The organism is uncultured Nonlabens sp. (assembly GCF_947495285.1).
In the GTDB taxonomy this organism is placed as follows: Bacteria; Bacteroidota; Bacteroidia; order Flavobacteriales; family Flavobacteriaceae; genus Nonlabens.
In genome coordinates this window covers 1-47,382 of sequence record NZ_CANLXZ010000027.1, presented here as the reverse complement: position 1 = coordinate 47,382, position 47,382 = coordinate 1, and the positions used below count along the sequence as shown (strand labels likewise).

Genomic DNA, 47,382 nt, shown 5'->3' with positions numbered 1-47,382 from the left:
TGATATCTAAATATGCTGTTCTTCCCATACATAAATATACAAAAAATATATGACATTATATAACTATATTGGTATTAGAATACCCTACTTCCCAAACACATTCATCTAGTAAGCTCTGACAGTAACGTATAAGTTCTAACTCTTCTTCAATACAATTATCTATACTTTCTTTTAATTGCTCGTTAGTGGTTATGTCTATAGAGCTTCCATCTGTTAATGTAGCAGCGATAGGGTAACTTATACTTATCGAGTTGGTACTAGGTAAAGTATCTAAAAAATCTCGGAAGACTTCATTTCCTATAATAAAGGTATTAGCTATTTCAATATTGTTGGAATCGTAGGTAAAGATATTGATAGGATAAATAACCTGTATACAAGATATCGTATCCTCATCAGTTTCAGGATCACTGGCCACATCTGTTATTAATTCATATAATTCAGAGTCTACCGTTATTAAATTTTTTGATATAGAGTCGTCATAATCTTCATAAGTACAGGAAACGATACTTAATACAGTTATGAGTAAAAGGATAATTTTTTTAAGGTTTTTCATAGCTTATAATTTAGGTTATATCTTATAGTACAAAACTCATTGTAAAGGTTGCGTCCCATTCTACACGATTGTATAAAATGAATTCTTAAAAGCATTAACGATTCACATCATCTTTGTTAATAGTCTTTTAATAGCTTGTTAATTAAAGGCTATAATAAGAAGTCTTGATTTTTTATTAACGCATTTACTGCAATACGACCCATACCTTTAAATAAAAAACAACATGAGCACTAACATCACAACCATAAACCCAGCAACAGGAAAAGAGATTAAAACATATGAATTAATGACAGAAGAACAGACTTTAAAAGCTGTAGAAAAATGTCATAATGCTTTTACTCAATGGAAAGCTACTCCTATAGAAGAAAGAGGTAAAATTATTCAGAAAATAGGCGAGAAATTTAAAGAACATAAAGAAGATTTTGCACAATTAATGACCGAAGAAATGGGTAAGATTATCGCCCATGGTAAGGATGAAATAGATCTTTGTGCTGCTATTTGTGACTATACCGCAGCAACAGGAGCAGAAGAACTTGCAAACGAAGAGAAAGAGCTTGCCGGCGGTGGTAAAGGAATCGTTTCTTATTCACCTCTAGGTGTCATCTATGGCATACAACCTTGGAATTATCCAGCTTATCAAGTAGTGAGATATTCTATCGTTAATTTAATGGCAGGTAACGGTATATTATTAAAGCATGCAGCAAATGTTACTGGTAGTGCATTGAAACTGAAAGAGATTTATGAAGAAGCTGGTTTACCTAAAGATCTATTTACCGTATTGATTATTGATCATGACGTGAGTGAAAAAATTATTGAACACGATCTTGTAAGAGGTGTGACTTTTACAGGTAGTGCAGGAGCTGGTCGCAAAATAGGAGAACAGGCTGGTAAGGCAATTAAGAAAACTGTACTAGAGCTAGGTAGTAATGATGCGTATATCGTACTAGAAGATGCAGATGTAGAACACGCCATTAAAACTTGTACAGAAGGTCGCATTTTTAATAATGGAGAAACCTGCGTCGCTGCAAAAAGATTTATCGTAGTAGATGCTGTTTATGACCAGTTTAAAAAAGGATTTGTAGAACGTATGAATCATATAAAACTAGGTGATCCAACAGATGAGAATACGCAATTAGGTCCTATGGCTAGAAAAGACTTGAGAGAAAAAATTCACAATCAAGTTAAAGAAAGTATAGATAATGGCGCTGAGGTATTGTGCGGTGGTGAAATACCTGATGGTCATGGATATTATTATCCATCTACCGTATTAGGAAATGTAAAACCAGGACAGCCAGCATATGATGATGAATTATTCGGTCCCGTAGCTTCACTAATTAAAGCAAAGGACCAGGATGACGCCATGCGCATAGCAAATGATAGTCGTTTTGGACTAGGTGGTGGAATTTTTAGTAAAGATGAAGACAAAGCAATAGAGCTAGCCCAAAATCACTTTGACACCGGTATGGTGTTTATCAATTCATTTGGTATTGCACAGGTAGATATGCCTTTCGGTGGTGTGAAAAATTCAGGTTTCGGTAGAGAACACGGAGGATTCGGTATTAAAGAATTTGTTAATGTAAAAGGAATTAGTATTCTAAATTAAGGACTTAACATCAGTAATAGAAAAAACCACTGTTAGAGCAGTGGTTTTTTTGTGTCCATAATCTCGCTTTCGCGAAAACAAAACCTGATTATTCTACCTCATTAAATCTATAAGTAATACATGAAGAAAGGTTTAAATGTTATGAAAACGGTTCTTAAAAGCTATACAAAACTATTTTAAAGCCAGTTTTCATCCTATTAAATAACGTATGTACGTACTGTTGTGCCTTACAGATGATGACCGTCCTAAATAGTGATTATGATAAATCGATATTTCATCCATTTACTGCAAGTAAAACCATTCTACCATTTTATTTTTTGTTAAATAAGTTCTACAAGCATTATAGATAGAACATTCTTTTATCAAGATTAATAAATTTAAACCTTCTATTTCTTGTATTTTATCTCTTTTAAAAAAACTATAGTAAAAAAGTTAAATGACCTACGGCTATTTAATCTGTAGCTCTAGATCTTTGTTATATCACCACTACCTAACACACTTTTTTTAATTGAGCTAGTGGTACCTTTATAGGTTAAATCACCAGATCCTACTATAGACGCTCTAAGTTTACCACCTGTGCAGTAAACAGACACATCACCACTACCAGCAATACTAGCTTCTACATTATAAGCTTTTAAACTCATAGCTTCTATATCACCGCTACCAGCAATGTTTGCATCTAGGTTTTCTGTACGTCCATTTAATGTTACATCACCGCTTCCAGCTATGTGTACCTCTAAGTTTTGTGATTCTACTTGTGAAATGATATTACCGCTACCTGCTACAGAAATTTCTAGATTTCTAGATTTTAAATTCATATGACTCTTAATATCTCCACTTCCTGACATACTTAATGCGTTAATAGACTCTACATTTACAGTTACATTTATGCCTTTACGTGTGTTGTAGTTCGTACCATCTTTAAGGCCTATTTCTAGTTTTTTACCTTTAACCTCTATCTCAATATATTCCATGATATTAGATTCGGCTTCTACGGTTATGATACCTTCTTTTCCTTCTACTAGTATAATATCGATGCTACTCTTACCAGATATCTTATCAAAGTTAGCAATATTAAAAGTTTTTGTAATAACCTCTCCGTTTCCTTTAATTCTTTTATTATTTCCCCACCATTGAGCATTTGCACTATTAAATCCTAAAATGGCTACTAGAAGTAAGATGATATGTTTCATGTTATTATTATTAAGTTATTTATTGTTTTATTTTAGTTTTTTCTTAGATGTACACTACCAAAGCTTGATCTTATATTGATAACAGATGTAGAATTTTTTTCTTTATAGAATCCAGCCTTTTGCTTATCGGTAGAGTTCTTTTCTGAGTCGGTAACCGTTACATCGTCTGCTAGTTTGATACCTGCAAATTCTGTGTCGATGTTAAATTTAAAAGTAGCCTCTGGATGAAAATTAACTTTAATGCTAGTGTATTCACTAGTAATAACTGCCTCTTTAAAATCAGGACTCAATTCTTCAATACCTATGGATCCAAAATTAGTTACCAGGTTTACACTTTCTTTGATGTGTCCTAATTTAATAGTAGAATAATCGCCCCTACCTACTAGTTTTATTGCATCTAGAGACTGTATAGTTGAGAAATCTCCGTTAAATTTAATGTCTTTTACGTTATCAAACTTTGCTTTAGTGTATTCTCCACTATACTCTACTTTTTCTGCACCATGTAGTTCAAAACCACTGAAATCAGCTCTAATCGTTCCCGATTTCATATAATCGATATGTGAATTTTTTGTGTAATCAAAGCTTAGTTCGTTATCAACAGCTAGTAGTTGTCCTATATCTAGTCTACCAAAATCGCACTGTATTTTTGCATGACCTAATAACCTGTCTATAGATACAGATCCATACTCATTACTTATGTCCACAGCAGCTGTAACTGGCATTCTAATGATGTAATCTATTTTCATATTAGAGCTATTCTTAGAATTATTGCTACCCATAAGAGTACTCCATAAACTATTACTACTATGGCTATTACTGCCTTTACCTGTATCAGTTCTAGCACTTACATTAGAAGAGCTAGCGTTAAAATCTACATCTATATCTCTAAGCTGCTCACTAACGCTACTCTCATTATTACCACTTACTTCTACAATAATATCTATAGAAACAGTGGGTTTATCCCATGTAGTAATAGTAATGTTACCAAATTCGTTTTGAATATCAACCATACAGTTTTTATGTACCGTAAAGGTTTTACTCAATTTTTTAGTCTTGGTGTATTTTCCATAACCTGGACCGGCTAGAAGTAATGCTGGTAGTAAAAACAGCAGTACACTAAGTTTATATATATGTTTCATCTTCTTGTTCTTTTAAATTTTTCAATTGTTCTATTTGCTCTAGAGCATTCTCTAATAAATCGATTCTATTTTGAAAATTTTGTATCATAGCAGCGATAACAGTTTTACTATCCTTATTTGTGGCAAAGTCAGCTTCTATTGTTTTATAATCCTTTTCTAATCTAGCTAGTGCAGTTTTAGCTGCGGTAACAATACGGGCAGCATCTGGTGACTGCTCTTTATTTAATCTCTCTAGTTCTTCATTTATCGTACTGGTAAAAAAGTCTTGTGCCTGCGCCATTTCTGGAGATACACTAGACAGTCCATTTTCTACCGGGCTAGCAGGGACCAGATTTAAACCAGTAAAACCTAATAAAATTGCAAGTCCTGCCACCAGCGACCATTTAAACCAGGAATTCATTTTTATCACCTTGTTATTTTCATGATCTCCATCACTATTCTCTGTCGCAATAGATATAGTAGCATCTTTTATTTCTTCCAGGTCATCGTTACAAGCATTTTCTAGCTTATCAAAAAATCTATTTCTATGGCCACTAGGCAGTGATTCTGTATTAAAATCTTGATCTGCAAACCATTCTTCCATGTTCTTTTTCATATCTGTTGCAATTTATTTCTCAGACTTTCCTTTGCTCTAGATATAGTAGTCCTACACATCGCATTAGAAATACCCATAATTTCACTTATTTCTTCATTATCCATTCCTTCTATAAGACTTAGAGTTAGAATCTGTCTGTAATTATCTTTTAAGAGTTTCATTACTTCCAGTACTTTTTTGGCAGTCATACCAGCAGCCTCCATATCTATTTGTTCGTCTGCTTTGTTTTCCATTTCATAAGCAACATCTTCATAATCCACTTTGGGCATTTTACTTTCCTTTTTCAACTGTGTAAGGCTGTTGTTAACGACTATTCTTTTTAACCAGCTGCCAAAGGTTGCCTCTCGGTTCCATTGTTTCATTTTAGCAAACGCCGCTATCATGCTGTCTTGCATAATATCTTCGGCAAGTGCGGTGTCTTTTACGATTCTCAATGCGACATGATACATACCATTTGCATACTGATCATAGACTCGCATTTGCGCCTTGCGATCACCTCGTTCACAGAGGTTATAGAGTTCTATTTCGGTTATTGTTAAGGTCACTTGGTTAGTGTTATGCTTTAAAGATGCAATTTATTCTAGCATGTTACACTTCATGGCAAGGAATTTGAAATTTTATTTATTCGGCACATGTTGTAAAACGAGTAAAACCGTCATTCTAGATACTGTAATAATAGTTTAATAGTTTGATAATCTGTTTTTTAAAGGTTGTAATTCCGCTTTCGCGAAAGCGAATTTATAATAAACATCGTGCTCAAATTAATTTTAAAAAATAAAAGCCAGCAGTCTTTATGACATTGTGGCGACTGAAAAAGATATGTTCAAACCAAAGAAATTTTCGATAGACAACTTGTCACTTCAAGAATTAGATCAAGATGCGGAATTTATTCCTCTATTGAGCAGCGAGGACGAGGAAGAAATGAATAATGAAAGTGTGCCAGAGACCTTACCTATACTGCCATTACGTAATATGGTACTGTTTCCAGGTGTAGTAATTCCTATTACAGCAGGGCGCGATCGCTCTATTAAATTATTACAGGACGCGCATAAAAAAGGTATTGCGATAGGTGTAGTTGCACAAAAAAATGAAGATATAGAAGAACCTTCTTTTGAAGACTTACATAAAACAGGTGTAGTTGCAAAAATCTTAAAGACTTTTAAGATGCCCGACGGTAATACTACGGTTATTATTCAAGGTAAAAAACGTTTTGAAATGGGCGAGATCGTTACAGAGCAGCCTTTTATAACTGCTATCGCAAATGATGTACCTGATCTAAGACCAGTAAAGGAAGATGAAGAGTTTAAGGCGATTATTGAAAAAATAAAAGAACTCGCTCTAGAAATTATCAAAGAGAGTCCTAACATCCCTACAGAGGCGTCGTTTGCGATTAAAAATATTGAGTCAGATTCTTTCTTAGTAAATTTTGTGTCTTCTAACATGAATCTTAAGGTAGAGGAGAAGCAAAGAATTCTAGAGATTAATGATCTTAAAGAAAGAGCGCTAGAAACGTTGCGTTTTATGAATGTAGAACGTCAGAAATTAGAGCTTAAAAACGATATACAGTCTAAAGTACAGACCGATATTAATAAGCAACAACGTGAGTATTTCTTGCACCAGCAAATGAAAACCATTCAGGATGAATTAGGTGGTGGTGTCTCTTCACATCAAGAGGTAGATGAAATGCGCCAGCGTGCTAAGAAAAAGAAATGGGACGATAAGGTAAAGGAGCATTTTGAGAAGGAACTATCAAAAATGCAACGTATGAATCCGCAAGTGGCAGAGTATTCTATACAGCGCAATTACCTAGATCTTATTCTTGATTTACCATGGAATGTGTTTTCTAAGGACAACTTTGACCTGAAACGCGCCATGAAAATTCTAGACCGCGACCATTATGGTCTAGAAGAAGTAAAAAAACGTATTATAGAGTATCTAGCAGTTTTAAAATTGCGTAATGATATGAAATCTCCTATTCTATGTCTTTATGGACCTCCAGGAGTAGGTAAAACATCGTTGGGTAAATCTGTTGCAGAGGCATTAGGACGTGAGTATGTGCGCATTTCTTTAGGTGGTTTGCGAGATGAGGCAGAAATACGTGGACATCGTAAAACCTATATAGGAGCAATGCCAGGACGTATCATTCAGTCTATAAAAAAAGCAAAAACCTCTAATCCTGTATTTGTACTGGACGAGATTGATAAATTGAGTAACTCACATAATGGAGACCCATCTAGTGCGATGCTAGAAGTACTAGACCCAGAGCAAAACAATGCTTTTTATGATAACTTCCTAGAAATGGGATTTGATTTAAGTAAAGTAATGTTTATCGCAACAAGTAATAGTTTAAATACCATACAACCTGCACTGCGCGACCGTATGGAAATTATAAACGTTACAGGTTATACCATAGAAGAAAAGGTAGAAATAGGAAAGCAACACTTACTACCTAAGCAATTAAAAGAACACGGGCTGGATAAGTCGCATCTTAAAATCGCAAAACCACAAATAGAAAAAGTAGTAGAAGGTTATACTCGTGAAAGTGGTGTAAGATCGCTCGATAAACAACTTGCAAAAATGGTACGTTATGCTGCCAAAAGTATTGCAATGGAAGAAGAGTACGATCTTAAAGTAACTAATGAAACGGTTATTAATGTATTAGGCGCTCCTAAGATGGAACGTGATAAATACGAGAATAATGATGTGGCTGGTGTGGTAACTGGACTGGCATGGACTAGAGTAGGTGGCGACATACTATTTATAGAGTCTATACTATCTAAAGGTAAAGGAAACTTAACCATAACTGGTAACATAGGTAAGGTGATGAAAGAAAGTGCTACTATAGCAATGGAATACATCAAAGCAAATGCTGATGTACTAGGTATAGAAAGTTCTATTTTTAGTAATTATAACGTTCACATACACGTACCAGAAGGCGCTACTCCTAAAGATGGACCTAGTGCTGGTGTAACCATGTTAACCTCTCTAGTATCTTTATTTACACAGCGCAAAGTAAAGAAAAGTCTTGCCATGACTGGAGAGATCACTTTAAGAGGTAAAGTACTACCTGTAGGTGGTATTAAAGAAAAAATTCTTGCTGCAAAACGTGCTAGAATTAAAGAAATCCTTCTTTGTGAGCAAAACCGTAGAGACATAGAAGAAATTAATGCCGATTATTTAAAAGGCCTTACTTTCCATTATGTAAGCGATATGAGTAATGTTCTAGACCTGGCTCTTACTAAGCAAAAAGTAAAAAATGCAAAGAAGTTGAGCTAGCACTCAAAATCTAAATATCAAAAAAAGAAGCTGTCTCATTAATTTGAGGCAGTTTTTTTGTTTTAATCTATAAGATCATTATCTAAATTCAAAAAAAAAAGGAACAGTTCTACCTGTCCCTTTTTTCTATTAATATTAGTTCAATACCTAAGTAAGATTTACTTCACTTTTTTAAACCTAAAACATGTAGATATAGTAGGACCTATCCCAATAGTATTAGAACGTAAAAGAATTCCATCATAGTAAGTTGCAGATACCGTGGAGTTATAAGTACTTATTATTCTCCACCTATTAATATGTGTACTATCTTAATTTTATAGAATCGATACTATTTATTATGATTTGAGAATGATTAAAGGAAATCTGCCCTATTAAAATTGAGTTTTTATGTTGTAAAGATCAATTTAATAAGGCTAGGCGTACACAATTATAATTACATATTTAATCTGGATGAAACGGTTTAGATTTTATGTGTACTCTTATCTGTGGTATTAAAAATATGTTAACTTAATAGGCACAGATTTAGGAATGTGATAAACGTTCTTCATGATCAAATACAACTCATCTAAAAGTTCTTTCTTATCGTTTTTTGAGTTAATGAGATAATCTTTGTTGTAGTTAAAAGTTTCCATGTGAATATTATTCAATGAAAACCCAAGTTTGTTCAAGTACTTAAAATTAGGATCTTTAATCTGGTTAGGGTTTTTAAAATGATCACTTCTACATTCACAAAAGATTCCAAATTCAGAGTCTTTATTATCAAAAAGGTATTGAACAAAATCACCATTAAATTCTATGATAAGAGTCATAAAACTTTCTTGTTCAAAGAGTATTCTTAAAATTTCAGTTTCAAATTCAGACTGTTGTTGGATTAAATTATAAGTTTTAGAAATGTTCGTTGCTTTAGAAGAAGTATTACCGCTATGATTGTAAATAAATACAATCGCTATTATGACAACTAAAAACGTAATGACGGTTATAATTAATCCCATGATATAATTTACAGTTTACTATAATCCACTACCAACTTAGTATACCATTTTGCTAGATCTCTTGCAATAGCCTTATGGTTGTTCACTAGCTCTGTAGCGAGTCTAGAATTAGATTTTTCTTTTAAAGAAGGATTTGCGGTTAAATATCCTTGAAATTTACCAGTATCGTCTATTATTTTAGGTGCTTTATTAGAAACCGCATTCCATGGAGATAGTGGGTTATTATCGTCTCCATAATTATTTAAATCGTTCCAGATAGATGTATTGCTAAAACTACTTCCATAATCTCCAAAGGCATTCCAGATGGATTTACTATCAAAACGAGAACAGTCCAGACAGCCTAAATATACAGAATAATCGCTACCACCATATAAATGTAGATTTTGTGATGTAGCGTAAGAACTGCTTATGATAAAAGTCGTTATAAAAAGTAATTTTTTCATCTAAGTAGTGTTTAAGATTTGAAGTTTTTAGAATTATGTCCATATTAACTCACATATCCCAAATATGTTTTCATTTAGAAATCTTCATTCAAAATTAATCGAAATAAGCACAATCATTCCTAATTTTCTCATAACTCATCTATTGATATCCTGCGGCTTGTAAATTAAACAGTTTTTCATATAAATTGGGTTGTGCCATCAATTCTTCATGCGTACCTATTTCTGCAACGACACCATCTTCTAGAACTAGAATTCTATCTGCCATTCTAACAGTAGAAAAACGGTGAGATATAATGATGCTGGTCTTTCCCTTAGTCAGTCCTATAAAGCGTTCAAAAACGTCATATTCTGCCTGTGCGTCTAGTGCGCTGGTAGGCTCGTCGAGTACGATAACATCTGCATCTTTCATATAGGCACGGGCTAGTGCCACCTTTTGCCATTGTCCACCGCTTAGTTCTTGTCCTTTGGCAAATCTACGTCCTAGTTGTTGATCAATTCCACCCTTCATAACAGCCACTACCTGGTCTGCAAGACTGCGCTGTGCCGCGTCGGTAATCATGACATCGTTATTTAACTCATCAATATTACCTACCGCGATATTCTCACGCAAACTGAATTCATACTTAAAGAAGTCTTGAAAAATAACACCAAAACGTTTTCTAAACTCTTGTTTATGAAACTTAGAGATATTAATTCCATCTAATAAAATCTCTCCTTGGGTAGGCTCGTAAAACCTCAATATCAATTTAATAAGTGTTGTTTTACCGGCACCATTCTGACCTACAAAGGCTATTTTTTCACCTACTTTAATCTTAAAACTTATTCCTTTAAGAACTTCTATATCACTACCAGCATAGCCAAAATGTACATTTCTAATCTCAAAACCTTCTTTAATAACGTCTGGAATAGGAGTGTAGCTGGTTGCCTCGTCAGTGATTTCTATATCTAGAAAGTCAAAGTAGTCTCTCAAATAAAGCGAACTCTCTGATATAGCAGTAAAACGAGAAAAGAAACCTTGTAAATTATTACGCAATCTGTTAAAAGATCCAGATAAGAAGGTAAGTTCTCCTATACTTAGTACTCCAGTTATTACTTTAAAAATAATGAATATATAAGCTCCATAATAAGATAGAATACCTATAATATTAAACAGTGATCCATAGATACTTTGCTTAATAGATAGCTTTTTATTGATCTCATAATAATCGCTAGATAATCTATTAAATCTGGCTGCTATATAATCGGTAAGCCCAAAGAGTTTTACCTCTTTTGCTGTTTGATTATTAGCTCCTATAAAACGCAAGTAATCTAGTTCACGACGCTCTGCAGTCCAGCTGCGTGCTACAGAGTATCTATGCGAGCTGTATTTTGCCTCATTGATAAATGATGGTATAATACTTAGGACCAATAAGATAATCAATAATGGCTCAAAGTAGATCAAACCAGCGATTAAGGATGTTATAGAGATAATACTTTGCACCTGACTCAATGAAGCACTCATTAAACCTACACGACCGCTAGTTTGCTGTCTTGCACGCCCTAGTTTGTCATAAAAATCTGGATCTTCTAACTGTTCTAGAGTCAGCTCATTAGTCTTTCTTATAATTTTTTCTGAAGACGCGTTAGAGTACAAATCTCCTATTAATCCATCAGTTAAATTAATTAATCTATTGAGCAGGTCTGCAGCTATGGCTACTGCTAGCTCTATAATCACATATTTCCAGAGCAAGTCTAGATTTTGATCTTCTAACGATATTTGTAAAATAACCTCGTCTATAATCAATTTACCTACCCATAGTAGAACTACCGGACTAATTGCGGTGAGTAATCTAGCGGTAAAATTGGTTATAAACAGTTTAGGACTCACTCTCCAGATTTCTTTAAAAAATCTAGGTAGTGTCTTTAATGCACTTAAGGAGAATGTTTTTCCCTTTTTACTTTGTTCTTTTATGGATGCAGGTGCTCTTCTCGCCACGATGTAGTTTTAGAACACAAAGGTACGTTACAAGGATTTGTTTTGTGGTGTTCTCGCTTTCGCGAAAGCGGAATTATCAACCGTCTATTAGGGTAATTCTTTTCCTAAGGCAGCTATATAAATCTGGAACCATTGCTCTAAAGTCATCTCTACATCTAACGAACTCACTGCAGTTTTAATACGCTCGATTTTACCAGTTCCTATAATAGGAATTATTTGAGAAGGATGTTTTAATAGCCACTGATAGGCAACTTTATCCAACTTAGGCTCCTGTATTTCTTGAGCCACTTTTTTAATGGCGTTAAGAACACGGATTCCTTTTTCTGTTTTAGGAGCTAGTAATTCACCACCGGCCAGTGGTGACCAGGACATAGGTTTTATGTTTTTAGAGATAAGATAATCGATATTTTGATTTTCAAAATGCTCTAGACAATACGGCGATATTTCTATCTGGTTAGTTACTAGAGGAGCAGTTGTGTAAGCTTGCAACGATTCTAGTTGCTGGGGCAGGAAATTAGACACTCCATAATGCAAAACCTTACCGCTAGATGTTAATTGGTCAAAGGCGCTTGCTACCTCTTCTGGATTAAAAAAGGGTGATGGTCTATGTAATAAAAGTACGTCTATATAATCTGTATGTAGATTTTTAAGAGATTGTTCTACCTGAGAGATGATGTAACTAGCGCTGTAATCATAGTATTTTACCTGACGATCTGGAAACTTATCAGATGTTAATTTGATCCCACATTTAGTAATCAACTGCATACTATCACGCAGTGAAGGTTCTAACTGTAGCGCTTTACCAAAGGCGGCCTCACATTCATAATTTCCATAAATATCTGCATGATCAAATGTGGTGACTCCAGTTTCTATGGATTTTTTAAGAAAAGTAAGCAACTCTTGATCGTTTTTATTCCAATCTAGAAGTCTCCATATCCCCAAAACTATTCTTGATATTTCTAAATCTTTATTTAAGGAGGTTTTCATGTGCTTTTTTTCAAATTTGTGGTTATAAATAATCTAGTTCTAGTTTCAGGAATTACAATTTAAGTAAGGTTATCGTACTCCTTTTACTTTAAGATCTATGTAAACTTCTTGTGTACCATGAAATTCTGTTTGGTAATCTATATCTATCGTGTACTTGATATTGTATAGTACTAACACCTTATCTAGATCTTCTTTCTTACTTTTTGCCACTTTTAAATGTTGTAAATAATTTATGAAAGTCGATATACCCAAACCCATAGGTGCAAAGCTTATAGCAATAAATGTTAAGGGATAAGTGTAGAATCTTACAGATGTTTTATTAGCAACATCATTAATATGATAAGCTATTAAATAACCAGTAGCTATAATTATAAAACCTATCAATATATAACCGACTGTATAAGAATAAGTGTGTAAACGTTTTCTTTTTAATTGATCGTATTCTAGATTTATTTGCTTCAGTTTTTCTTCAAAATTATCTCTAAGTAGAATTTGAGAGCATGTTTTATTAAAAGCAGGCTTGCGAGAGGTAAGACCACATACTAAGCCTAGTTTAAAATCACTTTTTTTACGCTCACATAGATCACAATGTCTGGTTAGTTCCATAGATATAGATGTGTTTATTTGAGACTGAAATATTTGAGAAGAAAATACAAAAATATACAATTAATAAAGCCAGTTAAATTACAACATAATGTAAATCTAACTGGCTATTTCTATATTAAAATTATGGATTTGTAGACCATAGTGCTGCACTTTTAAGCATGGCTCTTTTAGGTAGTTTTAATCCTGCGATAATTAGCTCTGCAAAGTCTTCTGGTTGTAAAACACTGTCCTCAGAATCTTTAGTAGCGATTCCTAAATCTATAGACATGTCAGACGCGATCGTACTAGGTGTTAACGTACAAACTCTAATATTGTTTTTACGTACTTCTTTCATTAATGATTCTGACATACCGATTACAGCAAACTTTGATGCAGAATATGCTGAGGTACTCGCATTACCATTTAACCCTGCAGTAGAAGAAACATTGATAATTTCTCCCTCATTCTGGTCGATTAAATAAGGTAATACTTCTTTAGTAACGTAATACATTCCCATCACGTTAGTTTGCATAATTTGCGTCCATTGATCTACAGGCATATCGTTTAAAGTACCGAATGCTGCTATACCAGCATTATTTACTAATATATCTATAGAACCTAGAGTATCAACTAGTGTTTTTACACTCGTTTTAACCTCTTCATAATTGCTCACATCAAAAACGGCATAGGTCGCTTTTACTCCTAATTTTTCAATCTCGGCAACAGTTGCCTTTAAAGCCTCTTCATTTCTACCAGTGATCGCAACATCTACACCTTCTTGTGCAAATGCTAGTGCTGTAGCTTTTCCTAGACCGCGGCTTCCACCTGTTATGATTGCTTTTTTACCTTTTAAATCTTGCATTTATTTAATTTTTGAATATGTATTTATATGGTAAAAGTTAGACTAAATAGTATTGTAAAACATTCCTTACAAATCTCTAAATTGTATAACTTTAAGTAGCTAAATTATAGATTTTGAATGAATCTTTTGCTCTTTTTTACGCTAATGATTTGTAAAAGTAAAGTGAAATATTAATGCTACCCATAGAGTATGGATTATAGCCATGTTGTAGGATTATAATTCCGCTTTCGCGAAAGCGGAACAGACACAAAAAAATAATTTATAACCAGCTAGAGATGTGTTCTAAGAGCTCTATTACTGGTGATGTTGCCATACAGTCTGCACAATGGTTATACATGAAAAGGCAATCTATTAAATCTGTCACCATGTGAAATAATAATCCTATACCTATGATTTTAAATGGTTTCTTGAAAAAAAGTAAGCCTATGTAAATTAAAATGGCATAATAGGAGTGTAGTGGATGGTAGTTAATGCTGCATCTATGGGCTTCAAATACTGGTGAGGCTAGCAAATGGTCTAGATCTACTAACATAGTAGCTAGTAGAATTAAATAGGTCTTTTTCCATTCATTTTTAAAAAACACAATAGCTATGGCTAGTGGAAAGAAAATGTGTAAAAAGTAATGGACAAAGGTTTGCATTAAAATAGATGTATGAATAACTTAAAGTAATACACAGTTATAAGTATTTACTTTAATTCTTTCTTAAGATCGTCCATTTCTAGAACGTATGGATCTGTACCTAACATGATAAAATCTACTCTTAGGGTGAAAAGAATGTCTTTTTGAGTCTTATCTTCTATAACTAATAATGCTTCAAAACCAGGCTGGCCTAGTTTAAAAACAGTTTTTGATTTATAGAGTAATTCTACGTATTTCACTTTTTTCCAATTGATGTTATATGATTTTGCGCTAGTGATTATAGCGTCATAATCTTCTTTGAGTAATTTGTTATACCCTTCTCTTTTTAGTGATTTTACTATGGCCTTATTTTTATCTGACATGCGCAATTCTGGAGCATCTGCAGCTTTTCTTAAAAGTTCTATGGCTACCATATGTTCTTTAAAGATGGTGTAGGTGAAAGCATCTTTTTTGGCAATTTGTTTTGTCATTTCTTCCATTTGCGCTTTCATCGCAGTAATGGTCTCATTTTGAGCAATACTTAATTGAAAAAAAAGAAAAAGGAGTAGTGTGGCGGTTAATTTGTTCATGTGATATGCTTAGAATAATCTATTACAGTTTCAAAGATATACATACTATCATTTTAAATGGGTATAATATCGATTTTTGAATAGAAGATAGCGGTTCAAATTTTAATAAAAACTCTAAAGATGACGCTGTAATTTTTTAAATATCATATTTTAAGAAACATAAATGTTGATAAATTCTACTTTATTCTAATGTCGTTTTACCTTTCATTTTTAAAGATTTATTGATAGTTAGGTTACCTATTTAATTACTGGATTTTATCATTTTAATATAAGAATCGGAGATGTTCATTAATTATGAATTATAACCTTAATAATGTTTTAAAAACTTCGGCGAGTTCTTTATTTTTAAAAATTACAATTAAAGACATACATGGGAACATTTATAATAGAAGGTGGACATCAATTAAAAGGTGATATACAACCACAAGGAGCTAAAAATGAGGCGCTTCAAATACTTTGTGCTGTTTTATTAACAGACCAGCCAGTAGAGATTAATAACGTACCTGACATTATCGACGTTAATAAATTGATCGCTTTATTGAATAACCTAGGTGTAAAAGTGACTAAGAATGGTCCAGAATCTTACACTTTTCAAGCAGATAATATAAATCTAGACTGGTTACAGTCCGAAGAGTATAAAATACAAGGTCGTGGACTACGTGGTTCTATCATGTTAGTAGGTCCATTATTAGCACGTTTTGGAAAAGGATATATTCCACGTCCAGGAGGTGATAAAATAGGTCGTCGTCGTTTAGACACACACTTTGAAGGTTTCATAAAACTAGGCGCAAAATTTAGATACAATAAAGAAGAATATTTCTATGGTGTAGAAGCAGACGAGCTTCATGGAGCGTATATGCTTCTCGACGAGGCGTCTGTAACAGGAACTGCAAATATTGTTATGGCAGCTGTTCTCGCACAAGGGAAAACTACTATTTATAACGCTGCATGCGAGCCTTATTTACAGCAGTTGTGTAACATGCTAGTGCGCATGGGAGCAAATATCTCTGGTATAGGTTCTAACATGCTCATCATAGAAGGTGTAGAAAAACTAGGTGGCACAACACACCGCATTCTACCAGATATGATAGAAATAGGTAGCTGGATAGGTCTTGCTGCGATGACCAAGTCAGAGGTTACCATTAAAAATGTAGCTTATGATGAATTGGGTATCATACCAGCAACTTTTAGAAAACTAGGAATTACCATAGAACGTCGTGGAGATGATATTTTTATTCCTGCACACAACGAGGGTTATGAAATCCAGAACTACATCGATGGTTCTATTCTTACCATTTCTGACGCTCCATGGCCAGGTTTTACTCCAGATTTATTGAGTATCGTTCTAGTAGTGGCAACACAGGCTAGAGGTAGTGTATTGATACACCAGAAAATGTTTGAAAGTCGTCTATTCTTTGTGGATAAATTGATCGATATGGGAGCAAAAATTATTCTTTGCGACCCACACAGAGCGAGTGTAATAGGCTATGATTTTGAATCTCAATTAAAGGCTACCACTATGACTAGCCCAGATATTAGAGCTGGTATTTCTTTACTTATCGCTGCTTTAAGTGCAAAGGGAACCAGTACCATCCACAATATTGAACAAATAGATCGTGGTTATCAAAACATAGATAGCAGGCTGCGTGCAATAGGTGCCAAAATCAAGCGATTAGATTAAATTTTTAAAACTATAAGATTTCTGTTTTAGGTTACGCTTTTGCAAAAGCGTAACCTAAATAGATAACTAATAATAAATTTCATTTGTTTAAATCTTACTTAAATAGCGCTAGTTATCACAACATTTTAACTTAAAATAACTTCTCTGTGATCATTTTAGGCAAGGAATTTGATAACTTGCAGGTATGAGAAATCTTATTGCTTACTTATGTATACTTACGGCTAGTTATTCCTTTGCGCAGGAAATACCTAATTCAACACCGCGTACTATAGAACCAGTACCGCAAACTACTACAGGAGGTTCTATGTTGTTTCCAAAAAAGAAGGAGACTAGAACATATACCAGACCCAAAGAAAATAACGAGATCAAAATGCGTCAAGAGACCGATCTTGTAGATCCAGGAATCAAGTTTAAAAATCAGAAATTTAAAAAAGACGCTCCAGTAGGTGCAGGTTTTAGAAGTGATACTTTTCTAGGCGAAATAAGAACAGGTGAAAAATTACTTAGATTAGTCTGTAGAGATCACCAATTTGAAGATGGAGATCTAGTGCGTATATGGCAAGATGATAAGATTCTTGTGGAAAAAATATATCTTAGAAACGTCTATCAAGGAGTTAGTATACCTCTTAAAGATGGATTCAATAAAATAGAAATAGAAGCTTTAAATCAAGGATCTTCTGGACCCAACACTGCAGAGTTTAAAGTAATGGATACTAGAGGTAAAGTAGTACAACAAAACATATGGAATCTCGCGTCTGGTGTAAAAGCTACTTTGATTATTTTGAAAAATGAGTAAGGCTTTACTTCTCATAAAGGTAGATTTAATGCTACCCTTATGAAAATACAGATTTTTTAATTCTTATCGATAAGGTCGGTAATTTCCACCACGGTTTTTTTATTTAGATTTTCTAAAGTAAATGCTCCTATACGTACACGAGCAAGTCGCAATACTGGAAATCCTACTGCGGCACACATTTTACGTACCTGTCTAAATTTTCCTTCTTTTAAAGTCACAGAAACCCAAGAAGTAGGACCGTGTCGATCGTCTCGTACACGTTGTAAAGTTACTGGTAAATTAGGGGTTTGATCTACTATTTTTGCCTGACATTCTTTGGTTAAGTAAATAGAGCCGTTTATACTTATCTCTAGTCCAGAGCTCATTTTTTCAATAGCCTCTTTTGTAATAATACCATCTACCTGTGCATAATATTCTTTTTCTACCTTACCGTGTTTATTAATATGACTGCTCAATTTGCCATCTGTAGTAATCATTAATAAACCTTCACTAGTTTCATCTAGTCTGCCTACAGCCATGCTATCTGTCGGGAAATCAAATAGCTCTCCTAAAAACTTCTTGTTTTTTTGATGCCTGTCGTTAGTCATAAACTGACTAAGCATTTTATAAGGTTTGTAGATTAAAAAGTGTCGGTGCTCCATGTGGCAAAGTTCTTAAAATACAGCTTATTTACTAAATAAATATTAATAAATTGAATCGTAATAATTACGTGATATTTATGCAATAAACTTGTATCATGAAAAAATTACTATTTATTTTCCTTATTGTTCTATGTTTTTCTTGTAAAGAAGAGTCGTCCCCAGCTGTTGATTTATCCTTATCACCTGGTAACTGGAGACTTACCTTTGATTTAGGTAATGAAAAAGAATTACCAGTTCAATTAATGGTAAATGAAGATCGTACATTAATGATACGTAATGCAGATGAAGAAATTACCGTTACAGAGATTATCATAGAAGGCGATTCTATTTTTATAAAACCACCAGTTTTTGAAGGATACTTTAAAGGTAAATTTCAATCTAAGGAATTGATAACAGGACAGCACGTTAAACCTAGTCTAGATAGAGCAGTACCGTTTACAATGACTGCAGGAGTAGACTATCGTTTTGAGTCGCTAGATAATGCTAGAACCTCTTCTTTTTTATCTGGTAGTTATGAGACAGTTTTTAGTCCTGATAGTAAATCAGATCGTTACATAGCAAAAGGTGTTTTTACTCAAGAAGGAAATCAAGTAACAGGTACATTTGAAACCACTACAGGAGATTATCGATTTCTTCAAGGTGCTGTGGTAAATGATACTTTAAAGTTATCCACTTTTGACGGTGCTCATGCCTTTTTATTTGAAGCGGTTGTGAGGGATAGCACTCTAGAAGGAATGTTCTACAGTGGTAATCACTGGAAAGAACCATTTACCGCAGTTCTTAATAACGATTATAATCTACCAGATGCGACGACACTTACTTATTTAAAAGAAGGGTATGATTCTGTAGATTTTAGCTTTAAAGATGTAGATGGAAAGCAAGTTAGCTTGCAAGATGCAGAATTTAAAGATCAGGTTGTTGTAGTACAGTTATTAGGTAGCTGGTGTCCTAACTGTCTAGAAGAAACTAGATTTTTTCAAGAATATATCAATTCACAAAAATCTGATGTAAAATTTATAGGACTAGCATTTGAATATGCTCCTACCGAAAAAGCTGCTATGCGATCCATAAAAAGACTTATAGAGGCAGAGAATGTTACGTATCCTATTTTATTAGCTCAATATGGTTCTACAAATAAGAAAACGGCAAATGAAAAGTTACCGATGCTTAACCACGTTTTATCTTATCCTACCAGTATTTACATAGATAAATCTGGTAAAGTAAGACGTATACATACTGGTTATAATGGCCTTGCAACTGGTCAAAAACACGCAAGATTTAAAGAAGAGTTTTATCATTTTTTAAAAGAACTGCAAACAGAACCTTTACAATAGCTCTTTCATAATTTGAGCCGATAATTTGCTTTTTATAGGGACAGGAATTTTGAGTAGTTGAAATAGGTACAGCCTAGAGATTAATAATAATATTTTAGATTTTAAAATATTGATTTCCTTATAAAGTAACGAGATTCATACTTGGAGAACTTTTATATAACCTAGCAGCTCTAGTGTTACTTTTCCTAAGATCCATAATTTCATTTTTAAGAGTTTAAAACTGTGTTTATTTATGAAAAGGGCATAGTGCTTTATGAATATTCCGCTTTCGCGAAAGCGGAATATTTATCTTATGATAAGAGAGTAAACACTAATTTTACTATAACGTTTTCGTAATAATGTGTTAAAAATTTAGGCGCTTTACTGAAAATAAATGAAAATTTACAGTAAATATTAACCATATAATTACTTAACCCCTTAATGATTATGAAATACCTAAACCAAATTTTAGCGTTTTGTGTTGTTTTGCTCTTTTCTAGCATGCAAACATTTGCTCAACGTACCAATGATGACCGCATCATGCTACAAGGCTTTTATTGGGAAAGCGCAGCAAATAATCCAGATAACTGGTACAACGTTATCAATAATAAAAGTCAAGAAATCGCCGATATGGGCATAGACATGATCTGGTTGCCGCCACCTAGTGATGCAGGATCTCTTGAAGGCTACTTGCCACGTGAACTGAATAACTTTGCAAACAATTATGGATCTCTAGCAAATCACCGAGCAATGCTTAATGCATTAAATTCTAAAGGAATTGATCCTATTGCAGATATTGTAATTAACCATAGAGTTGGAAATACAAATTATGTGGATTTTGCAAATCCTGCTTGGGGAACTGATGCCATTACTTCAAATGATGAAGTATGGAGTGTACCTCAATATTATAACGTATATCCGCGAGGAGGAAATGATACTGGTACATCTTATGAAGCAGCTAGAGATATTGATCACACAAAACAATATGTTCAAAATAGTGTAATAGATTTCTTAAATAATCTTAAAACTCTAGGTTATTCTGGTTGGAGATATGATTTTGTACATGGTTTTGATCCTTATTACTTTACCTTATATAACAATGCTACAAATCCTAGTATTACCGTAGGAGAGAACTATAATTCTAACAAACAAGTAGTTCAAGACTGGATAAACAACACAGGCTCGGCTGCTTTTGATTTTCCTACTTACTTTACACTTAAAGCAGCAGTAAGAGATAACAATTATTCTTATTTAGTTAACAGCGGTGCTGCCTCTGGAGGTATAGGTTGGGATTCTAGAAACTATGTAACTTTTATAGAGAATCATGATACACCACGTTATGATACACCTAATAATGTTCTTAATGCTGGAAACGTAGGACAGACCTATGCTTACTTACTTACTCATCCAGGTGTACCATGTATTTACTGGCCGCATTTAATGGATTGGGGAAATGGACCTAAGACAGAAATAACTGAATTAATAGCAGTAAGAAAAGATGCTGGTATCCATAGTCAAAGTAATCTTAGTATTGAAGCTTCACAAAATGGACTGTACGCAGCTATCATAGATGGAGATAATTATCAAGTTGCTATGAAATTAGGACCTAATGACTGGAGTCCGTCAGGATCTGGATGGAACCTTGCTAGTTCAGGGAATAACTTTGCTGTATGGACAAAGAACTCTAGCTCTAGCACACCAGTAAACACATCTTTTAAAGTTTATACTCAGGATTATAGTACTATTTACTCATGGGATAACGGTTTAAATGCTACTAATGGTGGCTGGCCTGGAACAAGTCTAGTAAATGAAGGTAATGGCTGGTTTTCTGGAACGGTTCAAGGAGATTGTTCTAATTTAATTTTTAGTAATAACGGTGCATCACAAACAGCTAACTTATATACCTGTAGTTCTACTCCTTATTATTATCAAGGTAACTGGTATGCTAATCCTCCTGTGGGCGGTGGTAATTCAAATACTATGACTGTATATGTTCAAGGTTATACTCATTTATATTCTTGGGATGATAATTTAAACGCTACTAACGGTGGTTGGCCTGGAGTAGCACTTTCAAATGCTGGAAACGGTTACATGAGTGCTACCATTTCTTCTAACTGTTCTAATTTAATTTTTAGTAATAATGGTTCTAATCAAACATCTGATTTATATACTTGTTCTGATGCAACTTATTACTTCAATAATCAGTGGAACGCTGCACCTCAAAAAAGTGCCTCTTTAAATAAAGAATCAGAAAGCTCTATTATTTATCCTAATCCTGTTAATGAGCATAGTGTTATTACTTTATATGCTAATACTTCAGTGCCGTCAAAACTAAGTATTTATAATATATCAGGACAGTTATTGAGTAACACAACTATAACGGTAGAAAAGGGAAGAAATGATATTCCTTTTAGTGATATTACATCTTCTTTAAAATCAGGTATTTATATCTGTAAAGTTGAGAATGAAAATCAAACAACGTTTAACAAATTTGTTGTTAATTAGAATCATTGCATGGATTTAATGTGGAGACAGTAACCGCTCTCATTATTTTTATAGCTTATAATAAAGAGACTGTCTTAAAAGGCAGTCTTTTTTTTTGATTAGTATTTATATTTCTTACATTCTAAAGTAATAGAACAATACCCTATAAGCTACACTCATAAAAAGTTACAGTTAAGTCTTATTCTATTAGGTTATAAGATTTTGTTTCTGATCACTTTACCTTTATATGGTCAGTATGGTTAGGATTCTATAGATATAAACTCTTTATAAATGAGATATAAAAAACACTGGCATCGCGTGTTGCATCTCATATGATCTCGTAAAATATCGATACTGATACATTTACTTATTTTATAATCATTAAAAATGGCTCAGTTTATAAAATTTATTTTAACTGGCTGTGCAATTTTAAATAAGACCGTAATACACTCAAAAAACTAGTAAAATTAAACAAACCGATAAGCATCAGATGGGTTTTAACAGTTGTAATCATTTAGTGTTTTTCCTGTTCTTTTGGTTTGTTCTTAAAATCGCATGGCTTGCCGTCAGTAAATAGCATTGAAGAGTTGTATAAAGCAGGATGAGATATTGAAATCCTTTTTAGATCTATAAAAATAATAGCATTACATCAAATCATTTATAGAAACATGAGCAAATGCAGTCGTGATACAGGTAGGATAGGAGTTGATATCTATTTTCTTTAAGAATATTTATAGACAACAGAACAGTGTAAATGGTATTTATTATACCTCGTAACTTAAATAAGACACAACTTATTTGCAAAATTTAATTTTCAGCATGGTCTTTATCATCCTTATGAAGAGAGACGGTCTACACTAAAGCAAAACATAAACAAATGCCTTTACTTTAATAATCAACCAGAAATGTTTTAAAGTACACTAAACAAGAGGGATGTTCAATACCGTAACTTTATTTAGAATAGGATGAAGTATAGGTTTAAAAAAACGGCTTTTAAAATTTATAAATCTACTTTTATAAATCTATAGATCCTTTACCTTCCCGTATAACCACTGGATTATCTGTTGTAAGATCCACTACAGTAGAGCCTATATTACCACCATAACCACCATCTATAACATAATCTACTAGATGATCCCATTTCTCTGCAATGAGACTAGGGTCTGTAGTATATTCTACCACTTCATCTTCATCTTTAATAGAAGTAGAGACTATAGGATTACCTAGCAGTTTTACTAATTCTATGGCAATATTGTTATCAGGTACACGTATTCCTATCGTTTTCTTTTTCTTAAAAACAGTAGGTAAATTATTACTACCTGGTAAAATAAAAGTATAAGGCCCTGGCAAATTGCGTTTTAAAATTTTAAAAGTCTGAGAATCTATCTGGCTTACATAGTCACTTAAATTACTCAAATCTTCACAAATAAAAGAAAAGTTTGCCTTTTCTAATTTAATACCTTTAATTCTTGCAATTTTTTCTAGTGCTGGTTTATTTGTAATATCGCAACCTAAACCATAAACCGTGTCTGTAGGGTATATAACTAGAGCACCAGCGCGCATAGCTTTGGCGACACGTTCTAGTTCTTTTTGATTTGGGTTATCCTCGTAAATTTTAATTAACTGCGCCATTATTTAATATTGTGGATTAATAATCGATTTAATAGGACTCCATAAAAAGGCAACCGCTATAATAGCTATCATAATTTTAATCCAAAACTTAAGATTGCTGTTACCAGAATTAGGAACTGTTTCATATCTATATTTTCCGTTTCTATCTATTTTAATAGAAATAGAATTTTTACCAGCGTTTCCGTTTTCAGAGCGTAAACATTTTAAAAACCATAACAAGAAAACGGTAAGGATGCTCGCAATTAAAAACAAGCCCAAAATGTTTTGTGTACTAGAAACTAGCAACTTCTGTGATGGTATTAATGATAGATCTAGCATGAGTATATTATGTGTTTAAATTTAGTCATTTAAAACTATTAATCGGCACGTTCTACTTCACTTTCTAATTTTAAAACGCTGTCCCCATCATCTTGCTTAATAAAAAGTGCTTTGTTATTTTCTTCCCCATTTCTAGTGACTTCATTTCCATTGATTTTTCTTGTCACTTTTTTAGTAAATGTAGACTTTACTTTGCCAGTTGCCGTACCGTTTCCCCATTTCCATTTTACTATGGTTCCTTCCTTAATCATGTTTTTTTTCTTTAAAGATAGTAGTGGTTCCGCTTTCGCGAAAGCGTGCTAACAAGATCTTAACGACACTTTATGACCGTCTTGTGAATTACATTCTATGTACTTATAACCACTGAAGTAATTTTTTTACAGTTTTTAATTTTCCTTTATAAGGGGCATATTTTAAAGGAAGATCTATCCACGTGCCACGATGCACAACGCTTTTATAATGTGAGAAGGTTTCAAACGTTTTCTCCCCATGGTACGATCCTATACCACTATTTCCTACACCGCCGAAGGGAAGACGGTCGTTTATAAACTGAACAATACTGTCATTTATAACACCACCGCCAAAGGAGAACCTGTTCAAAAACCATTTTTCAAATTTAGAATTACTGGTAAAACAGTAAGCACCTAGCGGTTTTTCATAACTATCTATCCATAGTTCTAGATCTTCTTTGTTTTCAAAACTGATGACAGGTAATATAGGTCCGAAAATTTCTTCTTGCATTACCTTGCTATCGCGGCTAGGCTCATCTATTAATGTAGGAGCGAGGTACAACGATGCTCTGTCATAATCACCACCTTCTAGAACTGTTTCATTTTCTAGCATTTCTATGAGTCTATCAAATTGATCGTTTTTTATAATTCGTGGCAAGTCTGGTGAGGTCTTCACCTCGCTACCAAAGAATTCATAAATTTGATTCTTAATTTCTTTAATCAGTTTCTCTTTTACATCATTGTGCACGAGTAGATAATCTGGTGCAATACAGGTCTGTCCTGCATTTAAGAATTTCCCCCATACGATGCGTTTTGCTGCTACTTTTATTTGAGCGGTATTATCTACGACGCATGGGTTTTTACCACCTAGTTCTAATGTGACAGGTGTCAGGTGTTTTGCAGCAGCCTGATATATTTTTTTACCTACAGCAGGGCTGCCTGTAAAAAAAATGTAGTTCCATGGTAAGGCGGTTAATTTTTGTGCAATTTGTGCATCACCTAGAAGTACATAAACATGTCCTTTTTCAAAAGCCTCTTCTATAATTTCTTTTATTAATTGAGATGTCGCGGTAGTAAATTCACTGGGTTTTAATAGCACTGTATTACCTGCAGCGATTGCACCTATCAAAGGACCTAATGCGAGTTGAAAAGGATAGTTCCACGGTGAAATAATTAATGTATTTCCATAAGGTTCTGGATATCTTTTTGATCTAGATGGAAAGTTGAGTATAGAAGGTCTTACCTTTTTAGGTAAAGACAGTTTATTTGTTTTATAAATATAATTTTTAAGCTCTTCTATAATGACATTGTATTCTGTTAGAAAAGCTTCAAATTCACTCTTAGAAAGATCGGTAGCGAGTGCTTTATAAATATCTTTTTCGCGAGTTTCTATGGCTATTTTAAGACGCTTTAAACACTTGATGCGATAAGATACGTCTACCGTTTGCCTAGTTTTAAAAAAGTCTTGTTGTGATTTATGGACTTGCTCTACATTCATAATAAGTACTGTGAATAGTAAAGCTAAGAAATTATTATGCTAAAATGATTAATTTTAGTATAACATAAAATTAAATATTTGAAACAGCTTTCCAGATCGCATCATTATTATTTACAGGAGCTGTGATTTTTACAGCTTCCTTTTTTACGGGATGGATAAATTCTAAAAATCTAGCATGTAAGTGTATACTGCCATCTTTGTTGCTGCGTTTTGCACCATATTTTAAATCACCTTTTATAACACAACCTATCTTACTTAATTGGGATCTTATTTGATGGTGCCTGCCAGTTTCTAATTTTACTTCTAATAAAGTATAACGGTCTAATTCTTTAATTACGGTATAGGAGAGTGTGGCCTTTTTTGAATTAGGTACTTCGTGGGTATGGGCATAACTTTTATTTTGCCTCACATTACGTACAAGATAATGCTCTAGGCGGGCAGCCTTATGAGGTGCCTTACCTTCTATAACTGCCCAGTAGGTTTTTTCTGTTTTATGTTCAGAAAAGAGCTTATTCATTCTAGGTAATGCCTTTGAGGTACGAGCAAATATAACCACACCACTAGTAGGCCTATCTAGTCTATGTACAACACCTAAAAATACAGCACCTGGCTTATCATATTTTTTTGCGATATAGTCCTTAATTAAATCTGGCAGTATTTCATCGCCAGTTTTATCTCCTTGAACTAAATCACCAGACTTTTTATTAATTGCTATGAGATGATTGTCTTCAAAAAGAATGCGATGAGTTATGGACATATTATAAATTCTTGGTACAAAGATAAAGTACTTTTAGTTTTTATGAATATCTGTGTAGTGCTATAAAAAACAGTTGTCTATTTAACTCTTAATGGGGAATGTTGATTTTTTTTTAGGTTGATTACAAGTCAGATTTTTTAAATGTTGCTATTTATTAATTTAATGGAAAGTCGCCTAATTTTTTAATTTGACAACTTTCCAATTATTTCTTAACTTTTAATTAATCAATTTTCAATTTAAGCGAATCAAATGAATCAGATTTAATTCCGATTAGTCCATATTTCGTTTCCCCCTTTTTAATCAAAGTTCCATTAATATTATATTCCAACATTTCAGTTTTGAATTTCTTATTAGCAGTTCCAGCTGCAATCATATTTCCTCCGGCTAAACCTGGACCAACTATAAGTCCTATAGGTGTTGAACTCGTTTGTTCTCCATTTGATCCTGTAGTATATAGATTTACAGGTGTTAACAGTAAATACCACAGATAGGATGCAGGACTTTGTTTTAAGGTTTTAAATACTTGACTATTCTCCATCACATAAATCTCAGTTCCATTTTCGTATGTCAATTTTGCATCTCTACCGAACATTATGTCTTTTTCAGAATCATTAGTTATTTTAATAGCAACTAATTTCACTCCTTTTTTCACTTCCTTTTTTGCGTATTTTTTGTCAAGTAAATCATACTTATATTCAAGTTTTACATTGTCATTTACGTTAGTTGATACATAGTTAATTTTTTCAGGCTCAATCATTTTGTAGCCCGATGCACAACTTGTTAAGGAAGCGATTACAACAAATAAAAGTGCAATTTTAATAATTCTCATTACTAGTTTATTTTAAATTTTTAACAATAGCAAAATTACAACACAAATTTAGAATTAGTGCATGTCATAGGTTATTCATCTATTCCTAAAAATGTCCATTCTGAGACACTTGAAAATCAATATTTTAATACTTAGTTAAAACAAAAAAAACTGCCTTAAATTAATGAGACAGTCTCTTCATATTAATTAGTCAGTTATTAAATTGCTGATGCTCCAGCTTCTGCAACAGTATGGTCGTTTTCAACCGAACTTCCGCTTACTCCTATTGCCCCAATAATTTCGCCATTTGCGTTTTTAATTGGTACACCACCTGGAAAAGTAATCAATCCACTATTTGAATGTTCGATATTAAATAAAGGTTGTCCTGGTTGAGATAACTCTCCAATAATTCCAGTATTCATATCAAAAAAACGAGCTGTTTTTGCTTTTTTAATTGATATATCAAGTGACCCTAACCAGGCACCATCCATTCTACCAAATGCTACTAAATTTGCTCCAGCATCTACAACTGCAATATTCATTTTTGTGTCAATTGCTGTAGATTTTTGTTTTGCTGCTACTATTGCTTTTTCTGCTTGTTCTAATGTAATGTTCATAATTTTATATTTTAGTATTGTTATTATTCTGATGTAAAACTACAATGAGAGTTGTCTTTATAAGTTACTAAAAAAGTTCAGTAACTTATGAAAAAAGGTCAGGCATAAAAAAGAAGCTGAAACAAGATGTTTATGAAGTTATTTCACTTGGATTAAATCCGAATTTGTTTTTAAAGGCAATACTAAAGTTTGAAAGATTGTTATAACCAAAATCCAAATAAATGTCAGAAGGTTTTAAATTATCGTGCTCTAAAGTCTCTTTTGCTTTTTGAAGTCGTTTGTCCTGAAGCCATTTACCAGGTGATGTTTTATATTCTCTAATAAAATGGCGTTTAAAAGTAGATAAACTCATATTACATAAAAAAGCAATTTCTTCTAACTTTAAATTTGAATGTATTTTGCTTTCTACAATTTTTTTAAAAGGTGAAGTTTCCTTAATGATCAAAGAATGAAGATACAGTTCAAATTTTTTTCCATATTTCTGTAGAAGATAAAGCATCAATTCTTCAAATTTTACTGAAAGTAAATTATCAGCAAAAACTGTTGGCGCTTCACTAATTGTGGATAATGAATTTAGATATGAACTAATATATGAGTCATTTCTAATTATGAAATAAGGCGTTTCTTCTTTTACTATTTTGCTGTTTTCTGTATGCTTTTCTAGAAACTCTTTTAGTTTTTTTTCTGAAAAAAAGAAAAGTTTACAATAATAAATAGCCTCTGTATCTAGTAACTCTGTCCAAAGCCAATTCCCTTTTTTTAACAGTAAAGATTGGTCTTTGTTTACTGCAACTGTTGTTCCTGCAAAATGTACTTGCTTTTTTCCAACTTGTAAAAAGCTAAACATATTCATTCCTAAATTGACCTTAGTTTTAACAACATCATTGGTCATTTTAAAATCATACACGAACAAGTCATATTTTTTTTGCTTGTTCTTAATGTACATTTCAGGTATGTTTTCTATTGGCATTTAGATATTTTTTCAGCTTGCAGGTAATTGGCCTGAACGTGTTTGTGTATGGTTAGTTGTGTGGTTAAGGAACTAAGTTAATAAACATTTACCAACCTGTGAATATTCCGCAGGAATATTGGCAAGTAGGGAAGAACCTAGCAATTAATTACATACGTCTTAATTTTGAAATAACTAAATTAAAAACGTATAAATAGAAAGAAAAAAAGAGAGAAATAAGTTTATTATATACGCAGAGACTTTAGATCCCGTTAACATTGAAAATCCCCTCTCTTTTCTACACAGATTTCGTACAGTTCTATGAGGCTTTTAAACCTCGATTTTAAGTTGTTGAAACTTGCGTAGCTTGTCCTTTCAAAAAGGAAATATTATAATGAATAAAGATACTAAATATTTCGGAACAAACATTAGTCATTTGGTATATCATGTTACCGATTCCGGTGGTACACACTGTCAGTTTAAAAATAGTTTTTAAGGCTTTAAAAAGTTGGAAAAATTGTTGGATTTTAATAGTCATTGTGTAATAGAAGCTACGGGATATTATCACTGCCGACTGGCTTATTATCTATTAGAATCAGGTAAGAAAGTATCGGTAGAGAATCCTTTATTTGAATAATAATTATACCCTTGACTTTTACGAGTTCGCTTTCGCGAAAGCGGAATTAAAGAAAGACATCTCACAAAAAATAAAGAAAGACAGACAAGAATAATTCATAGCAGATTTGTGTTTATGCAAAACAGGTAGATTTAAAGCTATGGCAAGGTAATTCTAAAGATCAAATTCAATGCCTTTAAATGACAAGACTGCTGTCCATGCTGACTAAACAAAGCACCATGTATAAAAATAAATTACATGCAGTGGCCGTTTTAGGCAACCTATGTAAAGTAGTAGTTAGCTCCTTAAAACGCAGTTTAAAACAGGTTCAGAAAGAGCTAAAAATGATAGAAGATAAATTGTTAGCTTTAGTAAAAGAAGTGCATCAGGATGTTTTAACACGCTTAAAAAGTATTCCAGGAATTGGTTCCAGAACATCATTAATGCTAGTTGTTTTGACCGATGGTGTTGATCGTTTTACAAGCGGAAGTGAATTGTGTAGTTACGCTGGTGTAACACCAGTAATTCGTCAAAGTGGGAGTAGTGTAAAAGGACGTCCACGAATTAGTAAAATAGGGAATCAAAAGCTCCTAAATTTATTATTTATGTGCAGTTTTAATGCCTGTAAATATAACTATGCTTGCAAAGCAATTTATGATCGATTAGTAGCCAAAGGGAAGAGCAAAAAATTAGCCTTAATAGCGGTGTGTAATAAGCTATTAAAACAAGCTTTTACAATAGCAAAATCAGGATTAATATATGATGACGGATATAGAAGTGTACTGGTTAGAAATTAAGTGAAATTCGCTTGTTTTTTACAACAGTTCTTTGTTGTGTGTAGTTTTATTTAACTTTCTCAAAACAATTATTACAAATTTTCTGTTTGATGTATGCTAAATGGTTTGTGTCAATTGTTTTTGAACAAGTAGGACATTTTATTCCTTGGCCAACAGCTAAATTAAACTTATCAAAAAACTCATCTTCTATTGAAAGAGACCTAGCATCTCTAATATTTTCAATAGTTTTTACTTGATTTATCATTTCATTAAAATCAGTGTCTAGTGTGTTTTTTGTAATATCTAGACTTGTGTAACTACCATAATCGATAGAATAAACATCATAATTCTTACTTTGTATATGTCGGTGAGAGATACCTTTTTCTCTCAAGTGTAAAGCTCTTAAGTCTACAAGTTTTTTAATCTGTAAATTGTCTGAAAATCTTTGAGGTAATAAAAAGTGTGTTTTATTTTTTTCTATTACAATTTGATTTACTAAATCTTCAAAAAACCTTTTAGTAAGTGGGTCTTTATCTATTTCCTCCTTTTTATCTGATGAATACCATTCTGTTGTTGCATTTCTTACATTTTTTAATATTATTCGTTGTTTTTTATTTATTCTATTATTGTAAGAAAGTATAAATAAGTTGATGAAATCTCTAGGAATGCCAGCTGATGCAATTAATATTTCAGATAGTGCTTGTGTTGCAAAAAATATGTTGATGAATTTATTCTCATCAATTTCTTCAAAAACTTCTTTATCTATCTGAATTAGGTGATTTCTTAAAAGCTCATTGTAAAAATTTCGTGTTGTGTTTTTATCTTTTTCATATATATATCTATTATCAATATTTATTGGAAAAATATCGCCACCTTCTTCAAGCCCTATTTTTATATTACCATATGTTGTTGACCGAAGTCTTGTTCTGTATGGAATAGCAGCAATTTTAAAAGTATAATTAGATGCAATAAAAGTTCTTTTCAATAACTCAGCTAAATATGGTTGAAGATTTATAGGAATCTCTGACCATTCATCAAGTAAGCATAATATCCTAACTCCATTTATGTGGTATGTTAAATCATCTAATATTTTAGAAATTTCATTGAATGAAATGTATTGTATATTATCTTGAGAATAACTTACTTTTGAGCCATTTTCTTTGTTTATACCTAAACTAGCATTTTCTGTAGATACATTTAAACTTTTCTTAAGATTATTTTGTTCCTCAACTGAAAATTCAAAATCTCCAAGTTTTTTAAATACTTTACCATCAAACTCAATATTTATCTTTTTTAGAATATTTTTCAGTTTTTCAATTCGTTCTAGTTCTAGTTTTGAATAAGTCCCGTATTCATTTGTTCCAAAGATATATTTTGAATGATCAAGTATTTTATTTACTATTTCATTTAGTAATGATTGAAATATAATTATTGAAGTTTCAACGTTCGGATTAGAATTAGCAGTAAATAAAGGCAAAAATTTACGTAAATCTATATAAATAGGGAAACTTGAGATTTCTCCTTTTTCGCTTGCTTTTTTTTGTATTGAATCTTCAAAAGCGTATAATAAATGTGTTTTCCCTGTACCTCTTCGGCCAAAAATGACCTGATTGTTATTGTTATCTAATCGACTTATAATAGATTTATCGGCATAAAGTGATAGGTAATTTTCTAAATCACTTCTTTCTGTTCTTATGTTATTAGAAAGTTTGTTAATACCTTCTTTTATAGGTTCAGAGTTTAAATATTCAATTTCTGTCATTTGGTCTCTTTAATTATGCCTAACGGTCTAGTATATGGCTCGTAGCGTGCAAATTAGAAAATTATTTTCGGATGAAGCACAAGCCATATTTTTAAATTTTACTATTTATCTTTTTTGTTGGAAAATCGTCAAATTTAAAAATTTGGCGACTTTATAAATAAACACAGATCTCTCAGAAAGCCTGAACAGCCCTATGTTTTTTATACATTGTTACCCATAGTGCTTTCCGCGATGTCTTTAATAATCTTGTATCAACACTTCTGTTGGGATATGTAACTTTTCGTTTAGTTTTCTAATCATATCTAAAGTCAGTTTGCGTTTTTTGTTCATTATTTCGCTTACTCGACTTTTAAAACCAATCATTTCGACCAAGTCTTTTTGTTTCAGTCCCATTTGCTCCATTCTAAAATTAATAGCTGAGATTGGGTCTGGCATTCCGATTGGAAAATTATCCGTTTCGTAGTTGTCAATAACTATTGCAAGAATTTCCAGCTCGTCGCCATCCTCAGTATTTTTTTTAGCATCAAAGATTACCTCCAAACGCTTAAGTGCTCGTTTGTAATCTGCCTCGTTTCTAATTGGTTTAATATTCATCTTAAATTTCGTTTGCGTTAATTTTGTCATATTCTGCGTGCGTTCCTATAAAACGTACCCACGCAAGTTGATACTCAAAGTTAAATTTTACAATCAATCGGTAATCATTTCCTTTGATATTAAAAACAATCCGATTCTCTTTTAAAATACTTGCATTTGGGTATTCCGATTTGAGGTCGTTAATAGTTGACCAATTTGATTTTTCAGTTTCGCGATACCACGTCTTCAATTGTAATTCGCAATTACCGTGCTTTTCCCAAAAATCCCGTAATGTTCCTCTCGAAAATATTTTCACTTTAATTTGTTTGACGCAAATATACTAAAAAAAGTTACCAAATTGATAACTTTCGTTTTTTCAGAATTATGGGTAACGGGCAAAGGTATAAGGCGCTTTGTGCTTTGTTCACGCCAGTTATTTGTGGCAGCATTACTATTGCACAAGTATGTACCGTATTTAAGACAAGGCATCATAGCTGACAAAGTACGAGGTTGGATTCATTACTACGGCAAGGTACGAATGAGTGAATTACACTATGTGTTTGGTTTTTTGAACAAACGACTGGCAAAATGGGTACGTAACAAATATCGGCGATTTAGTCATAAACACTGGTTTGCTGCCTACAAATTGTTACAAGAAACTGCAAAGCAGTATCCTACAATGTTTGTACACTGGCAATATGGATTTATGCCATGACTTGTTAAGAAAAGCCGTATGATGGGAGACTATCACGTACGGTTCTGTGAGAGGTTTAGGGGTGAGATTCCCCTTTACCTACTCGACTTTATTTTTGTCAACCCTATCCATTCGTGTTCAATGTCTTTCATTAAAAGTGCATTATCAAATTTTACTGAGCCTTTTGGAAAAATACTCTCATCCTCAAAAAAGCTCGATTTCACATTCTCAACATTTAAAAGGGACACTTTCCAATCATAGGCTTTCAATTCAAGTCCATCATAGCCATTTTTGTTTGGTGAATATCCAATAGAACCATCTTCAAAGAAATCAGACACACATTGAAGGTTCTCAAATACACTTTCATTATTCCAAATTTTAGTCTCTTTTGCTTTAATTGATAGTGAAGTTTTGTCATCACTAATAAACCCAACTTCGTAATTACCATCACTCTCATTTACTTTAAAATCTGCTAAATGATGAATTCCAGGAAATATAGTTCCTCCAGCTAAGGAATTTAGTTTTGAAGAAGTATCTCTTCGTGGAATATAAACCCCTTCTTTTTGTTCTCCATTTTCAGTCCATTCAACAGCGATTCTATGTGCTCCGTTTTCAGAGGAAATACCAACTTGTTTAGGTAAACCTTTAGGTCTTATTTCTTTTAGTCTTATTAGACAAATTCCTGCAATTCCTTTTCCGTTCACTAATTTGGGTTTAAAAGGTCCCGGTAGATAATTAGTCAAAACTTCTTTGTCAATTTGGTAATTGATTAAAATTCTTCGTTCTATTACTCCTTTTATTCTTGGTATTTTCATTGTTGGGAGTTTTTAACTTCAAGCTTTCATAAGTTGGAAAAGAGATTAGGTGACTAAAGTCAACTTTACAAAAATCCAATTCGAAAAGTTTATCATTATTGTCACAAGTCAATTCGATATCAACTAAAACTCCGTCTTTATCAATATATTCTGCTGAGATTATTTGTCTTTTACGTGATTGTGAGTTTTCTATGTCAAATGATATTGAACCTATTTTACCATCATTTAGTTCTTGCACCATTTGAGGAATATCAAATTGACCGTTGGTAAGTCTTTCTAATAATTTAAGTTCTATTGATTTTAGCGGTCTCATTTTTTTATTACACCTAACGTGGTTGTATATGTTTTGTTGCGTGTTTAAGCACTAAAGTTAGCAAATAAAAACCGAATAGAAAATCCGAGAGGACTTTCGCAAGTAGGCAAGAAGCCAGCAATAAATTATATACTTCTTAAGTTTGAAATCACTAAATTAAAGACTTATAAATAGAAAGAACAAAAGAGAGGAATAAGGTTATTATATACGCAGAGACTATGATCTCTTCAATATTGAAAATCCCCTCTCTTTTCTACACAGATTTCGTACAGTTCTATGAGGCTTTTAAGACCTCGATTTTAAGTTGTTGAAACTCGCGTAGGTTGTCCTTTCAAAAAACATTTTGTTATGAATAAAGATATTAAATATTTCGGAATAGACATTAGTCATTTGGTATTTGATGTTACCGATTCCGATGGTAAATACTATCAGTTTAAAAATAGTATTTCGGGCTTTAAAAAGTTCGTAAAATTGTTAGATTTTAATAGTCACTGTGTAATGGAAGCTACGGGATATTATCATTACCAATTAGCTTATTATTTACAAGAAGAAGGTATTAAAGTTTCAGTAGAGAATCCTTTATCTGTATAATAATTATACCCTTGACTTTTACGAGTTCGCTTTCGCGAAAGCGGAATTAAAGAAAGACATCTATCAAAAAAAAAGACAGATAAAAGTTACTCAAAGTTGATTTGTGAATATGCCAAAGATGTAAAATTAAAGCTTTGGCAAGGTAATTCTAAAGATCAAATTCAATGCCTTTAAATGACAAGATTACTATCCGTGCTGACTAAACAAAGCACCATGAATAAAATAAATTACATGCAGTGGCCGTTTTAGGAAATCCATGTAAAGTAGTTGTAAGTTCTATAAAACGGAGTTTAAAACAAGTACAGAAGGAAATAAAATTAATAGAGGATAAGTTGCTAGCCTTAGTAAAACAGGTGCATCATGATGTCCTAACTCGTTTAAAAAGCATTCCAGGAATAGGAGAGAAGACTGCTTTTATGTTAGTTGTTTTAACCGATGGATTTGAGCGTTTTAAAAGTGGAAGTGAGCTATGCAGTTATGCTGGATTAATACCTATTATAAGGCAAAGCGGAACCAGCATAAATGGAAGATCACGAATAAGTAAAATAGGTAACCAGAAGTTAAGAAACCTACTGTTTATGTGCAGTTTTAATGCTTGTAAATACAACAAAGCATGCAAGGCAATTTACGATCGAATAGTAGCCAAAGGAAAGAGTAAAAAACTAGCCTTAATAGCTGTCTGTAATAAGCTCTTAAAACAGGCTTTTGCTATAGCAAAATCAGGATTAATATATGATGACGGATATAGAAGTGTACTGGTTAGAAATTAAGTAAAATTCGGTTGTTTTTTACCACAGTTCTTTGTTAGCCACTGGCATTATTTCCGAGCTAAAAATTCTTTCGCAGTTAAAACAGGAATTTTCGAATTTTTAAAGTCCTTTTTATTTCGCGTGATAATGATTTCTATTTGATTTTCGATAGCAGAATAATATTGCAATCCGTCTTCGAAATCCGGAAAATTATCATCGCTCAAAGCTAATTCCGTAATCTTGTCATCTAAACTTAATAACTCAACGAGTACTTTAAATTTTCTCAATATTTCTCTCGCTTCTTTTGCTGATTTGAGTTTGGAAAGAATATAGTTTGTGTTCGCAAATGTTAAGGATGAAATAGTCAGTTCTAATTCTTTTTTGTCAGCACGAGAAAATAAATCGGCAGCTTCATCATAGAATTTATCTCTTTTTGAAAGTAAATCTATTACAATATTCGTGTCAATTAATAATCTGCTCATTTATATTTCTCAATTAGGTAATCAGTATAAGCGTCTTTTATGTCAAAATCCTCATCAAGATTAATTACTCCACTTAAACTTTCAACGAGAGGTGTGATTTCCGTTGAATTTCTTTTTCGTTTGGTCAGCGTTGTCAAATAAGATTCGATAAGTTTCGACAAGCTAATGTTATTCGATTTGGCATAATCCTTTGCACTTTCGATAATTGATTTGTCTAAACTCAATGTCAATTTTTTGTCCATAAAACTTGTTTTACGTACAAAAATAATAAATTATTACGTAATTTTGATTTAATCACGGATTTTTTTGCTTGTGGCTAACGTTAAATATATGGTAAGTTGGGTAGAAAACAAGCGATTATTTTCGGTTTAGCCACAAGCCAAATTTTTTGTATTTTGTTTTAATTTTTCTCTTTTAATACCAAATCAAAAGATTTGGCGACTTTGCAAATAGACAACAATTTTTCGATTAAACACTAATCGCCCAATTTGCTATATATAGTGTTGTGAAATGTCGTGTGTCCTGCGTTGCTTTGGGATACAATTTAGTAAAATAAATAAGGAGCAACAAAACTGTAATTGAGATGAGAGGCTCATTTTTTTTTAGAAACAACCTTGGCATTAGTTTCAAGTGGAAGTACGGAAAAAAAAAGTGAGGATTGGTCTCTCGGCTGGGATGTTAGGCATATCAGTCAAACCGCCTTATGGGGCTTACTTTTCACGAGTTGGTCTTGAGCGATAAGGTAAAAGGCGCTACCATTTTTGTATAATGAGTAGTTAAGTTAAGCTATGGTAGGAGTAAAGAAGCTGAAAGAGATGAGATTGAACCCTTGTAGAAGTGTCGTAAACAACTTTAGTATTGTCAAAATCGATGGATGGGCGGTCTTGCGAGACAGAACTTGACGGGAGAAACCTATTTACTGGTCAAGTGGCAATCGGCATAAAGAGGGCAGGAGCTTTACTTACAGCTCAATTACGGAACAGGAGAAACTTCTTATGTGGTGTTAAGGGAGAACGGTATAACCCCAAAGGGCAAGCCCAAGAGTACCAATACACAAAAGGAGTGGCGGACTAACTCGTAGTAGCGAAAAGTATCAAAGAGATGTCTTTTGAAAATTAGACGTAGCGAAGGGGTTAGCAAGACCAATAATGATTTGATTCTTACAACTCTACGGAGGATGATTTGGTTAAATCAGCGAAGCATTGATGGATATATACATGCTTCGGTCTTGAAGAGCCGTATGATGGGAGACTATCACGTACGGTTCTGTGAGAGGTTTAGGGGTGAGATTCCCCTTTACCTACTCGACTTTTCCTCACAAGTATTAAAATCAGTCCGATAATAATGAAAGGAATACTCAAGATTTGTCCCATATTAATTAACATTCCGCTCTCAAAATCGACTTGATTTTCTTTAAAAAATTCGATTATAAATCTTGCGGAAAATATTAAAATTAAAGCCACGCCTAAAATCAGTCCGTTTGCTTTTACTTTTTTCTTGTTATAGATTAGCATTAATATTCCAAATATTAAAATATATGAAAATGCCTCGTAAAGTTGAGTTGGATGTCTTGGTATTAAATCATCTCTTTGAAAAATAACTCCCCAATTTCCGTTTGTCGGTTTTCCATAAATTTCAGAATTCATAAAATTCCCAAATCTTATAAACGCAGCTACTATTGGTGAAACAAGTGCAATTCTGTCTAAAACCGATAAAAAATTTGTTTTATACTTTTTACAATAAATTCCGATTGCAATTAAAACTCCAATTGTTCCTCCGTGACTTGCTAACCCTTGAAATCCGATGAATTGATATGTCTCTCCGATTTTTTTAATTGGCAGTAAAATTTCGAGTGGGTTTGCAAAATAATATGAAGGGTCATAAAATAAACAATGTCCGAGTCTTGCTCCCAAAAGTATTCCTACAACAACGTAAATAAATAACTTTTCTAAATTTTCAACCGGTATATTTTCTTTAATGTAAATTCGTTTCGCAACGTAATGTGCTAAAAGAATTCCAGCCATAAAAAACAATCCATAATATTTTAAAGGGAAAGTTTCTGTTATCCAATAAATTACTGGGTCAAGATTCCAATTTATAATTCTATCGTTCATTCGTTATCGTGAGTTTTTTCAGCCTTGTGTACAACGGTCTTGTGTATGAAACGTAGCGTATAAATAAACGCTAACTTTTCGGATTTAGCACGAGCCGAATTTTTTATTTTTATGTTTAATTTTTTTTCTAAATATAACCAAATAAAAAATTTGGCGTACTTTGTAAATATACAAAAACCTCTCGAAAAGCCTATATTAGCTATGTTTTATACACGTTGTTGTGCATAGTGCTTTTGCGTTCAGATTAGTTTTCCGATGTTTGTTATTTAGTTCAGATTGAGCGTCGGCAAAGACATACTCTTTTACAGTTTTGGTGAAGCTTGGATGATGCGACTGTAAATGTGCATGGCTTTTAGCGCTGGCTTTTTGTGTTACTAATTATCAAACTTGCAATAAGTCCTATTCCGACAATTACGTCCACAATATTCCATATTTCTCTTCCGAGTGCTATTTTAAAAAACGGTTGAAAGAGTAGTGCAAGTCCTCCGTAAATAATCATTTCCGTTTTACTTTCCTTTTCACTTGCTGAATATGCTAAAATTCCAAAACCGATTAATGAAGCAAAACGCACTAATTGATAAAATCCATAAGGCATATCTAATAAGCATAATAACAATAATATTGCTAATACAATTTTTATTATTGTACCGCTATTCTTCATTGCTTTCTTTTAAGCTATCAAATGTGTCGCTATCTATTTTACTAGTTAACTCAAATTTATTTGAAGTATGCGTATTAAAAAAATCTTCTTGAAGTCTTGATAAATATGATTTGTTTATAATATCCTGTTCTAAATAGTCTTCAAAATCAGGATGTTTGTCCAATATTGGTTGATTAGATATTTTTAATTTAGAGCGAATAACTTTAAAAAACTTAATTTCACTATACTCAACTTTATCATCTGCTTTAATTGTATCTATTGCGACTTCTACTAATTTTAATTCATCTGCTTGCGTTAGGTTAGAAGATGTAAGTTCAATAAAATAATCTTTTAAAAATTGGTGGCCATCTTTATTGATTGTGATTAGTAAATTATCCATTTCTGTATTAAAATCTATTTCGCCAAAAGTCTTTTTCTCTTTATGTAATTTTTTTATCAATTTCACTTCTCTCTTGTCAATATCTCCATCACAAGCCATACAAGAAAACGCAGTCTTTAATAATAATTTGTCAAAGTTTATTGTTTCCATTTTAGTTGTTTTTAAAACCAATAGTTGGTCTTTGGTTAGTATTATCTGTTAAGCCTTCCATTTTAGCTTTAATAGATTTATAACTATTCAATTCTTTTAAAGAAATTGAAGAACGATTTTGTTTTATTGTTTCAAGTAGAATTCCTTTTGAAATTCTGGATTTTGTTTTTAATGCAGTTCTCGAAGCTTCATCACACAAAAACTTTATATCACTTGAAACATAATTTTCTGTAGATTTTGCTAGACTAGAGTAGTCTAAACCAATTTCCCTTGGTCGTTTTTCTAAATGTAATTTAAACATCAATTCACGAGCTTCAAAATCTGGTGGTGGTAAATAGATTACTTTATCTAAACGACCTGCTCTTAAAATCGCTGGGTCAATAGAATTAGGTCTGTTTGTCGCTCCAATAATAAATACACCATCATCACCACAATTATTCATTTGTGCTAAAAATTCATTTACAGCACTTGTATTCATATGATTTACACTTGAATTATCACGATTTGGAACAACAGCATCCAATTCATCAATAAAAATGATACTTGGTGCGTTTTCACGAGCTTCATCAAAAAGGGTTTTAATATTTTCTTGCGATTGATTTACAAATTTGCTCTGAATATCAGAAGGCTTTATTTGGTAGAAATTAAACCCAATTTCCTCCGCCATTCGTTCTGCAAAAAATGTTTTTCCACAACCTGGTGGACCATAAAGCAACATTCCGTTGGGAATTGTTAAACCATATTCTGCATATTTTTCTTTGTCATTTAAAGCATCAATCACATCTAATTGTATGGTTTCTTTAAGTTCTTGCATTCCTGCAATTGCTTTGAAACCTTGACCTTTTTTTATGTTTTTTAATTTTGGTTTGGTTGATTCGTTAGAATTAGAAACTTGTTTGATTTCTAACTCTCCGTTAATAGCTTGAATAAACTCCTTTACATTTTTAAAACGATTTTCTGCATTTGGTTGTAATGCTTTGCTAATGATTTTTATAGTTTGTTGGTCAATTTTAATATTAGATTCGTCAAACTTTAAAGGTTTATTTCTTTCTTCTAAAACAGCATCTTCTAATTTTATCTTATGGGATTTGTACTTTGAAATTTCAACAAACCAAGGTGGCAAACCAAAAAGTAAATGATAATATAAAGCACCAACTGAAAATATATCACTTTTCACAGAAAACACTTTGTTGAAATTTTCGTTGGCTTGATAAAATGGGTTTAAACCATCTTTTAAAAAGTCCTTGTTCGATTGGCTTAAATATCTAGCGTAACCAAAATCAATAATCTTGGGAACTGTTACTTTACCTGATAAATCAGTCATAATATTTAAGTTCGTAATGTCATTATGAATAACTGGATTATCAAGATTATGTAAATAGTTTAATCCGTTTAAAACGCCTGAAATCACATCTTTTGCTTCATAAGGATTAAATGTTTGCTCACGCTTCATTTTATCAGCCAAAGTTTCTCCACTAATAAAATCGAGAATTACAAAAGCATATTTTTGTTTTTCTAAAAGCAATTCGCCTTTATCACAATACTTGACCAAATTAGGATGTTTAATTTGTTTTAAAATCTCAATTTCTAAAATGTCACCATTCTCATTAAATTGTGTTCTGTCTAATTTAGAATAAGCAAACAGTTTTAATAATTTTGTTATTCCTTCATGGTCTTTTACACGATACGATTCGGCATAACTTCCTTTTTTCAAAAAGAAAGTTACTATGTATTTGTTTTCAATACTTTGTCCTTTTGATAATATGTGATTTGTTTTGCTCATTTATCTTAACCTACTAAAACATTATTGTCTCCACTAGGCACTTCATCTTGTGGTAATAAGCTATATAATGAAATTAATATCTGTCTCAATTCTTCCTTGTCAGGATTTTCAGATATCATACTAATTCCTTTATTTACTAATTGTCTTGCTCTATTAGAATCACTCCAAGTATAGTCTCCAAAATTGTCATTAAAATCTCTTAGCATTCCAATAAACTGATATATTTCGGTTAATTTAAAGAAGAACATATTAATTTCTTCTAATAAGGTAGTACCAAGTTTTACATCCTTGCCCCTTATAACTTCTTCTAATTGGTTACGGAATTGATTAACTACTTCTGTGGTTTTATCATTTCCTAAATCATTGTTGACTTTTTCTAATCTGTAAAATTCTTCTTTGAGTTCCTCTTCTAATTTTGGCCATTCAGTTGTTTCGTTTAATACGTCAATCTCTTTTAATGACTTTCTTAAATCAGTTAAAACTTCTTGTTTGCCATCAATATCATTCTTATTGTTCTCAAACGACTTTTCTATCTGCTTTAATTCAGTTTCAATTTGTTGAAGTTTGGCATTTTCAGAATTTTCATCTTGTTTCAATTCAGCAATACTTCCTTTAGCTTTTCTAATTTCGTTTGCTAACCAATCAGTTTCAATAGATGAAACAGTCCTTTCAACAGTTGCTTCATATGAAAAATCCAAGTAAGGGAAATAAGCCGTTACTGTTATTTTTTCAGACCTATCAATATTTACGGTTAAATCAACATCACTATTTTCAGGTAATAGTGATGGCAAATCTGCACCACTTATTATAATATCTTTAACGTGTTCATTATAGATAGCTCTTGTGCCTTCAGCGTTATGTTCTCCTTCATATACAGGTATTTTGATAAAATCAGAATCCATTCCTGGGCGAATTTGTTTTTGTGTTTTTAACCCATTTAAAGTGCCAACTGCTGGAATAGATTGGTTTTTTTCTAACCCTTTAATGGTTTTGAAACGCACTTTCCCTGTTGTTTTGTCTTTTAATTCTATTCCAACATTATAGGCTAATGTAGCACTTCCAATTTTCGAGCCTTGAATTACGCTAAAATTTGAAGGTTCACTTTCTAAAATATCTCCTTTATCGTTATATAAAACAACATCAAAAATATTTGTTTTGCCTTCGTTCAATTGAATTTCCACAATTTCGCCAATAGTGTTTATTTCAATTTTTCCACTAGACCACGCTTTATCTCCTCTAGTAACTTCTGCAAATACTTTTTCAGGGATTTCGCCTTCTGTTTTGTCTGCTAAAATTTTGATTGGTACAAATTCTTCTGTTTCTACTGTTGAAGATTCGTTTGCTATTTCTAACTGAATTTTAGTTTTATCTCTTGTTTGTTCTCTTACTTCTTCTGAAACGTCAACGGTTGAAGCATACAAAGCAGCACCTTTTGAAACTACTGTCATTGGGTCTGCACTTGTATCTGGTTTGCATATTTGTGCTTCCAACATTTTTCGTAATACAGGTGAAAAAGTTGGTCCACCAACAAGAATTAACGAGTCTAAAGACGAGCCTTTTAAATTATTTCTTTCTAAAAGATTTTTGCTAACGTCAATTGCTTTTTGAAAAACTGGTGAAAGTGCATTTGATATGTCAGTTTGTGTAACAGTAATATCTAATTCAAGTTCTTCTCCTTCATCATCTTCCGCGGGAATTTCTCCTAAATCGGAAAGTATATTGTGTTCATCTTTAAATGATAATTGAATTTTTGTAGTTTCTGCAAATCCTTTCATTGCATTACGTAAAATTTGCTTTTTTGAATCATCTGCTAAAATGCTATCAATCACAAAATTCTCTTGCAAGTATGGTAATATGATCTCATCAACAATTGCAAAATCTAAATTTTTACCACCTAAATAATTGTCTCCTTCTGTATCAATTACTTTCATTATTCCTTCTTCAACCTTTAAAAGTGCTGAATCAAAAGTTCCTCCACCAAAATCAAAAACAAGCCAAAAACCATCTTTTTTATCTTTAGAACTCTCAAACAAACCATAAGCCATTGATGCTGCAACAGGTTCTTGCAATAATTCAATATGGTCAAAACCTGCTAATTTTGCAGCTTCTCTAGTTGCTTCTTTTTGATTGTTTTTAAAAGCTGCTGGTACTGTAATAACTATAGAATTTACATTTTCATCTTTTACGAAAGATTTTAATGTCTTTAAAACTTCAGCAGATAATTCTTCAGAAGTTAAATCTTTACCAAGGTTTGAACTTGTATAAGTTTTATCGCTGCCCATTGTTCTTTTAAACTCGATATATGAATTGGAATCAGAATCATTCCAGGTTTTCATAGCTCTTAATTTATCTCGTTTTAAAACATTGTAGGCACTATCTCCAACTTGTATTGCTTTCTTTTTGTTTATGTAAACAGAGGAAGGCATTGTGTCTTTCAATGTGTCCGTTTTTTTAATGGTTGCTTCTCCATTTTCCATTCTTGAAATTGCAGAATTTGTAGTTCCTAAATCAATTCCATAATCAATTTTTGTTCTTGCCATTTGATATTTTTTACTCGCCTACACTAACTTCAATTTGAGCTGCTTGTATCATCTCTCCTTTAAAGTTTACTTGTGGTTTTATAATTCGTGATATAATTTGTTTTCCTGTTTCTAAATCTTCGCTAGGTGTGAAATTTGCAGTTACTTTCATTCCTTCATTGTATTCTTTTCCAAGCATATCTACTAATTCATAGCCATTTGAAGTAAAGTTGTCTTGAATCCGTTTTACAGATGAATTTAACTGTTTCAAACCTTTTGTTTTATCATCCATTCTACTCAAATTCTTTTGAATCCTTATTACTTCATCTGCTACTTTTAGTGCTAAAGAATGGTCTGCTTTTTCATTTGATGTTGTTGGTTGTACTTTAGTTTCTTCTTGTTTTAATTTCAATTGTGTTTCCAAAACGTCTACCAATTTGTTGTCTAATTTCACGCTTTCTTCTTCTAAAGCGGTTTTGGTATTCTTTATTTGAGTTTCAACATCTGTTTTACTCGATTGAATACGTTTGCCTAATAACCAATAAACCAAACCACCTAATAAAAGTGTTGCCAAAGTTGCAATTATCCAATACAAACGGCTCTTACCTAAACTACTGTCTAATTCTGATATTTTAGAATTTGCGTTTTCATCTGCTTTTTGAATTTTTGTGTTTAGTTGCTTGTTTATAAAAGATAATTCTTGCTTGCTTTTGCTAATTAGAGTGTTTAAACTATCCACAACTTTTACTTGATTGTCAATAATTGTTTGGTTCAAATCTTCTTTAACAATGCGATATGTTCTGTATTCTTTATTCAATTCGGAATAAAGTTTTTGAATATCTGATTGCTGTTGGTTTATTTGAGTTTGTAAATTTTTAATTGTCTCAATTAATTCAGTATTTGGTTGCTCTTGAGCAAAAAGATTGGCTGCTCCTAAAAAAGCAATTATTAGTAGTGTTTTTCTCATTGTTAGTATTTTGCTGCTGAAAGCTCCATTTTTAATTTATAAATCTTTTCTTCTTGAGATTTGATATTTCTTCTCTTTTCTTCTTTTGATTTTTCTGTGAGCTGATCAATTATTTTTTGTTGGGATTGAATTTGTTCCTCCTTTTTAGAACTACCTCTAAACAGTTTGAACTTTTGGATATCGCTCATTTCATTGCGAGCAAATCTAATTTCATTTTCGACGAAATTAGTCTGATTTATTTGTCTTAATTCCTTTTCAGCACTTGATATTTCCTTTTGTAATCTTTCAGAAGGTGCTAATTCAACAACATATTTTTTGCTATGAATCAAATATTCATCCACATATACTTCGATACGGTGTTCTCCTATCGCATACGTACATTCATCAGAATTTCCCCAACCTGGTAACTCAATTGTTTTTAAATCATTATTTATTTCTTTTGTCGTTGATTGAGAGTATCCAATTGGTGAAATTTTTGTGTTTCGTTTGAGGCTACCATCAGGATTTATATACTTAAGGTAAAAGTTTACAGAAGTAGGACTTTCAACTTTTATATAGAGGTTTAATCCAATATACCTCACAAATTTAGTGTACAATGGATTGTTGTCTGTATTTGTAATCTCGGATGATAAAATCTCAAAAGATAATTTTGGTGGTATATTTTTGTATTTAGAAACTATGTTAGTTATGGTTGAGTTACTTGAAGAATGTTCTTTTAACCACTTTGTCAATTCAATAAATTCTGCTTTAAGTTCATAATTAGAACTGTCTTTAATCTTCTCTAAACTATTGTCATCCAAAATTGCATCTAGCAAATTATTTACCTCTTTCCAATTTATTGAATTTTTAATATTTTCCTCTACAGCAAATTGATTTATAGATTTCATTCCTAATCTTATTTCAACATCTGTTTCCTCTAACTCTTTAACCTGTGCTCTTATGGCTGTTTCATTTGTTTCATAAGCATCTTTTACTGATTGTAATAATTCAACTGTCTGCGATAGACTTTTGTCTTTCATTTCTTCGAGTGAAGCAAGACTATCTTTTGCTCGGTCTTTAGTTAATTTCCCAACGGCTATTCTATCGGCTATTTTTGTAAGTTTCTGTGCAGACTCAAGGTAATTATCACCAGAATCATTTTCTTGACTTTCATTGAAATAATCGATACCACATTGCATTATTTCATTTGCAAGCTTGTCAGCAATTGTTTTATATTTCAAGTCAGTTGTTCCAAGTAAAGATTGTAGAAGTACTAAATCACTTTTACATTTTGTAGCTAAATTCAATCCGAATTGATAGGCTTTACTTTTATTCTTGTTTCTTTTGTTTTTTGTGCTTTCAATTTGACTTTCAATATTGTATATTGGTTCTTCTGTAAACTTTTTTGAAAGATATTTCTGTGTTGAACCATTGCAATTACTGAACAATTGTAAAGTTTCAGAACTGGAATATTGGTTTTTGAATTGCGTCAGCAATTCATCAAGCAATATTTCTATTTGTTTTTTGTTGTCAATCGTAAAGGTTTCATCTGCAACAGAATGAACAAAGTTCTTAAAGTATTCTGATTCTATCAGTTTTATTTTAGCTTCAATACCTTCTTTGATTTCTTCTTTGTTTTGACTTAATAATCTGAAAGTTCCCAAATTATTAAAAGCTGAAAAGTTCTTAGAATTTACATCCTTGTTTTGGGTTACTTTATCCCAGATTTCAATTGCCTTTTGTTTGTCCCCGTTTTTTAGATAGTCAAGTGCTGTATTGTCAAAAGGATTTGCATTTAAGAACCAAAATAAAGCATAATTCACTTTATCTTGATTTTGTTCAACATTTGAGAAAGCTTTGTTGATTAAATCTTCGGTTCGAGTAATCTCTGAAAGAATATGGAAGTCGTAGTCAGATTTTATTTCTTTTCCCACTTTTGCAAACGCTCTGATTTTCCCTCTTTGTCTTTCAAATTCTTTTGCAGTTGCATTTGAGAGAATACCCGCAATTCGGTAAGGGTTCTTTTGGATTAACTCCATATTTTTTCGGTTGGTTTTAAGTCTTTCAAAATACGTTTTTTTTTAATTCAGATTATGGTTTTCCTCATTTCGGTTAAGCGTTGGCAAAAAACAGCTCTTTTGGTTTTTTAAGCGTTGGCTTATGTGTTGGCAAAAAACCAAATGTGCTGTTTGTGCGGCTGGCTTTTATAGTTCAAATATTCAATTTAGCACGATTTTCGCATTATGCACAACGGTAAGGCTATGATTCGTTTTACTCATCAATCCTTACCTTAAAATCTTAATTGATGGCTCTAAAGATATTA

45 protein-coding genes and 1 pseudogene are annotated in these 47,382 nt (G+C 32.5%); 10 read left to right on the top strand and 36 right to left on the bottom strand.

Translation table 11 applies throughout. From position 1 onward, the window contains the following. Positions 1-55 precede the first annotated feature (55 nt). Positions 56-553, bottom strand: a complete 498-nt coding sequence (locus Q0838_RS11330; RefSeq protein WP_298954959.1) for a hypothetical protein — start codon at positions 551-553, stop codon at positions 56-58. A 223-nt stretch (positions 554-776) separates the two neighbouring features. On the opposite strand from Q0838_RS11330, the gene Q0838_RS11325 reads away from it, so the two are divergent. Then, positions 777-2,156 carry an NAD-dependent succinate-semialdehyde dehydrogenase gene (locus tag Q0838_RS11325; protein ID WP_298954956.1) on the top strand — a complete coding sequence of 460 codons (1,380 nt, stop codon included), beginning with the start codon at positions 777-779 and terminating at the stop codon, positions 2,154-2,156. Positions 2,157-2,620: 464 nt separating this feature from the next. Here Q0838_RS11325 and Q0838_RS11320 read toward each other — a convergent pair whose 3' ends face one another. Genes Q0838_RS11320 through Q0838_RS11305 form a run of 4 tightly spaced genes read right to left on the bottom strand, consistent with a single transcriptional unit; the run spans position 2,621 to position 5,628 of the window. Beyond that, positions 2,621-3,349: a head GIN domain-containing protein gene (locus Q0838_RS11320; protein WP_298954953.1), complete on the bottom strand. Its 729-nt coding sequence runs from the start codon at positions 3,347-3,349 to the stop codon at positions 2,621-2,623. A 32-nt stretch (positions 3,350-3,381) separates the two neighbouring features. Further along, positions 3,382-4,488 carry a hypothetical protein gene (locus Q0838_RS11315; protein ID WP_298954951.1) on the bottom strand — a complete coding sequence of 369 codons (1,107 nt, stop codon included), beginning with the start codon at positions 4,486-4,488 and terminating at the stop codon, positions 3,382-3,384. Continuing rightward, positions 4,472-5,083, bottom strand: coding sequence for a hypothetical protein (locus tag Q0838_RS11310; protein ID WP_298954948.1), 612 nt, complete (start codon positions 5,081-5,083; stop codon positions 4,472-4,474). The genes Q0838_RS11315 and Q0838_RS11310 overlap by 17 nt, the downstream gene beginning before the upstream one ends. Then, positions 5,080-5,628 carry an RNA polymerase sigma factor gene (locus Q0838_RS11305; protein ID WP_366942042.1) on the bottom strand — a complete coding sequence of 183 codons (549 nt, stop codon included), beginning with the start codon at positions 5,626-5,628 and terminating at the stop codon, positions 5,080-5,082. The genes Q0838_RS11310 and Q0838_RS11305 overlap by 4 nt, the downstream gene beginning before the upstream one ends. 274 nt (positions 5,629-5,902) lie before the next feature. Between Q0838_RS11305 and lon the strand changes: the two genes are divergently transcribed. Beyond that, positions 5,903-8,359, top strand: coding sequence for an endopeptidase La (lon, locus tag Q0838_RS11300; RefSeq protein WP_298954945.1), 2,457 nt, complete (start codon positions 5,903-5,905; stop codon positions 8,357-8,359). 491 nt (positions 8,360-8,850) lie between these two features. On the opposite strand, the gene Q0838_RS11295 is transcribed toward lon, so the two are convergent. The 8 genes from Q0838_RS11295 to Q0838_RS11260 form a co-directional block, all read right to left on the bottom strand. Beyond that, positions 8,851-9,351: a hypothetical protein gene (locus Q0838_RS11295; RefSeq protein ID WP_298954942.1), complete on the bottom strand. Its 501-nt coding sequence runs from the start codon at positions 9,349-9,351 to the stop codon at positions 8,851-8,853. 8 nt (positions 9,352-9,359) lie between these two features. Further along, entirely contained in the window at positions 9,360-9,794 is a 435-nt protein-coding gene (locus Q0838_RS11290; RefSeq protein WP_298954937.1) for a hypothetical protein, read from the bottom strand. Between the two features lie 139 nt (positions 9,795-9,933). Further along, the gene (locus Q0838_RS11285; protein WP_298954934.1) at positions 9,934-11,769 is read right to left on the bottom strand and encodes an ABC transporter ATP-binding protein; all 1,836 of its coding nucleotides are present in this window, start codon (positions 11,767-11,769) and stop codon (positions 9,934-9,936) included. A gap of 87 nt (positions 11,770-11,856) precedes the next feature. After that, complete coding sequence (locus Q0838_RS11280; RefSeq protein WP_298954931.1) at positions 11,857-12,756, bottom strand: aldo/keto reductase family oxidoreductase; 900 nt, start codon at positions 12,754-12,756, stop codon at positions 11,857-11,859. A gap of 69 nt (positions 12,757-12,825) precedes the next feature. Further along, a complete protein-coding gene (locus Q0838_RS11275; protein ID WP_298954927.1) occupies positions 12,826-13,362 on the bottom strand; it encodes a hypothetical protein in 537 nt (178 codons plus the stop codon). Between the two features lie 121 nt (positions 13,363-13,483). Then, positions 13,484-14,203, bottom strand: coding sequence for a 3-ketoacyl-ACP reductase (locus Q0838_RS11270; RefSeq protein WP_298954924.1), 720 nt, complete (start codon positions 14,201-14,203; stop codon positions 13,484-13,486). Between the two features lie 259 nt (positions 14,204-14,462). Then, positions 14,463-14,843, bottom strand: coding sequence for a DUF6122 family protein (locus Q0838_RS11265; RefSeq protein ID WP_298954922.1), 381 nt, complete (start codon positions 14,841-14,843; stop codon positions 14,463-14,465). Positions 14,844-14,890: 47 nt separating this feature from the next. Beyond that, the gene (locus Q0838_RS11260) at positions 14,891-15,412 is read right to left on the bottom strand and encodes a hypothetical protein (RefSeq protein ID WP_298954920.1); all 522 of its coding nucleotides are present in this window, start codon (positions 15,410-15,412) and stop codon (positions 14,891-14,893) included. A 370-nt stretch (positions 15,413-15,782) separates the two neighbouring features. On the opposite strand from Q0838_RS11260, the gene murA reads away from it, so the two are divergent. Further along, a complete protein-coding gene (gene murA, locus Q0838_RS11255; RefSeq protein ID WP_298954918.1) occupies positions 15,783-17,093 on the top strand; it encodes a UDP-N-acetylglucosamine 1-carboxyvinyltransferase in 1,311 nt (436 codons plus the stop codon). Positions 17,094-17,277: 184 nt separating this feature from the next. Continuing rightward, positions 17,278-17,889: a hypothetical protein gene (locus Q0838_RS11250; protein ID WP_298954916.1), complete on the top strand. Its 612-nt coding sequence runs from the start codon at positions 17,278-17,280 to the stop codon at positions 17,887-17,889. A 56-nt stretch (positions 17,890-17,945) separates the two neighbouring features. Here Q0838_RS11250 and Q0838_RS11245 read toward each other — a convergent pair whose 3' ends face one another. Further along, complete coding sequence (locus tag Q0838_RS11245) at positions 17,946-18,530, bottom strand: pseudouridine synthase (protein WP_298954914.1); 585 nt, start codon at positions 18,528-18,530, stop codon at positions 17,946-17,948. A 95-nt stretch (positions 18,531-18,625) separates the two neighbouring features. Here Q0838_RS11245 and Q0838_RS11240 point away from each other — a divergent pair, with 95 nt between their 5' ends. Both Q0838_RS11240 and Q0838_RS11235 read left to right on the top strand, forming a co-directional pair. After that, a complete protein-coding gene (locus Q0838_RS11240) occupies positions 18,626-19,864 on the top strand; it encodes a TlpA disulfide reductase family protein (RefSeq protein WP_298954912.1) in 1,239 nt (412 codons plus the stop codon). A 480-nt stretch (positions 19,865-20,344) separates the two neighbouring features. Then, positions 20,345-22,348 (top strand): starch-binding protein, encoded by a 2,004-nt coding sequence (locus tag Q0838_RS11235; RefSeq protein ID WP_298954910.1) that lies wholly within the window; start codon positions 20,345-20,347, stop codon positions 22,346-22,348. A 993-nt stretch (positions 22,349-23,341) separates the two neighbouring features. Here Q0838_RS11235 and Q0838_RS11230 read toward each other — a convergent pair. From Q0838_RS11230 to Q0838_RS11195, 8 genes are all read right to left on the bottom strand, one after another. Then, positions 23,342-23,959: an L-threonylcarbamoyladenylate synthase gene (locus Q0838_RS11230; RefSeq protein WP_298954908.1), complete on the bottom strand. Its 618-nt coding sequence runs from the start codon at positions 23,957-23,959 to the stop codon at positions 23,342-23,344. A 3-nt stretch (positions 23,960-23,962) separates the two neighbouring features. Further along, positions 23,963-24,277: a hypothetical protein gene (locus Q0838_RS11225; RefSeq protein WP_298954907.1), complete on the bottom strand. Its 315-nt coding sequence runs from the start codon at positions 24,275-24,277 to the stop codon at positions 23,963-23,965. A 38-nt stretch (positions 24,278-24,315) separates the two neighbouring features. Continuing rightward, positions 24,316-24,528, bottom strand: a complete 213-nt coding sequence (locus tag Q0838_RS11220) for a DUF2945 domain-containing protein (protein WP_298954905.1) — start codon at positions 24,526-24,528, stop codon at positions 24,316-24,318. Positions 24,529-24,631: 103 nt separating this feature from the next. Beyond that, entirely contained in the window at positions 24,632-26,005 is a 1,374-nt protein-coding gene (locus Q0838_RS11215; protein WP_298954903.1) for an aldehyde dehydrogenase, read from the bottom strand. A gap of 70 nt (positions 26,006-26,075) precedes the next feature. Then, complete coding sequence (locus Q0838_RS11210; RefSeq protein ID WP_298954902.1) at positions 26,076-26,762, bottom strand: RluA family pseudouridine synthase; 687 nt, start codon at positions 26,760-26,762, stop codon at positions 26,076-26,078. Between the two features lie 220 nt (positions 26,763-26,982). After that, on the bottom strand, positions 26,983-27,591 hold the full coding sequence (locus Q0838_RS11205) for a hypothetical protein (protein ID WP_298954900.1): 609 nt from the start codon (positions 27,589-27,591) through the stop codon (positions 26,983-26,985). A 197-nt stretch (positions 27,592-27,788) separates the two neighbouring features. Then, positions 27,789-28,187 carry a heme-binding protein gene (locus tag Q0838_RS11200; RefSeq protein ID WP_298954898.1) on the bottom strand — a complete coding sequence of 133 codons (399 nt, stop codon included), beginning with the start codon at positions 28,185-28,187 and terminating at the stop codon, positions 27,789-27,791. Positions 28,188-28,317: 130 nt separating this feature from the next. Continuing rightward, positions 28,318-29,157 (bottom strand): AraC family transcriptional regulator, encoded by an 840-nt coding sequence (locus Q0838_RS11195; RefSeq protein WP_298954895.1) that lies wholly within the window; start codon positions 29,155-29,157, stop codon positions 28,318-28,320. A 487-nt stretch (positions 29,158-29,644) separates the two neighbouring features. Between Q0838_RS11195 and Q0838_RS14405 the strand changes: the two genes are divergently transcribed. Together Q0838_RS14405 and Q0838_RS14400 are read left to right on the top strand one after the other, a co-directional pair. Continuing rightward, complete coding sequence (locus Q0838_RS14405) at positions 29,645-29,773, top strand: hypothetical protein (protein ID WP_366942041.1); 129 nt, start codon at positions 29,645-29,647, stop codon at positions 29,771-29,773. A gap of 218 nt (positions 29,774-29,991) precedes the next feature. Next, positions 29,992-30,549 carry a transposase gene (locus Q0838_RS14400; protein ID WP_366942040.1) on the top strand — a complete coding sequence of 186 codons (558 nt, stop codon included), beginning with the start codon at positions 29,992-29,994 and terminating at the stop codon, positions 30,547-30,549. 46 nt (positions 30,550-30,595) lie between these two features. Here the strand turns inward: Q0838_RS14400 and Q0838_RS11185 are convergent, their stop codons facing one another. From Q0838_RS11185 to Q0838_RS11175, 3 genes are all read right to left on the bottom strand, one after another. Beyond that, positions 30,596-32,290: a hypothetical protein gene (locus Q0838_RS11185; protein ID WP_298954893.1), complete on the bottom strand. Its 1,695-nt coding sequence runs from the start codon at positions 32,288-32,290 to the stop codon at positions 30,596-30,598. 237 nt (positions 32,291-32,527) lie between these two features. Then, positions 32,528-32,884, bottom strand: coding sequence for a helix-turn-helix domain-containing protein (locus Q0838_RS11180; RefSeq protein WP_298954891.1), 357 nt, complete (start codon positions 32,882-32,884; stop codon positions 32,528-32,530). Between the two features lies 1 nt (position 32,885). Next, positions 32,886-33,179: a type II toxin-antitoxin system HigB family toxin gene (locus Q0838_RS11175; RefSeq protein ID WP_298954889.1), complete on the bottom strand. Its 294-nt coding sequence runs from the start codon at positions 33,177-33,179 to the stop codon at positions 32,886-32,888. Between the two features lie 123 nt (positions 33,180-33,302). Between Q0838_RS11175 and Q0838_RS11170 the strand changes: the two genes are divergently transcribed. Beyond that, a complete protein-coding gene (locus Q0838_RS11170; protein ID WP_298954887.1) occupies positions 33,303-33,578 on the top strand; it encodes a group II intron maturase-specific domain-containing protein in 276 nt (91 codons plus the stop codon). 74 nt (positions 33,579-33,652) lie between these two features. On the opposite strand, the gene Q0838_RS11165 is transcribed toward Q0838_RS11170, so the two are convergent. Continuing rightward, positions 33,653-34,372 carry a DUF2071 domain-containing protein gene (locus Q0838_RS11165; protein ID WP_298954885.1) on the bottom strand — a complete coding sequence of 240 codons (720 nt, stop codon included), beginning with the start codon at positions 34,370-34,372 and terminating at the stop codon, positions 33,653-33,655. Then, entirely contained in the window at positions 34,311-34,685 is a 375-nt protein-coding gene (locus tag Q0838_RS11160) for a hypothetical protein (RefSeq protein WP_298954884.1), read from the bottom strand. Before Q0838_RS11160 ends, Q0838_RS11165 begins: the two co-directional genes overlap by 62 nt. A gap of 348 nt (positions 34,686-35,033) precedes the next feature. Here Q0838_RS11160 and Q0838_RS11155 point away from each other — a divergent pair. Next, positions 35,034-36,046, top strand: a pseudogene (locus Q0838_RS11155) (IS110 family transposase). A gap of 47 nt (positions 36,047-36,093) precedes the next feature. On the opposite strand, the gene Q0838_RS11150 reads toward Q0838_RS11155, so the two are convergent. From Q0838_RS11150 to Q0838_RS11110, 9 genes are all read right to left on the bottom strand, one after another. Then, a complete protein-coding gene (locus Q0838_RS11150) occupies positions 36,094-36,507 on the bottom strand; it encodes a PIN domain-containing protein (protein ID WP_298954881.1) in 414 nt (137 codons plus the stop codon). Continuing rightward, entirely contained in the window at positions 36,504-36,749 is a 246-nt protein-coding gene (locus tag Q0838_RS11145) for a DUF6364 family protein (RefSeq protein WP_298954879.1), read from the bottom strand. The genes Q0838_RS11150 and Q0838_RS11145 overlap by 4 nt, the downstream gene beginning before the upstream one ends. Positions 36,750-37,784: 1,035 nt before the next feature. Next, entirely contained in the window at positions 37,785-38,621 is an 837-nt protein-coding gene (gene lgt, locus Q0838_RS11140) for a prolipoprotein diacylglyceryl transferase (protein ID WP_298954877.1), read from the bottom strand. Between the two features lie 352 nt (positions 38,622-38,973). Continuing rightward, entirely contained in the window at positions 38,974-39,282 is a 309-nt protein-coding gene (locus Q0838_RS11135; protein WP_298954875.1) for a DUF6804 family protein, read from the bottom strand. Then, complete coding sequence (locus tag Q0838_RS11130) at positions 39,272-39,811, bottom strand: hypothetical protein (protein WP_298954874.1); 540 nt, start codon at positions 39,809-39,811, stop codon at positions 39,272-39,274. Before Q0838_RS11130 ends, Q0838_RS11135 begins: the two co-directional genes overlap by 11 nt. A 1-nt stretch (position 39,812) precedes the next feature. After that, on the bottom strand, positions 39,813-41,594 hold the full coding sequence (locus tag Q0838_RS11125) for an AAA family ATPase (protein WP_298954872.1): 1,782 nt from the start codon (positions 41,592-41,594) through the stop codon (positions 39,813-39,815). Between the two features lie 5 nt (positions 41,595-41,599). Further along, the gene (locus Q0838_RS11120) at positions 41,600-44,134 is read right to left on the bottom strand and encodes an Hsp70 family protein (RefSeq protein WP_298954871.1); all 2,535 of its coding nucleotides are present in this window, start codon (positions 44,132-44,134) and stop codon (positions 41,600-41,602) included. Positions 44,135-44,144: 10 nt separating this feature from the next. Beyond that, positions 44,145-45,080: a hypothetical protein gene (locus Q0838_RS11115; RefSeq protein WP_298954870.1), complete on the bottom strand. Its 936-nt coding sequence runs from the start codon at positions 45,078-45,080 to the stop codon at positions 44,145-44,147. Between the two features lie 2 nt (positions 45,081-45,082). After that, positions 45,083-47,098 (bottom strand): hypothetical protein, encoded by a 2,016-nt coding sequence (locus tag Q0838_RS11110; RefSeq protein WP_298954869.1) that lies wholly within the window; start codon positions 47,096-47,098, stop codon positions 45,083-45,085. Between the last annotated feature and the right edge of the window lie 284 nt (positions 47,099-47,382).

What these genes read in the sequence shown, in the direction of transcription:
- Q0838_RS11235 (WP_298954910.1), top strand. Translation starts at nt 20,345, where the DNA reads ATGCAAACATTTGCTCAACGTACCAATGATGACCGCATCATGCTACAA.
- Q0838_RS11210 (WP_298954902.1), bottom strand. Translation starts at nt 26,762, where the DNA reads ATGTCCATAACTCATCGCATTCTTTTTGAAGACAATCATCTCATAGCA.
- Q0838_RS11205 (WP_298954900.1), bottom strand. Translation starts at nt 27,591, where the DNA reads ATGAGAATTATTAAAATTGCACTTTTATTTGTTGTAATCGCTTCCTTA.
- Q0838_RS11220 (WP_298954905.1), bottom strand. Translation starts at nt 24,528, where the DNA reads ATGATTAAGGAAGGAACCATAGTAAAATGGAAATGGGGAAACGGTACG.
- Q0838_RS11250 (WP_298954916.1), top strand. Translation starts at nt 17,278, where the DNA reads ATGAGAAATCTTATTGCTTACTTATGTATACTTACGGCTAGTTATTCC.
- Q0838_RS11295 (WP_298954942.1), bottom strand. Translation starts at nt 9,351, where the DNA reads ATGGGATTAATTATAACCGTCATTACGTTTTTAGTTGTCATAATAGCG.
- Q0838_RS11125 (WP_298954872.1), bottom strand. Translation starts at nt 41,594, where the DNA reads ATGAGCAAAACAAATCACATATTATCAAAAGGACAAAGTATTGAAAAC.
- Q0838_RS11130 (WP_298954874.1), bottom strand. Translation starts at nt 39,811, where the DNA reads ATGGAAACAATAAACTTTGACAAATTATTATTAAAGACTGCGTTTTCT.
- Q0838_RS11315 (WP_298954951.1), bottom strand. Translation starts at nt 4,488, where the DNA reads ATGAAACATATATATAAACTTAGTGTACTGCTGTTTTTACTACCAGCA.
- Q0838_RS11230 (WP_298954908.1), bottom strand. Translation starts at nt 23,959, where the DNA reads ATGGCGCAGTTAATTAAAATTTACGAGGATAACCCAAATCAAAAAGAA.
- Q0838_RS11180 (WP_298954891.1), bottom strand. Translation starts at nt 32,884, where the DNA reads ATGAATATTAAACCAATTAGAAACGAGGCAGATTACAAACGAGCACTT.
- Q0838_RS11195 (WP_298954895.1), bottom strand. Translation starts at nt 29,157, where the DNA reads ATGCCAATAGAAAACATACCTGAAATGTACATTAAGAACAAGCAAAAA.
- Q0838_RS11120 (WP_298954871.1), bottom strand. Translation starts at nt 44,134, where the DNA reads ATGGCAAGAACAAAAATTGATTATGGAATTGATTTAGGAACTACAAAT.
- Q0838_RS11160 (WP_298954884.1), bottom strand. Translation starts at nt 34,685, where the DNA reads ATGAGACCGCTAAAATCAATAGAACTTAAATTATTAGAAAGACTTACC.
- Q0838_RS11115 (WP_298954870.1), bottom strand. Translation starts at nt 45,080, where the DNA reads ATGAGAAAAACACTACTAATAATTGCTTTTTTAGGAGCAGCCAATCTT.
- Q0838_RS11275 (WP_298954927.1), bottom strand. Translation starts at nt 13,362, where the DNA reads ATGGAACTAACCAGACATTGTGATCTATGTGAGCGTAAAAAAAGTGAT.
- Q0838_RS11215 (WP_298954903.1), bottom strand. Translation starts at nt 26,005, where the DNA reads ATGAATGTAGAGCAAGTCCATAAATCACAACAAGACTTTTTTAAAACT.
- Q0838_RS11185 (WP_298954893.1), bottom strand. Translation starts at nt 32,290, where the DNA reads ATGACAGAAATTGAATATTTAAACTCTGAACCTATAAAAGAAGGTATT.
- Q0838_RS11265 (WP_298954922.1), bottom strand. Translation starts at nt 14,843, where the DNA reads ATGCAAACCTTTGTCCATTACTTTTTACACATTTTCTTTCCACTAGCC.
- Q0838_RS11135 (WP_298954875.1), bottom strand. Translation starts at nt 39,282, where the DNA reads ATGAAGAATAGCGGTACAATAATAAAAATTGTATTAGCAATATTATTG.
- Q0838_RS14400 (WP_366942040.1), top strand. Translation starts at nt 29,992, where the DNA reads ATGTATAAAAATAAATTACATGCAGTGGCCGTTTTAGGCAACCTATGT.
- Q0838_RS11225 (WP_298954907.1), bottom strand. Translation starts at nt 24,277, where the DNA reads ATGCTAGATCTATCATTAATACCATCACAGAAGTTGCTAGTTTCTAGT.
- Q0838_RS11290 (WP_298954937.1), bottom strand. Translation starts at nt 9,794, where the DNA reads ATGAAAAAATTACTTTTTATAACGACTTTTATCATAAGCAGTTCTTAC.
- Q0838_RS11280 (WP_298954931.1), bottom strand. Translation starts at nt 12,756, where the DNA reads ATGAAAACCTCCTTAAATAAAGATTTAGAAATATCAAGAATAGTTTTG.
- Q0838_RS11270 (WP_298954924.1), bottom strand. Translation starts at nt 14,203, where the DNA reads ATGCAAGATTTAAAAGGTAAAAAAGCAATCATAACAGGTGGAAGCCGC.
- Q0838_RS11145 (WP_298954879.1), bottom strand. Translation starts at nt 36,749, where the DNA reads ATGGACAAAAAATTGACATTGAGTTTAGACAAATCAATTATCGAAAGT.
- Q0838_RS11330 (WP_298954959.1), bottom strand. Translation starts at nt 553, where the DNA reads ATGAAAAACCTTAAAAAAATTATCCTTTTACTCATAACTGTATTAAGT.
- murA (WP_298954918.1), top strand. Translation starts at nt 15,783, where the DNA reads ATGGGAACATTTATAATAGAAGGTGGACATCAATTAAAAGGTGATATA.
- Q0838_RS11310 (WP_298954948.1), bottom strand. Translation starts at nt 5,083, where the DNA reads ATGAAAAAGAACATGGAAGAATGGTTTGCAGATCAAGATTTTAATACA.
- lon (WP_298954945.1), top strand. Translation starts at nt 5,903, where the DNA reads ATGTTCAAACCAAAGAAATTTTCGATAGACAACTTGTCACTTCAAGAA.
- Q0838_RS11325 (WP_298954956.1), top strand. Translation starts at nt 777, where the DNA reads ATGAGCACTAACATCACAACCATAAACCCAGCAACAGGAAAAGAGATT.
- Q0838_RS11240 (WP_298954912.1), top strand. Translation starts at nt 18,626, where the DNA reads ATGAAAAAATTACTATTTATTTTCCTTATTGTTCTATGTTTTTCTTGT.
- Q0838_RS11150 (WP_298954881.1), bottom strand. Translation starts at nt 36,507, where the DNA reads ATGAGCAGATTATTAATTGACACGAATATTGTAATAGATTTACTTTCA.
- Q0838_RS11245 (WP_298954914.1), bottom strand. Translation starts at nt 18,530, where the DNA reads ATGGAGCACCGACACTTTTTAATCTACAAACCTTATAAAATGCTTAGT.
- Q0838_RS11320 (WP_298954953.1), bottom strand. Translation starts at nt 3,349, where the DNA reads ATGAAACATATCATCTTACTTCTAGTAGCCATTTTAGGATTTAATAGT.
- Q0838_RS11200 (WP_298954898.1), bottom strand. Translation starts at nt 28,187, where the DNA reads ATGAACATTACATTAGAACAAGCAGAAAAAGCAATAGTAGCAGCAAAA.
- lgt (WP_298954877.1), bottom strand. Translation starts at nt 38,621, where the DNA reads ATGAACGATAGAATTATAAATTGGAATCTTGACCCAGTAATTTATTGG.
- Q0838_RS11260 (WP_298954920.1), bottom strand. Translation starts at nt 15,412, where the DNA reads ATGAACAAATTAACCGCCACACTACTCCTTTTTCTTTTTTTTCAATTA.
- Q0838_RS11165 (WP_298954885.1), bottom strand. Translation starts at nt 34,372, where the DNA reads ATGAAAATACCAAGAATAAAAGGAGTAATAGAACGAAGAATTTTAATC.
- Q0838_RS11110 (WP_298954869.1), bottom strand. Translation starts at nt 47,098, where the DNA reads ATGGAGTTAATCCAAAAGAACCCTTACCGAATTGCGGGTATTCTCTCA.